The 51,448-nt window shown below is 73.5% G+C and carries 40 protein-coding genes; 20 read left to right on the top strand and 20 right to left on the bottom strand.

Annotated elements, in window-relative coordinates:
- Positions 1–132: 132 nt before the first annotated feature.
- The 4 genes from ACZ46W_RS24520 to yczE all read right to left on the bottom strand — a co-directional run bounded on the left by ACZ46W_RS24520 (position 133) and on the right by yczE (position 3,620).
- Complete coding sequence (locus ACZ46W_RS24520; RefSeq protein WP_026278069.1) at positions 133–507, bottom strand: RNA polymerase-binding protein RbpA; 375 nt, start codon at positions 505–507, stop codon at positions 133–135.
- Positions 508–762: 255 nt separating this feature from the next.
- Positions 763–2,121 carry an MFS transporter gene (locus ACZ46W_RS24515; protein ID WP_468341287.1) on the bottom strand — a complete coding sequence of 453 codons (1,359 nt, stop codon included), beginning with the start codon at positions 2,119–2,121 and terminating at the stop codon, positions 763–765.
- 42 nt (positions 2,122–2,163) lie between these two features.
- Complete coding sequence (locus tag ACZ46W_RS24510) at positions 2,164–2,931, bottom strand: glycerophosphodiester phosphodiesterase family protein (RefSeq protein ID WP_468341284.1); 768 nt, start codon at positions 2,929–2,931, stop codon at positions 2,164–2,166.
- Positions 2,928–3,620, bottom strand: a complete 693-nt coding sequence (gene yczE, locus ACZ46W_RS24505; protein ID WP_468341282.1) for a membrane protein YczE — start codon at positions 3,618–3,620, stop codon at positions 2,928–2,930. Before yczE ends, ACZ46W_RS24510 begins: the two co-directional genes overlap by 4 nt.
- A 101-nt stretch (positions 3,621–3,721) precedes the next feature.
- Between yczE and ACZ46W_RS24500 the strand changes: the two genes are divergently transcribed.
- Positions 3,722–5,224, top strand: coding sequence for an SCO1417 family PLP biosynthesis transcription factor (locus ACZ46W_RS24500; RefSeq protein WP_366130788.1), 1,503 nt, complete (start codon positions 3,722–3,724; stop codon positions 5,222–5,224).
- Positions 5,225–5,253: 29 nt separating this feature from the next.
- Here the strand turns inward: ACZ46W_RS24500 and ACZ46W_RS24495 are convergent, their stop codons facing one another.
- Both ACZ46W_RS24495 and ACZ46W_RS24490 read right to left on the bottom strand, forming a co-directional pair.
- On the bottom strand, positions 5,254–6,873 hold the full coding sequence (locus tag ACZ46W_RS24495; RefSeq protein WP_468341279.1) for a hypothetical protein: 1,620 nt from the start codon (positions 6,871–6,873) through the stop codon (positions 5,254–5,256).
- Between the two features lie 41 nt (positions 6,874–6,914).
- On the bottom strand, positions 6,915–7,109 hold the full coding sequence (locus ACZ46W_RS24490; RefSeq protein ID WP_017949565.1) for a hypothetical protein: 195 nt from the start codon (positions 7,107–7,109) through the stop codon (positions 6,915–6,917).
- Positions 7,110–7,450: 341 nt separating this feature from the next.
- Between ACZ46W_RS24490 and ACZ46W_RS24485 the strand changes: the two genes are divergently transcribed.
- The 6 genes from ACZ46W_RS24485 to ACZ46W_RS24460 all read left to right on the top strand — a co-directional run bounded on the left by ACZ46W_RS24485 (position 7,451) and on the right by ACZ46W_RS24460 (position 16,879).
- Positions 7,451–7,843: an ankyrin repeat domain-containing protein gene (locus ACZ46W_RS24485; RefSeq protein WP_468341276.1), complete on the top strand. Its 393-nt coding sequence runs from the start codon at positions 7,451–7,453 to the stop codon at positions 7,841–7,843.
- A 246-nt stretch (positions 7,844–8,089) separates the two neighbouring features.
- Positions 8,090–9,508: a HEAT repeat domain-containing protein gene (locus ACZ46W_RS24480; RefSeq protein WP_468341274.1), complete on the top strand. Its 1,419-nt coding sequence runs from the start codon at positions 8,090–8,092 to the stop codon at positions 9,506–9,508.
- 111 nt (positions 9,509–9,619) lie between these two features.
- Entirely contained in the window at positions 9,620–10,750 is a 1,131-nt protein-coding gene (locus ACZ46W_RS24475; protein WP_468341271.1) for a glycosyltransferase family 4 protein, read from the top strand.
- On the top strand, positions 10,747–11,898 hold the full coding sequence (locus ACZ46W_RS24470) for a glycosyltransferase (protein ID WP_468341268.1): 1,152 nt from the start codon (positions 10,747–10,749) through the stop codon (positions 11,896–11,898). Before ACZ46W_RS24475 ends, ACZ46W_RS24470 begins: the two co-directional genes overlap by 4 nt.
- A gap of 449 nt (positions 11,899–12,347) precedes the next feature.
- Entirely contained in the window at positions 12,348–13,280 is a 933-nt protein-coding gene (locus tag ACZ46W_RS24465) for an SGNH/GDSL hydrolase family protein (RefSeq protein ID WP_468342308.1), read from the top strand.
- Positions 13,277–16,879 carry a hydantoinase B/oxoprolinase family protein gene (locus ACZ46W_RS24460; RefSeq protein ID WP_468341265.1) on the top strand — a complete coding sequence of 1,201 codons (3,603 nt, stop codon included), beginning with the start codon at positions 13,277–13,279 and terminating at the stop codon, positions 16,877–16,879. The genes ACZ46W_RS24465 and ACZ46W_RS24460 overlap by 4 nt, the downstream gene beginning before the upstream one ends.
- A gap of 9 nt (positions 16,880–16,888) precedes the next feature.
- On the opposite strand, the gene ACZ46W_RS24455 is transcribed toward ACZ46W_RS24460, so the two are convergent.
- The 4 genes from ACZ46W_RS24455 to ACZ46W_RS24440 are packed head-to-tail and all read right to left on the bottom strand — an operon-like array spanning position 16,889 to position 20,440.
- On the bottom strand, positions 16,889–17,752 hold the full coding sequence (locus ACZ46W_RS24455; protein ID WP_468341262.1) for a 5-oxoprolinase subunit C family protein: 864 nt from the start codon (positions 17,750–17,752) through the stop codon (positions 16,889–16,891).
- On the bottom strand, positions 17,749–18,375 hold the full coding sequence (pxpB, locus tag ACZ46W_RS24450) for a 5-oxoprolinase subunit PxpB (RefSeq protein ID WP_468341259.1): 627 nt from the start codon (positions 18,373–18,375) through the stop codon (positions 17,749–17,751). The genes ACZ46W_RS24455 and pxpB overlap by 4 nt, the downstream gene beginning before the upstream one ends.
- Positions 18,372–19,136, bottom strand: coding sequence for a LamB/YcsF family protein (locus ACZ46W_RS24445; RefSeq protein WP_468341257.1), 765 nt, complete (start codon positions 19,134–19,136; stop codon positions 18,372–18,374). Before ACZ46W_RS24445 ends, pxpB begins: the two co-directional genes overlap by 4 nt.
- A 23-nt stretch (positions 19,137–19,159) precedes the next feature.
- Positions 19,160–20,440 (bottom strand): MFS transporter, encoded by a 1,281-nt coding sequence (locus ACZ46W_RS24440; RefSeq protein WP_468341254.1) that lies wholly within the window; start codon positions 20,438–20,440, stop codon positions 19,160–19,162.
- A gap of 151 nt (positions 20,441–20,591) precedes the next feature.
- Here ACZ46W_RS24440 and ACZ46W_RS24435 point away from each other — a divergent pair, with 151 nt between their 5' ends.
- The 4 genes from ACZ46W_RS24435 (at position 20,592) to ACZ46W_RS24420 (ending at position 28,635) form a co-directional block, all read left to right on the top strand.
- Positions 20,592–21,320 carry a GntR family transcriptional regulator gene (locus ACZ46W_RS24435; RefSeq protein ID WP_468341251.1) on the top strand — a complete coding sequence of 243 codons (729 nt, stop codon included), beginning with the start codon at positions 20,592–20,594 and terminating at the stop codon, positions 21,318–21,320.
- A 95-nt stretch (positions 21,321–21,415) separates the two neighbouring features.
- Entirely contained in the window at positions 21,416–22,960 is a 1,545-nt protein-coding gene (locus tag ACZ46W_RS24430) for a hypothetical protein (RefSeq protein WP_468341248.1), read from the top strand.
- A gap of 88 nt (positions 22,961–23,048) precedes the next feature.
- On the top strand, positions 23,049–23,942 hold the full coding sequence (locus tag ACZ46W_RS24425) for a hypothetical protein (RefSeq protein ID WP_468341245.1): 894 nt from the start codon (positions 23,049–23,051) through the stop codon (positions 23,940–23,942).
- A 31-nt stretch (positions 23,943–23,973) separates the two neighbouring features.
- The gene (locus ACZ46W_RS24420) at positions 23,974–28,635 is read left to right on the top strand and encodes a hypothetical protein (RefSeq protein WP_468341242.1); all 4,662 of its coding nucleotides are present in this window, start codon (positions 23,974–23,976) and stop codon (positions 28,633–28,635) included.
- A gap of 374 nt (positions 28,636–29,009) precedes the next feature.
- Here ACZ46W_RS24420 and ACZ46W_RS24415 read toward each other — a convergent pair whose 3' ends face one another.
- The gene (locus ACZ46W_RS24415; RefSeq protein ID WP_468341239.1) at positions 29,010–29,420 is read right to left on the bottom strand and encodes a hypothetical protein; all 411 of its coding nucleotides are present in this window, start codon (positions 29,418–29,420) and stop codon (positions 29,010–29,012) included.
- A 384-nt stretch (positions 29,421–29,804) separates the two neighbouring features.
- On the opposite strand from ACZ46W_RS24415, the gene ACZ46W_RS24410 reads away from it, so the two are divergent.
- From ACZ46W_RS24410 to ACZ46W_RS24395, 4 genes are read left to right on the top strand one after another with little or no spacing between them, the layout of a single operon-like run.
- Positions 29,805–32,531 (top strand): sensor histidine kinase, encoded by a 2,727-nt coding sequence (locus ACZ46W_RS24410; protein WP_468341236.1) that lies wholly within the window; start codon positions 29,805–29,807, stop codon positions 32,529–32,531.
- Complete coding sequence (locus tag ACZ46W_RS24405) at positions 32,528–32,965, top strand: roadblock/LC7 domain-containing protein (RefSeq protein ID WP_366130805.1); 438 nt, start codon at positions 32,528–32,530, stop codon at positions 32,963–32,965. Before ACZ46W_RS24410 ends, ACZ46W_RS24405 begins: the two co-directional genes overlap by 4 nt.
- An 11-nt stretch (positions 32,966–32,976) precedes the next feature.
- Positions 32,977–33,405, top strand: a complete 429-nt coding sequence (locus ACZ46W_RS24400; protein ID WP_468341232.1) for a DUF742 domain-containing protein — start codon at positions 32,977–32,979, stop codon at positions 33,403–33,405.
- Positions 33,386–33,997: a GTP-binding protein gene (locus ACZ46W_RS24395; protein WP_468341229.1), complete on the top strand. Its 612-nt coding sequence runs from the start codon at positions 33,386–33,388 to the stop codon at positions 33,995–33,997. The genes ACZ46W_RS24400 and ACZ46W_RS24395 overlap by 20 nt, the downstream gene beginning before the upstream one ends.
- Before the next feature lie 150 nt (positions 33,998–34,147).
- On the opposite strand, the gene glpK is transcribed toward ACZ46W_RS24395, so the two are convergent.
- The 5 genes from glpK to ACZ46W_RS24370 all read right to left on the bottom strand — a co-directional run bounded on the left by glpK (position 34,148) and on the right by ACZ46W_RS24370 (position 39,269).
- Positions 34,148–35,656, bottom strand: coding sequence for a glycerol kinase GlpK (gene glpK, locus ACZ46W_RS24390; RefSeq protein WP_468341226.1), 1,509 nt, complete (start codon positions 35,654–35,656; stop codon positions 34,148–34,150).
- Positions 35,657–35,719: 63 nt separating this feature from the next.
- Entirely contained in the window at positions 35,720–36,481 is a 762-nt protein-coding gene (locus ACZ46W_RS24385; RefSeq protein ID WP_468341223.1) for an MIP/aquaporin family protein, read from the bottom strand.
- Positions 36,482–36,713: 232 nt separating this feature from the next.
- On the bottom strand, positions 36,714–37,904 hold the full coding sequence (locus ACZ46W_RS24380; RefSeq protein ID WP_468342305.1) for a lipid-transfer protein: 1,191 nt from the start codon (positions 37,902–37,904) through the stop codon (positions 36,714–36,716).
- 11 nt (positions 37,905–37,915) lie between these two features.
- Entirely contained in the window at positions 37,916–38,371 is a 456-nt protein-coding gene (locus ACZ46W_RS24375) for a Zn-ribbon domain-containing OB-fold protein (protein WP_468341220.1), read from the bottom strand.
- 82 nt (positions 38,372–38,453) lie between these two features.
- Positions 38,454–39,269: a M15 family metallopeptidase gene (locus tag ACZ46W_RS24370; protein WP_468341217.1), complete on the bottom strand. Its 816-nt coding sequence runs from the start codon at positions 39,267–39,269 to the stop codon at positions 38,454–38,456.
- Positions 39,270–39,314: 45 nt separating this feature from the next.
- Here ACZ46W_RS24370 and ACZ46W_RS24365 point away from each other — a divergent pair, with 45 nt between their 5' ends.
- Complete coding sequence (locus ACZ46W_RS24365; RefSeq protein ID WP_468341214.1) at positions 39,315–39,815, top strand: NUDIX domain-containing protein; 501 nt, start codon at positions 39,315–39,317, stop codon at positions 39,813–39,815.
- Between the two features lie 113 nt (positions 39,816–39,928).
- On the opposite strand, the gene ACZ46W_RS24360 is transcribed toward ACZ46W_RS24365, so the two are convergent.
- On the bottom strand, positions 39,929–42,295 hold the full coding sequence (locus tag ACZ46W_RS24360; protein ID WP_468341211.1) for a glycoside hydrolase family 31 protein: 2,367 nt from the start codon (positions 42,293–42,295) through the stop codon (positions 39,929–39,931).
- A gap of 224 nt (positions 42,296–42,519) precedes the next feature.
- On the opposite strand from ACZ46W_RS24360, the gene ACZ46W_RS24355 reads away from it, so the two are divergent.
- Positions 42,520–44,505: an acetoacetate--CoA ligase gene (locus ACZ46W_RS24355; RefSeq protein ID WP_468341208.1), complete on the top strand. Its 1,986-nt coding sequence runs from the start codon at positions 42,520–42,522 to the stop codon at positions 44,503–44,505.
- Positions 44,502–45,065, top strand: a complete 564-nt coding sequence (locus tag ACZ46W_RS24350) for a GNAT family N-acetyltransferase (protein ID WP_468341205.1) — start codon at positions 44,502–44,504, stop codon at positions 45,063–45,065. The genes ACZ46W_RS24355 and ACZ46W_RS24350 overlap by 4 nt, the downstream gene beginning before the upstream one ends.
- 19 nt (positions 45,066–45,084) lie before the next feature.
- On the opposite strand, the gene ACZ46W_RS24345 is transcribed toward ACZ46W_RS24350, so the two are convergent.
- Positions 45,085–46,404, bottom strand: coding sequence for an aminotransferase class I/II-fold pyridoxal phosphate-dependent enzyme (locus ACZ46W_RS24345; protein WP_468341202.1), 1,320 nt, complete (start codon positions 46,402–46,404; stop codon positions 45,085–45,087).
- 46 nt (positions 46,405–46,450) lie between these two features.
- On the opposite strand from ACZ46W_RS24345, the gene ACZ46W_RS24340 reads away from it, so the two are divergent.
- Complete coding sequence (locus tag ACZ46W_RS24340) at positions 46,451–47,746, top strand: MFS transporter (protein ID WP_468341200.1); 1,296 nt, start codon at positions 46,451–46,453, stop codon at positions 47,744–47,746.
- A 13-nt stretch (positions 47,747–47,759) separates the two neighbouring features.
- Positions 47,760–48,653, top strand: coding sequence for a hypothetical protein (locus ACZ46W_RS24335; RefSeq protein WP_468341197.1), 894 nt, complete (start codon positions 47,760–47,762; stop codon positions 48,651–48,653).
- A gap of 71 nt (positions 48,654–48,724) precedes the next feature.
- Here the strand turns inward: ACZ46W_RS24335 and ptsP are convergent, their stop codons facing one another.
- Complete coding sequence (gene ptsP / locus ACZ46W_RS24330) at positions 48,725–50,395, bottom strand: phosphoenolpyruvate--protein phosphotransferase (RefSeq protein ID WP_468341194.1); 1,671 nt, start codon at positions 50,393–50,395, stop codon at positions 48,725–48,727.
- Between the two features lie 83 nt (positions 50,396–50,478).
- Positions 50,479–50,928, bottom strand: a complete 450-nt coding sequence (locus tag ACZ46W_RS24325; RefSeq protein WP_468341191.1) for a PTS sugar transporter subunit IIA — start codon at positions 50,926–50,928, stop codon at positions 50,479–50,481.
- Between the last annotated feature and the right edge of the window lie 520 nt (positions 50,929–51,448).

The raw sequence follows: 51,448 nt of genomic DNA, 5'->3' as shown, positions 1-51,448 counted from the left end.
ACGTCCCCCCCCCCCCCCCCCCCCCCCCCCCCCCCCCCCCCCCCCCCCCCCCGCCCCCCTCCCCCCCCCCCCCCCCCCCCCCCCCCCCCCCCCCCCCCCCGCGGCTTTGCTCGTGGCGCTCGTGCTGTGCGCTTACGCGGACTTCCGGCTGTCGCGCGGATGCACGGCGATGTTCATGGCGCCGGAACGCAGGACCGCCAGCCTCTCGGCCAGCACCTCCTCGAGCTCCTCGCGGGTGCGCCGCTCCATGAGCATGTCCCAGTGCGTACGCGCCGGCTTGCCCTTCTTCTCCTCGGGGCCGTCCCCGTCAACGAGGAGTGCCTGGCTTCCGCAGACCTTGCACTCCCACTCCGGCGGAATCTCCGCCTCGACCGAGAACGGCATCTCGAAACGATGCCCCTTCTCGCATGCGTACTCCACCGCCTGGCGCGGGGCCAGATCGATGCCGCGGTCGGTCTCGTAGCTGGTCACCACGAGGCGCGTGCCGCGAAGAGCTCGCTCACTCATGAATCGTGCCTCCCGGGCTTGTCGCCCACAGGACAGGTGTCGCTGTCGTCGTCATCCGGTCAACGTCCGGTCGGCGGTAAAGATTCCCGTTGCGGGTCATGCGTCGCCCGTCGTGCCGCCCCTTTTTGTACCCACCAGTGCCCGGTTTGTCACATCTGGCATCAGATGTCACCCAGCGTCTTTGCTTACAGAGCACGCAGTAACGGTCCGCCTGGCAGGCCAAAGGCGTACACTACCGGCCTTTCACTTCCGCGTCTAAATCCGGTCCGGTATCGGGTTTCCCGCGGCGGCCACCGCGCGCCGCACGGGCACGCGCGCGAGGAGGACGAAGCCCAGCGCGAAGAAGATCACGAGCGAGATGATGGCGTCCCGGTAGCTGCCGGTGAGCTGGTACGCGAGCCCGAACACCAGCGGCCCCAGCCAGCTCAGCCCGCGGTCGCTCATCTCGTAGGCCGAGAAGTACTCGGCCTCCTTGCCGCGCGGCACCAGGTGTGAGAACAGCGACCGCGACAGCGCCTGGCTGCCGCCCAGGACCAGCCCGATCGCCGCCGCCAGCGCGTAGAACCACACCGGCGCCCCGGCCGGCAGGAAGTACCCGGCCGCGAGGATCAGCGTCCACACCGCGAGCGAACCGAGGATCGTGCGCTTCGCGCCGTGGGTGCGAGCCAGCCGGCCCATGCCCAGCGCCCCCACGACCGCCAGGACCTGGACCAGCAGCACGGCGGTGATGAGGGTGGTCTGTTCCAGGCCCAGTTCCTCCGATCCGTAGATGGAGGCCTGTGAAATCACCGTCTGCACACCGTCGTTGTAGACGAGGTACGCCAGAAGGAAGGAGAGCGTCAGCGGATGCCGGCGCATGTCGCGCAGCGTCGCCAGCAACTGCCGCCAGCCCGAACCGACCGCGCCCTCGCCGCCGGGTGCCACCCGCCGGTCCCGCAACCGCCGCAGCGGTACGAGGGTGAAGGCGCCCCACCACAGACCGGCCGAGGCCAGGCAGATCCGCACCGCCTCGGACTCCGAGAGTCCGAACGACCCATGACCCGTGTACAGGACCAGGTCCAGGACGAGGACGAGGGCCCCGGACGTGTAGCCGAACGCCCATCCCCGCGAGGACACGGCGTCGCGCTCCTCGGGCGCGGCGATCTGCGGCAGGTAGGCGTTGTACAGCACCATCGACACCGCGAGTGAGGCGTTCGCCACAATCAGGAGGAAGGCGCCCAGCAGATAGCGGTCGCCGTCCAGGAAGAACATGCCCGCCGTCGCGGCCGCCCCCAGGTACGCGGCGACCGCCAGCAGCGGTTTCTTACGGCCGGTACGGTCGGCGGCCGCACCGGCCAGCGGCATCACCAGCACCGCCAGGACGACCGAGACGGACACCGCGTACGCGAAGACCGAGCCCGCGCGGACCGGGATGCCGAGGGGGTGGACGAAGCCGTCCGCGTCCGCCGCCGCCTTGGCGACCGACGTCAGGTAGGGCCCGACGAAGACGGTCAGCACGCTCGTCGAGTAGACGGAGCACGCGAAGTCGTAGAAGTACCAGCCGCGTTGCTCGCGCCGGCGGTCGGGCGCTCCGGCTTCACCGGCTGCCCGGTCGGCGGTTTCGGCGTCGCTCACGCCCGCCCCCTTCGTCCCCGTGGAGGGAGACGAGAGGCACGCTCAGACCCAGACCCCCCGGTCGGTCAGTACCGTGCGCAACGTCTCCAGATGATCGGTCATGATGCCATCCACCCCCAGGTCGAGCAGAGCGGCCATCCGGTCCGGATCGTTCACGGTCCACACGTGCACCTGAAGTCCCCTCTGGTGCGCGGCTCTCACGAACCGACGGTCCACGACCCGGATGCCGTTCTGCGTCTCCGGCACCTGCGCCGCCACCGCGCCAGCCCGCAGCGCCGCCGGGATCCCATACGAACGCAGCCGCAGCCCCAGCACCCCGCGCACCCCGTACGAGGTGGCCAGACGCGGGCCCGCGAGCCGCAGCGCCCGGGCCACCCGGCCCTCGTTGAAGGAGCCGACGCAGACCCGGTCCCAGGCGCCCGCTTTGCGCACGACCCCGATCAGGGGCTCCAGGGCGGGCTCCGCCTTGATGTCCACGTTCCAGCGGGCGTCGGGGAACTCCTCCAGCAGCTCCTCGAAGAGCGGCAGCGGCTCCTTGCCGGCCACGCGCGCGTGGCGCACGACGCTCCACGGCAGGTCCCGTATCCGGCCGCGGGTGTCGGTCACCCGGTCCAGCGTCGCGTCGTGGAACGCCACGAGCCGGCCGTCGGCGGTGGTGTGCACGTCGGTCTCGAAGTAGCGGTAACCGGCGGTGGCGGCCCGCCGGAAGGCGGCCACCGTGTTCTCCAGGCCGTCCGCCGCACCACCGCGGTGGGCGAAGGGTATGAGGGAGGACGGGTGGTCCAGATAGGGATGGCGTACGCGAGTCACCGCCGCAGTATGGCCTGCCGGGGTTTCCCGGAGGCGACCACGGTGCTTCCGCCGCCCTGACCGGGGATGGCGAAGGCGCGCAGGAAGAACTGGGCGAGCGGCCCGATCGTCACGGCGTACAGCACGGTCCCCACCCCCAGCGAGCCGCCCAGCAGGAACCCGGTGAGGACGACGGCGACTTCGATCGTCGTACGGACCAGACGGATGGACCGGCCGGTCAGCCGGTGCAGGCCCGTCATCAGGCCGTCGCGCGGGCCGGGGCCGAAGCGGGCGGCGATGTACAGGCCGGTGGCCACCCCGTTGAGGACGATCCCGGCGACCATGAAGGGGATCTGGATGAGCAGCCCGTGCACGTCCGGGACGAGCCACAGGGTGCCGTCCATCGCGGCACCGATGACGACGACATTGGAGACGGTGCCCAGACCGGGCTTCTGCCGCAGTGGTATCCACAGGAGCAGGACGGCGGCGCCGACGATGGTCAGGACAACACCGATCGACAGACCGGTCAGCTCGGCAAGCCCCTCGTGGAGGACGTTCCACGGCTCCAGCCCCAGCCCGCTGCGGACGAGGAGGGCGGAACTCGCGCCGTACAGGGCCAGACCGGCGTAGAGCTGGAAGAGCCTGCGGGCCAGGTGCCGCGGTGTGCTGCCGGAGTCGTCCGTATCCGGTGTGCCGGATGTCGTCGACATGTTGTGCCCCCAATGTGGTGGTGGTGGACTGGTTCATGTCACCCTGTGGCAGGGCTTCGGACCCCAACCAGGTCCAATTCCAGGAAGGTGGACTGAATTCCATGGCTGAGTGGACTTCGGCGGTGGGCCCCGCCCAACTTGCCCGGCAGCTCAACGCGCAGCAGCCCCGGCCGGCCGGCCCCGGCACCCGCAAGCCGCCCGCCTACCGCGCGCTCGCCGACGGCATCCGGCTTCTGGTGCTGGAGGGCCGCGTCCCGGTCGCCGCCCGGCTCCCCGCCGAGCGGGAGCTGGCCCTCGCCCTGTCCGTGAGCCGTACGACGGTCGCCGCCGCCTACGAGGCGCTGCGCGCCGAGGGGTTCCTGGAGTCCCGCCGGGGCGCCGGAAGCTGGACGGCCGTGCCCGCCGGGAACCCGCTGCCGGCGCGGGGCCTGGAACCGCTGCCCCCGGAGTCGCTCGGCTCCATGATCGACCTGGGCTGTGCCTCCCTGCCCGCGCCCGAACCGTGGCTGTCCCGTGGCTTCCAGGGAGCCCTGGAAGAGCTGGCGCCCTACGCCCACACGCACGGGGACTACCCGGCCGGTCTGCCCGCGCTGCGGCAGATGCTCGCCGACCGCTACACGGAACGGGGCATCCCGACGATGCCCGAGCAGATCATGGTGACGACCGGGGCGATGGGTGCGATCGACGCCATCTGCCACCTTTTCGCCGGTCGCGGCGAACGCATCGCGGTCGAGTCGCCCTCGTACGCCAACATCCTCCAGTTGATGCGGGAGGCCGGCGCCCGGCTGGTGCCCGTGGCGATGGCCGAGGGGCTGGAGGGCTGGGACATGGCGCGCTGGCGGCAGGTCCTGCGGGACGCGGCGCCCCGGCTCGCCTATGTCGTCGCGGACTTCCACAACCCGACCGGGGCGCTGGCGGACGAGGACCGGCGGCGCGCGCTCGTCGACGCCTCCCGCTCGGCCGGGACGGTGCTCGTCGTCGACGAGACCATGACCGAGCTGTACCTGGAGGAGGGGCTCGACATGCCCCGGCCCGTGTGCGCCTTTGACCCGGCCGGGAGCACGGTGCTCACCGTGGGTTCGGCGAGCAAGGCGTTCTGGGCGGGCATGCGCATCGGGTGGGTGCGGGCGGCACCGGACGTCATCCGCTCGCTGGTCGCCGCCCGCGCGTACGCCGACCTCGGCACGCCCGTACTGGAGCAGCTCGGCGTCAACTGGCTGATGCGGACCGGCGGCTGGGAGGAGGCCGTATCCCTGCGGCGTGCCCAGGCGCGGGAGAACCGTGACGCGCTGGTCGCGGCGGTCCGCCGGGAGCTGCCCGACTGGGAGTTCGAGGTGCCGCGCGGTGGCCTGACCCTGTGGGTCCGCACCGGCGGGCTGTCCGGTTCCCGGCTGGCCGAGATGGGCGAACGGGTCGGCGTACGGGTGCCCTCCGGGCCCCGCTTCGGCGTGGACGGCGCCTTCGAGGGGTACGTACGGCTGCCGTTCACGGTCTCCGGTCCGGTCGCCGACGAGGCCGCCGCGCGGCTCGCGGCGGCGGCCCGGCTGGTGCGGGCGGGTGCGAGCGCCGGTACGGGGGAGGCGCCCAGGACGTTCGTGGCGTGAGGCGGGCGCCCGGGCTCCGCCCGGCGCTGTCAGCCCGTGGGCGCCGGCTCCGGCCCCTCCGGAACGGCTACCGGGCCCGGGGCCGGTACGGGGTCCAGGGCGGGGGAGGGCCGGCGGTCGGGGAGCAGGTCCAGGACGGCCTGCCGGTGCGCCTCCGTCGTCGCGTCGTCGTACGGGTCCGGCGTCGCCGGGACCTGGAGCCGGAGCACCGGTCCAGTACCGAGCCGGGCGTAACCGCGCCCGGGCGGGACGTGCGGTGTCGGGGTCGTGTGCGGCGCGGCGTCCAGGACCGACCGCACCAGCTCCGGCGTGGCGGGCCCGAGGACGACCCGGGCCCGGGTGTGCGCCCAGACCGCCTCGCTGAGCGCGTCCACGCTGTCGAACTGCTCGGCCACGACCACCGTCACATGGGCCGCCCGGCCGTGCCGGAGCGGGACCTGGAGCAGCGACTGCGGGTCCGTCCGGCCGTCCGCCGCCGCGAGGTGGCCGAACACGCTCGGCCGGTCCAGCAGGATCCACAGCGGCCGCCTGGTGTCCTCGGGCGCCGGGTGCCCGGCCTGCCGGGCCCGGTTCGCCGCGATCAGCCGCCGTTCCGTCTCGTGCGCCGCCCATTCCAGGCTCGCCAGCGCGCCGGCCAGTCCGCACTCGACGGCCAGGACCCCGGCGCGCCCCGTGAGGCAGGCGTACTCGCCGGTCCCGCTGCCCTCGACGATCAGCACGTCGCCGTGCTGGAGCGCCTGGAGGGCGATGGACCGCAGCAGCGTGGTGGTGCCGCTGCCGGGCTGGCCGACGGCCAGCAGGTGCGGCTCCGTGGAGCGCGGCCCCGTGCGCCACACCACCGGCGGCGCGTCCCGCGACTCGTCCCCGTCCCGCACCGGAACGGTCCGCTGCACCGCCTCGGGGTCCGTGAACCCCAGCACCGTCTCGCCCGGCGCGGTGACGAAGCGCTGTGCGGCCACCGAGGTGGGCAGGGCGGGAAGGACCCGCATGAGGAGCTGGTTTCCCTCTTCGTCCCAGTCGAAGAGGTACTCCCGGCCCCGCCCGGACTTGGCGTGCAGCAGTTGCTCGATCCTCGCCCGGGACGCGGCCTCGCCGTCCGTGAAGTACGCCGGGTAGGTGATCCTCAGCCGGGTCGGCCTCCCGTCGCCGTCGAACTCGAAGTCGCCGAACGCCTTGGCCCAGTCACCACCGTGGGCGAACAGCGGGTTCGGGTCCTCCGGGACGGAGAAGTACGGCACCAGGGCCTCGTACAGCGCCCGGAGCCGCTCCGCCTCCGCCTCGTCGGGCCCGGTCTTCGCGACCGTCCGCTCGCGCCCCTGCCACGCCGCCGTGCCCATCACCGAGACCAGGGCCAGCAGCGGCCCGTACGGGAGGAGGGCGACCACCAGTACGCAGGCCGCGACCAGGAGCAGCGCGGGACCGCGCCGTTCCTTGGGGGTCGCGGCCCACTTGGCGCGCCCGGCCCCGGCCAGTTTCCGCAGGCCGCGGGTGATGGTGATCAGCGGATGGAGGACGTCGGTGGCGCCGTCGGCGGCCGTTCGTGCGATCTCCCGGCCGCGGGCGATCCGGGCGCCGGCACCAGCCGGAAGGGACCGCATGCTCGGAACGCTCCGAAGGTTCGGGATGCGCGGAAGGGGGCGCCGGGCCACGTCGTACTCCTGATCCTGAGGTCGTGGAAGGGGCGCGGGCGTCAGAACTTGATCCCGCCCAGCAGGCTGGCGAGGCTCGCGCCGCCCGCCGTGATGCTGGGTGCGATCGCGGTGCCCGCGAGGTAGAAGCCGAAGAGCGCGCAGACGAGGGCGTGGGAGGCCTTGAGCCCGTCCTTCTTGAAGAAGAGGAAGACGATGATGCCGAGCAGTACCACGCCTGAGATGGACAGGATCATGAGGGGATCTCCTGGGTGAGGGGACAGTCACCTTCAGTACTTCCAGCCTCACAGCAAGTATCTATGTGATAAAAGATGCAAATGGGTGAAATTATGCGCTTTTCACTTGACTGGCGGACGGGGTGGCCGTGTCGCGAGGCGCCTTCCGGCCAGCGGCACATCCCTTGCCATGGCCGGGCCGGGTCATGTGCGCGCCCGGGCAGTACCCTGTCGGTTCACTCGTACGGCGGCCCCGCCGTGCGCACCGGTCCAACCGGGTCCACGCAGGTCAACGCGGCTGTCGCGGCCGCGCGCGTCCATGCCTCCATGGCGCGTCAATGAGGTGAAAGGCGGTACGTCCGATGAGTGAAACCCCGGACCCCGAGGTGATCGAGCTGGCGTCCAGGATCTTCGATCTGGCGCGGCAGGGCGACGCCGAGGCGCTCGCCTCCTACATCGACGCCGGGGCGCCCGCGAACCTCACCAACGACAAGGGCGACTCCCTGGTGATGCTCGCCGCCTACCACGGCCACGCCCGGGCCGTGACGGCCCTCCTGGAGCGCGGCGCCGACCCCGACCGCGCGAACGACCGGGGTCAGACCCCGATCGCCGGCGCCGTCTTCAAGGGCGAGGACGAGGTGGTCCGCGCCCTGCTGGCCCACGGCGCCGATCCGGAAGCAGGAACTCCGTCCGCCGTGGATACGGCGCGGATGTTTGGGAAGGCACACCTCCTGGAGCTGTTCGCCTCCCGGTGAACGGGCGCTGAACCCCAGGTGAGAGCGGCGCCGTAAATGTGGTCGCGGTGGCGAAATGGCTGGGTCATCATGACGTCGGGCCCACAGGGGGCCACCGACGAGAGGCAGAGGAAGATGGTCAACACCAAGCGGAAGACGACGGGCGGCTCCACATGTTGCTGCGCGGCCTAGGCAATCACCGTTCCCCGGTCACCCCGGGCCCGGTCTCCTCCGGGTGCGTCGACAGCTTGATGTGAGGCATTTTCCATGTTCGATCCAGTCATAGCGCCGAGCGGTACCCTGCTCGGCCTGTTGCAGAGGGGCCGCGGCGACGGCACGCTGCACGCGCTCGCCGCGCCACGCGCGGAAGCCCTCGCGGCCCTCAACCACTGTGTCCTCGACGACCCGCGCCAGGACTGGCAGGTCGAGAACCGGTCCCTCTACTACGCACGTCTCTACCTGGATCTGCACGGCGGACTCGACGAGATCGAGGCCCACCTGTTCGGTGCCGAGGACCAGCTCGACACCGACGAGGCACGGACCGGCCTCGCGCTCGCCGTCCTCGGCCACCTCGCCGCGTACGGCCGCGAGGACGCCTTCACGCTGCTGCGCCGGTACGCCGCGACCGGCACCAACTGGGCCTGGGCGCTCGACGAGCTCGCCCTGCGCGACGACGACTCCTGGCTGCGCGGCCTCGCCGCCCCCATCCTCGCCCGCTTCCCCGCCACCCCGGAGGGCGACGCCGAGCTGGCCGCCGCCGTACGGGACGCCTTCGAGCCGCGCCCGTGGCGCCTGTGGGCCGAGGACCAGCGGGACGCCATCGGCGCCCGCGTACGGGCGGCACAGGAACAGGGCTCCTTCGACCGCTGGCAGCGCCAGATGCGCCCCACCGGGCCCCGCCCCGGCTGGAGCGTCCAGGCGGTCCTGGAATGGGCCCAGGAGGGCCTGGAGCGCGGCTCCGTGCTCCATGTGCCGGCCGCCCGCTGCCTGACCGCCGTCGCCGGTCCCGACGACCGGCCACTGATCGTCGAGGCCGCCCGCGGCGGCCCGGACGGCGCCCGCTGCGCCGCCCTGCACTACCTCGCCGAAGCGCGCGACCCCGCCGTGCTCGACCTCATCGAGGCCGCGGCGGCCAGCGACTCCCGCACCGTCGCCGAAGCCGCCGTCGCCGCCTTCGAGCGCATGTGCGGCGACGCGGCCGTCGACCGCGCCCGCGGCTGGGTGCACCGGCCCGACGCGCTCGGCGCCTCCGCGGCCGGCGTGCTCGCCTGCCGGGGCGACGCCCGTGACGCGGGGCTCGTCCTGGGCGCGCTGCGCGAGGCCGTACGGGCCGACGGCCCCGACGCGCCGTCGCTGTACGCCCTCGTCGACGGCACCGGCCGGCTGGGCGTCGCCTGCGCCGCGCCCGTGCTGCGCCACATCTACCGCGAAACCGCCTCCTCCCAGCTCCGTGGGCGCACGGCCCGCGCCCTCGCCGCCACGGACCCCTCCTTCCCGACCGGCTTCGCCGTGGAATGCCTGTGGGACTGCGAGGAGACCACCAGGGAGATCGCCGCACTGCACGCCGAGACCGGTGACGTACGCGTGGCCGAGCGGCTGCGCCGCCTCGCCGCCGACCCTGCCGAGGAGGACGAGGTGCAGAGCGCCGTACGGAGCCGGATCGGACCCGACCTGCCGGCCCTCTGAGGCCGCGCGGGGCCCCGCCCGGGGCGCGTGCGGGCAAACGCTCATGGGACGTTCCCCGCATGGAAAGATCCAAGTCGGCGGAGCCACTCCGGGCGCGACGACAACACCCGTATGCGTGTCGTCATCGTCACCGAATCCTTTCCCCCCGACATCAACGGTGTGGCGCACTGCGCCCTGCAAACCGCACGGCACCTCGCCGCACGCGGCCATGACCCACTCGTCATAGCCCCCGCCGCCCCGGCCGTCGCCGCCGGAACCCCCAACGAGGACAGCCCCTGCCCGGTCGTCCGCGTCCCGTCGCTGCCCCTGCCCGGCTACCCCCAGGTCCGGGTGGCGCTGCCCAGCAGGCGGGTGGCCGCCGCGATCGCCGCCCACCGGGCCGACCTCGTCCACCTGGCGAGCCCCTTCGTGCTCGGGGTACGCGGCATGGCGGCCGCCACCCGGCTCGGTCTGCCCGCCGTCGCGGTCTACCAGACCGACCTCGCCGGCTACGCCCGCACCTACATGGGCGCCGGCGAGGGCACCGCCTGGCGGCGGCTGCGCGCCGTGCACGGTGCCGCCGACCGGACCCTCGCCCCGTCCACGGCCGCTGTCCGGGACCTGGAGGAGCACGGCGTGGCCCGGGTACGGCTCTGGCCGCGCGGCGTCGACACCCGGCGGTTCAGGCCCGGGCTGCGGGACGAGGCGCTCCGCCGGGAGCTGGCGCCCGGCGGCGAACTGCTCGTCGGGTACGTGGGGCGGCTCGCGCCCGAGAAGCGGGTGGAGCTGCTGGCCGGGGCGTGCGGCCTGCCCGGCGTACGCGTGGTCGTCGTCGGCGACGGACCGAGCGGGGGCGCGCTGCGGACCGCCCTGCCCGGCGCCGTCTTCCTCGGGCGTCGTACGGGCGGCGAACTGGCCCGCATCTTCGCGTCCCTGGACGTGTTCGCGCACACCGGCCCTTACGAGACGTTCTGCCAGACCGTCCAGGAGGCCATGGCCAGCGGCGTCCCGGTGATCGCCCCCGCCGCGGGCGGGCCCCTGGACCTGGTCGACCACGGCCGGACCGGCCTCCTGGTCACCCCGCACGACCCCGATGCCATACGGACCGCCGTGGCCGCCCTCGCCGCCGATCCCGCCCTCCGCGCCGCGTACGGGCGCGCGGGGAGGGACACGGTGGAGGGCAGGACCTGGACCGCCGTCGGGGACCAGCTCATCGACCACTACGGCGAGGTGCTGCGCGAGCGGACGGCGGTGGCGGCATGAGCCTGCGCATCGTACGGCTGGCGAACTTCGTCACCCCCTCCTCCGGCGGACTGCGCACCGCGCTCGACGCACTCGGCCGCGGCTACGCGGCCGCCGGGCACGAGCCCGTCCTGGTGATGCCGGGGGAGGACGAGAGCGACCGGATGACCCGGCAGGGCCGGGTCATCACCCTGCCCGGGCCCGTCCTGCCCGGCACGGGCGGCTACCGGGTCCTCGCCGACCGCCGCCGGCTTGGGCAGTTGCTGGAGCGGCTCGGACCCGACCGGCTGGAGGTCTCCGACCGCACCACCCTGCGCTGGACGGGCGAGTGGGCCAGGCGCGCCAGGGTGCCCGCCGTGATGGTCTCCCACGAGACCGCGGACGGGGTCCTGCGTACCTGGGGGATGCCGGCCGGTCTGTCCGCGCGGGCGGCCGACCGGCTCAACCGCCGCAGCGCGTGGGCCTACACCCGGATCGTGTGCACCACCGAGTGGGCGGAGCGCGAGTTCGTACGGATCGGGGCGCGCAACGTCGTACGGGCGCCGCTCGGCGTCGACCTGCGCCGCTGCCACCCGGGCCGGCGCAGTGCCGCGCTGCGGGCCCGGTACGCGCCCGGCGCCGACGTGCTGCTCATGCTCTGCTCCCGGCTGTCGGTCGAGAAGCGGCCCGGCACGGCCCTGGACACCCTCGCCGAACTGCGCGCACGCGGAATGCGGGCGGCCCTGGTGGTCGCCGGTGACGGGCCGCTGCGCGGCGGCCTGGAGCGGCGGGCGCGGGGACTGCCCGTCCGGTTCCTCGGGCACGTCCCCGACCGGGAGGAGGTCGCCGCCCTCCAGGCGTCGGCGGACCTGTGCCTCGCGCCGGGACCGGCGGAGACGTTCGGGCTGTCCGCCCTGGAGGCGCTCGCCTGCGGCACCCCGGTCGTCGCCAGCGCCTCCTCCGCCCTGCCGGAGGTCGTCGGCGACGCGGGCGTGGCCGCCCAGGACACCCCGGCCGCGTTCGCCGACGCCGCGACCAGCCTCCTGGCCCGCCCCGAGGCCGGCCGCCGCGCGGTGGCCCGCGCCCGGGCCGAACTCTTCGGCTGGGACCGTGCCGTGGCGGCGTTCCTGGCCGCCCACGACGCCCCCGCCCACCCGGCCCGCACCCCCGGCCCGGAGGTCCCGGCATGACCGCCCCCACGGCCCCGGCCGAGCCGGCGGTCCCGGCGGTTCCGGCGGTCTCGTCCTCCCCGGTGGTTCCGATGGACCCGGCGGTCCGGTCGGTCCCGGCGGTCCCGGCCGCCCGAGCGGTTCCGGCCGCCCGAGCGGTTCCGGCGGTCTCGGCCTCTCCGGCGGTCCCGACGGTGCCGGCGGTCTCCGCCTCGCCGGCCTCCCCGGCCGTCCCGGCGTCCCCGGCGGTTCCGCCGGCCGGCGTGGGCACGTCCGGGTTCCGGCCGGTGCCGGGTGCCGCCCCCGACTCGTCGCCGGCCGCGCGCCCGGAGCCGACCGGTGGCGGCCCGTGCGGCGCTCCTGCCGCCGGTGCCGGTGCCGGTGCCGCCGTGCCGGGCGTCGCCTGGGCGCCGGTCCGGGAGGCCGCCGGTGGGAAACGGCTCCACGCGTGCGTGGAGCGTGCCCGGCCGGTGGACGTCCAGGGCGGGCCGGTGGCACCGGTGCGGCGGTTCGCCGCGCTCGGGGACTCCCTGAGCGCGGGGGTCGGCGACCCCGTCGAGGGCGGCTGGCGCGGGTGGGCCGCGCTGCTCGCGGGCGGGCTGGCAAGCGAGGCGGACGCGGCGGACGCGGCGGACGGCGACGCGGACGAGCGGGCCGTGGGCTTCCGTAACTTCGCCGTCAGCGGCGCCCGGACCCGGGACGTCGCCGAGTCCCAGCTCCCCGAGGCGCTCGCGTACCGCCCGGACGTCGCCTCCGTCGTCGTCGGCGTCAACGACACCCTGCGCCGCACGTTCGACATCGCCGAGGTCGCCGTCGCCCTGGACCGGGTGTGCGGGCAGTTGGCCGCCGAGGGCGCCGTACTCCTGACGGCGTGCCTGCCCGACCCCGGCACCATGCTGGGCCTTCCCCCGCCGCTCGCGCGGCCGCTCGCCCGCCGCCAGCGCGCGGTCAACGCCGTCGTGCACGCCCTGTCCGCCCGGTACGGCGCCGTCCACCTGCACATGGCGGACGCCGCCTGGGTCGAGGACCGCGCCCTGTGGAGCGCCGACCGGCTGCACCCCGGTGAGCGCGGGCACCGGACGATCGCCGCCCGGTTCCACGCCCTGCTCGCCGAACGCGGCCTGGCCGGCGGCGCCCCGCCGGACCGCGAGCCCCGCCGTCCGCCGCCGACCCGCGCGGACTCGCTGCTGTGGCTGGCCACGGCCGGCACCGGCTGGGTGGTGCGGCGGTGCCACGACCTGCTGCCCCAGTTGCTGCGGCTCGCCGTGGCGGAGGTACGGCACTGGGCGGGCGGTACCAGCGCGCGGCTCGACGAGCGTGCCGAACACGCCCTGTCCGCCGCCCTCGCCGCCGTGTCGGTATCCATGGACGTGGCGGGACCCGTTGCCAGAATGGGGGAATGACCGGGCGCTGGGAGTTCTGGATCGACCGTGGCGGCACCTTCACCGACATCGTGGCCAGGCGGCCCGACGGGCGCCTGGTCACCCGCAAGCTGCTCTCGCACGACCCCGCCCGGTACCGGGACGCGGCCGTGGCCGGAATCCGGCTCCTGCTCGGGCTCTCGCGGGACGAACCCGTACCGGCGGACCGGATCGCGTCCGTCAAGATGGGCACCACCGTCGCCACCAACGCCCTCCTGGAGCGGCGCGGAGAGCCGACCGTCCTGCTCATCACCGAGGGCTTCCGCGACGCGCTGCGCATCGCCTACCAGAACCGGCCGCGCATCTTCGACCGCCGCATCCTGCTCCCGGAAGCGGTGTACGACCGGGTGATCGAGGTGCCCGAGCGCATCGACGCCCACGGCACCGTCGTACGGCCGCTCGACGTGGCCGCCGTCGTCGACCGTCTGAAAGCCGCCCATGGCGACGGTTTTCGCAGCGCGGCGGTCGTCCTCCTGCACGGCTACCGCCATCCCCACCACGAGCTGCGCGTCGCCGAGGCCGCCCGAACGGCCGGGTTCACACAGGTCAGCTCCTCCCACGAGGTCAGCCCGCTGATCAAGCTGGTGCCGCGCGGCGACACCACGGTCGTCGACGCGTACCTCTCGCCGATCCTGCGGCGGTACGTCGACCGGGTCGCGGGCGAACTCGCCGGGGTGCGGCTGATGTTCATGCAGTCCAACGGCGGGCTGCGGGAGGCGACCCATTTCCGGGGCAAGGACGCCGTCCTGTCCGGCCCGGCGGGCGGGGTCGTCGGCATGGCCCGTACGTCGGAGCAGGCCGGGTCCGGGCGGGTGATCGGCTTCGACATGGGCGGCACGTCCACCGACGTGTCCCACTACGCGGGCGAGTTCGAACGGGAGCTGGGCACACAGGTGGCCGGGGTGCGGATGCGCGCGCCGATGATGAGCATCCACACCGTCGCGGCGGGCGGCGGCTCGGTCCTCCACTTCGACGGCCGGCGCTACCGGGTCGGCCCCGACTCGGCCGGCGCCGACCCGGGGCCCGCCTGCTACCGGCGCGGCGGCCCGCTGACGGTGACCGACGCCAATGTGATGCTCGGCCGCGTACAGCCGGCCCACTTCCCCGCCGTGTTCGGCCCGGACGGTGACCAGCCGCTCGACGCGGAGGTGGTGCGCGCCCGGTTCACCGCGCTCGCCGAGGAGGTGCGGCGGCACACCGGCACGGCCCGCACCCCCGAGGAGGTGGCCGCCGGGTTCCTGGAGATCGCCGTCCTCAACATGGCGAACGCCGTCAAGAAGATCTCCGTGCAGCGCGGCCACGACATCACGCGGTACGCGCTCACCAGCTTCGGCGGCGCCGGCGGCCAGCACGCGTGCGCGGTCGCCGACGCCCTGGGCGTGGACACGGTCCTGGTGCCGCCGCTGGCCGGAGTGCTCTCCGCGTACGGCATCGGCCTCGCCGACGCCACCGTCATGCGCGAACAGTCCGTCGAGGCGGAACTGGACGACACCGCCCACGCGCGCGTGGAGGACCTCTGCCACCGGCTCGCCGCGCGCACCCGCGACGAACTGCGCGCCGACGGGCTGCCCGACGACGCGATCACCACCCACGCGCGCGTACTGATCCGTTACGCCGGTACGGACGCGAGCCTGCCCGTACCGCTCGGGTCCGCCGAGGAGATGCGCGAGGCGTTCACGGCGGCACACCGCGTGCGGTACGCCTTCACCATGGACAAGCCCCTGGTGGTGGAGGCCGTGTCGGTCGAGGCCGTGGGCAGGGCCGGCCCGCACGGCCCCGCCGGCGCCGAACCACCGCCCCGGGAGGGCCGTTTGCGGCCGCGCGCGACCGTAACGATGTTCGTGGACGGCGCCCCGAGGGACACCCCGCTGTACCGGCGCGAGGACCTCCGGCCGTCCGACACGGTCCAGGGACCCGCCATCATCGCCGAGGCCGACGCCACGACGGTCGTCGACGACGGATGGCAGGCCGTCGCGGCCGGCACCGGGCACCTCCGCCTGACCCGGGCCCGCCCCAGGCCGAGCCGGAGCGCCGTCGGCACGGACGTCGACCCGGTCCTCCTGGAGGTGTTCAACAACCTCTTCATGGCCATCGCCGAGCAGATGGGCGTACGCCTGGAGAACACCGCCCACTCCGTCAACATCAAGGAACGGCTCGACTTCTCCTGCGCCCTCTTCGACGCCGACGGCAACCTGATCGCCAACGCGCCCCACATCCCCGTCCACCTCGGCTCCATGGGGGAGTCCATCAAGGAGGTGCTGCGGCGCAACGAAGGCACCATGCGCCCCGGGGACGTGTACGCCATCAACGACCCCTACCACGGCGGCACGCACCTGCCCGACGTGACGGTCGTGACGCCCGTCTTCGGACCGTCCGGCGACCTCCGCTTCCTCGTCGCCTCACGCGGGCACCACGCCGAGATCGGCGGCATCACCCCCGGCTCCATGCCCGCCTTCAGCCGCACCATCCACGAGGAGGGCGTCCTCTTCGACAACTGGCTTCTCGTACGGGACGGACACCTGCGCGAGGCCGAGACCCGGCGGCTGCTCACCGAGGCCCCGTACCCGTCCCGCGACCCCGACACCAACCTCGCCGACCTGCGCGCCCAGATCGCCGCCAACGAGAAGGGCATCGAGGAACTGCGCCGCATGGTGGACCAGTTCGGCCTGGACGTCGTCCACGCCTACATGCGGCACGTCCGCGACAACGCCGAGGAGTCGGTACGCCGGATCGTCGCCACCCTCCACGACGGCTCCTGCCGGTACGAGACGGACGGCGGGGCGGTCATCCGGGTGGCCGTCCGCGTGGACCGCGAGGGCCGGAGCGCCGTCCTCGACTTCACCGGCACGTCCCCCCAGCAGCCCGGGAACGTCAACGCGCCCACGTCCGTGGTCATGGCGGCCGTGCTGTACGTGTTCCGGACCCTCGTCGACGACGACATCCCGCTCAACAGCGGCTGCCTGGAACCGCTGGACGTGCGCGTGCCGGACGGGTCGATGCTCGCCCCCTCCTACCCGGCCGCGACGGTCGCGGGCAACGTCGAGACCTCACAGGCCGTCACCGGCGCCCTGTACGCCGCGCTGGGCGTCCAGGCGGAGGGCTCCGGCACCATGAACAACGTGACCTTCGGCAACGACCGGGTGCAGTACTACGAGACGGTGGCGAGCGGCTCGGGAGCCGGGGACGGCTTCGACGGCGCCGACGCCGTCCAGACCCACATGACCAACTCCCGGCTCACCGACCCGGAGGTCCTGGAGTGGCGCTACCCGGTCCGGGTGGACGCCTTCGCGGTACGGGAGGGCAGCGGTGGGCGCGGCCGCTGGCGGGGCGGTCACGGCGTCGTCCGGCGCATCCGGTTCCTGGAGCCCATGACGGTGGCCCTCCTGACCGGGCACCGGAGGGTGCCCCCGTACGGCATGGCGGGCGGCGGCCCCGGGGCGCTGGGCGAGAACGCGGTGGAGCGCGCCGACGGCACCGCCCAGCGGCTGGGCGGCGTGGACGTGGTCGACGTGGGCCCCGGGGACGTCCTGGTCGTCGCGACGCCCGGGGGAGGCGGTTACGGGGAGCCTGTACGGGAGTGATCCCGCGCCCTACCGGACCGGGACGAACCGGAGGGGGGCCCCCGGCACGGCCTGGGCGGCCGCCGCCAGGTCCCGCTCCCGCACCACGGCCACCACCGGGTAGCCACCGGTCGTGGGATGGTCCGCGAGGAACACCACCGGGCGCCCGTCCGGCGGCACCTGGACCGCGCCCAGGACCATGCCCTCGCTGGGCAGTTCGCCCGTCACGGCACGTTCCAGGGGAGGGCCCTCGGTGCGCAGCCCTATGCGGTTGCTCGCCGGGGACACCCGGTACGCGCGCGTGGCAAAGGCCCGGAGCGCCGCACTTGTGAACCAGTCGTCGCGCGGGCCCAGCCGGACCCGCAGCACCAGCTCCTCGGGCGGGGCCGGCCACGGCACGGTGTCGGGCCCGGCCGTCTCGTGGGGCTCCGGCCCCAGCGGCAGCACGGTCCCGTCCCGCAAGGGGGCCGGGCCGAGCCCCGAGAGCAGGTCCGTGGAGCGGCTGCCCAGCACCGGGTCGGCGGCGACGCCCCCGGCGAACGCCACGTAGGAGCGCAGGCCCCGCACCGCGGCGCCCACGTCCAGCACGGCGCCCGCGGGGACGCGTACCGGGGCGCCCCAGGCCGCCGGCCGCCCGTCCACCGTCACGGGGCAGGGCGCGCCGCCCACCGCGACGGTCACCGCGCAGCGGGGCCGCACCGCGCACCCGTCGACGGTGGTCTCCAGTACGGCGGCGTCCACGGCGTTGCCGACCAGCCGGTTGGCCAGACCGCTCGCGTACGGGTCGAGGGCGCCCGAGCGCGGCACGCCCAGGTGCGCGTGGCCGGAGCGCCCCAGGTCCTGCACGGTCGTCAGCGCCCCTGCCCGTACGACGGCGAAGGCCCGGTCCGTCATCGGCGCCCCACGCCCTGAGGTACGAAGCGCACCCGTGTACCGGGCGACAGCAGTGCGGCGGGCTCCCGCGCGGGGTCCCACAGCACGGCGTCGGTCGTCCCGATCAACTGCCAGCCCCCGGGCGACGAACGCGGGTACACGCCCGTGTACGGGCCCGCCATCGCCACCGAGCCCGCCGGCACGGCCGTGCGCGGAGTGTCCCGCCGGGGCACCTCGTACGCCGCCGGCAGCCCGGTCAGGTAACCGAACCCGGGCGCGAACCCGCAGAACGCCACCCGGAACTCGGCCGCCGCGTGGATGCGCGCCACCTCGTCCGGCGTCACGCCCCACAGGGCCGCGACATCGGCGAGGTCGGGCCCGTCGTACCGGACGGGGATCTCGACGGCCGGGTCCACGCGCGCGTGGAGCGGCGCGATCTCCCACCCGGCGACCAGCGCGGCGAGCCGCGCGGGCTCAGCCACCCCGTCCAGCAGCACCGTCCGCGCGGCCGGGACGATCTCCGTCACGGCGGGGAGCGCACCGGCCGCCCGGCGGCGCAGCAGCTCGGCGTGGAAGGCCTCGGTCTCCTCGCCGCTGCCGAGCTCGACGAGAAGGGCCCGCTCGCCCACCGGGAGGGGCCTCATACGAAGGCCTCCACACGGACGCCCGAGGATTCGAGCCGGTCCCGGACGCGGCGGGCCAGGTCCACCGCGCCGGGGGTGTCGCCGTGCAGGCACAGCGAGCGGGCGCGGACGGCCACCGAGCGCCCGCACCGGGAGGTGACCACACCGAACCGGGCCATGGACACGGACCGCTCCACCACGGCCGCGGGCTCGGTGATGACCGCCCCCTCCTCGCGGCGCGGTACGAGCGTGCCGTCGGCGGTGTACGCGCGGTCGGCGAACGCCTCGGTCACCACCGGGAGTCCGGCCTTCTCGGCCACCTCGTGCAGCCGCGAGCCGGGCAGCCCCAGCAGCGGGAGCCGTTCGCCGGTCAGCATCACCCCGTCGACCACCGCCTGCGCCTGGCCCTCGTCGTGCACGACCCGGTTGTAGAGCGCCCCGTGCGGTTTCACGTACGACACCCGCGCACCGGCCGCCCTGGCGAAGACCTCCAGGGCGCCGATCTGGTACGCCACTTCCGCGGCCAGCTCGTCGTAGGGCACGTCCATGGAGCGCCGTCCGAAGCCCGCCAGATCGCGGTAGGACACCTGGGCGCCGATCCGCACCTTGTGCTCGGCGGCCAGGTCGCACACCCGCCGCATGGTGGCCGCGTCCCCGGCGTGGAAGCCGCAGGCCACGTTGGCGCTGGTGACGACCGACAGGAGCTGTTCGTCGTCCGTCAGTCGCCAGTGCCCGAAGCCCTCTCCCAGGTCGGCGTTGAGGTCGATCGAGGCCCAGGTCATGGTGGTGTCTCCCTACGTTTCCGTTACGCCAGCTCGCGGCCGCGCGTCTCGGGCAGGCCGAGCAGGGCCAGTACGGCGATGCCGTAGCCGACCGCGCCGAAGACCAGTGCCCCGCCCACGCCCCAACTGTCGGCGAGGAAGCCGACCAGGGTGGGGAAGAACGCGCCGACCGCCCGGCCGGTGTTGTACGTGAATCCCTGGCCCGTGCCGCGTACGGCCGTCGGGTAGAGCTCGGCGAGGAACGAGCCGAAGCCGCTGAAGATGGCCGACATGCAGAAGCCGAGGGGGAAGCCCAGGACGAGGACGAGACCGTTCGCCCCGGTGGGGATGTTCGTGTACGCGAGGATGCACACCGCCGAGAGGAAGGCGAAGATGACGATGTTGCGCTTCCGGCCGAGCCGGTCGGTGAGGTAACCACCCGTCAGGTACCCGATGAAGGCGCCGGATATCAGGAAGGTCAGGTAGCCGCCCGTACCGACCACGGTCAGTCCCCGGTCGTTCTTGAGGTAGGTGGGCACCCAGGTGGCGAGCGTGTAGTAACCGCCCTGGACACCGGTGGACAGGAGCGTCGCGAACATCGTGGTCCGCAGCAGTCCGGGCCGGAAGATGGCCGTGAGGGAACCGCGCTCGCTGCTCGACCGGCGTACCTCGGCGGCGTGCGGCGCGTCCTCGACGTTCCTGCGCACCCAGATGACGAGCAGGGCCGGAAGGGCGCCCGTCCAGAACATCACGCGCCAGGCCGTGTCCGGGTCGAGGAAGTGGAAGACCAGCGTGTAGACGATGACCGCGAGGGCCCAGCCGGCCGCCCAGGCGCTCTGGATGCCGCCGAGCGTACGGCCGCGGTGCTTGGCGGAGGCGTACTCGGCGACCAGGATCGCGCCGACCGCCCACTCGCCGCCGAACCCGACGCCCTGGAGGGCACGGAAGACCAGCAGGGTCTCGTAATTAGGGGCGAATCCGCACAGAACGGTGAAAAGCGCATAGGTGATGACCGTGATCATCAGCGCCTTCACCCGGCCGATCCGGTCGGCGAGGATGCCCGCGAGGATGCCGCCGACCGCCGACACGACGAGCGTGACGGTGGTGAGCAGGCCGGTCTGGCCGCTGTTGAGGCTGAAGTAGGCGGAGATCGCCACCATGCTCAGCGGCAGCGTGAAGAAGTCGTAGGAGTCCAGGGCGTAGCCGCCGAACGCGCCGCCGAAGGCGCGCCGGCCGCGCGGCCCGAGCGCGCGCAGCCAGGCGAACGCGCCGCTGTCGTCGGACAGTTCGGCCGAAGGGGTTCGAGGGGACCGGGTTGTGCTCATCTGCACCTCGCAGAGGAGAGCGGGAAACGAGCGGTGTCCCCAAGGTAGGGATTGTTGAACGATCCGACAAGGGGTTCGTTCCCTCGTTCTCGTTCGCCGTTTTCCTTCTACGATGAGCGGGGCGTGACGAGGCGGACGAGAAGAGGGCGCTGTGGGGACGACGGGCTCCGGGAGCGAACGGGGCGGCGGACTGGCGGACGACCGGGCGCTGCTGGGGCGTACGAGCACGGCGGAACGGGTCGCGGACATCCTGCGCACCCGCATCGCCGAAGGCTTCTTCCCGCCGGGGACGCGGCTCTCGGAGGACAGCATCGGCGGGGCGCTGGGGGTGTCGCGCAACACCCTGCGGGAGGCGTTCCGGCTGCTGACGCACGAGCGGCTGCTCGTCCACGAGCTGAACCGGGGCGTGTTCGTCCGTGTCCTGGCCGTCGGTGACGTGGTGGACATCTACCGCACGCGACGGCTCGTCGAGTGCGCCGTCGTCCATGACCTGGGCGAGCCGCCGTTCGCGCTGGACGGGCTGATCCGGGCGGTGACGGAGGGGGAACGCGACGCGCGTGAGGGCGACTGGAAGGGCGTCTCCACCGCCAACATCCACTTCCACCGGGAACTGGTCGCCCTCGCCGGCAGCGACCGCATGGACGAGCTGATGCGGGGCGTCCTCGCCGAACTCCGGCTCGTCTTCCACATGGTGGACGACCCGCGCGCCCTGCACGAGCCCTATCTCATTCGAAACCGGGAGATTCTGGACGCTCTGCGGGCGGGGGAGCGGACCAAGGCCGAGCGGCTGCTCGTGGACTACCTGGACGACTCCCGTGAGCAGTTGGTCCAGGTTTATGCCCACTTGGTGGAGAACGATCCGCCGGCGGTCACCGGCTGACACACGACCGCCCGTGCGGGGGCGCACGAGTGGGCCCGGGCGGTCCATCTGCGCCGTTTCGACCGTTGTCAGTGCGAGGACCTAATCTGTGCAGCGTGACTTCGCCTGCCTCGACGGAATCCGTTCCGCCCCAGCTCAGCGCGGGGCCGCGGCCCGCCCAGGGCCCGGCCGCCGACGAAGGGCTCGCGCGGCGGCTTCGCGCGCTCGCGTGCACCGCGCCCCTGCACGACCTGGACGCGCGCAAGGCGAACCTGGCGGGGGAGTACTCGACGTACGCCATGGCGGAGATCGCCCTCGCCGCGATCGACCTCGTCACGCTCAACATGGACTTCGACACGGGCGCCGACCATGAGCAGATCGTCGCCCGGCTGCTGCCCAGGGTCGCCGCCCAGGCCCCGCAGCGGCCCGCCGCCGAGCACGAGCGGGTGGCCCGCTGGGTGCTGGAGAACCTGATCAACGTCGGCAGCGTCGACCGCGGCTTCCGCGCCGTGTACGGCACGTTCGGCACCGACGGCGTCTACGTGCGCCGCGACTACGACTTCAAGCTCATCGAGGAAGTCCCCGGCTACGGCGGCAGCGTCTACCTCCGCACCACCGACGAGGCGGTCAACGTCCTCGTCGGCGCCCTCGACACCGACGTCACCAGCGCCCAGATCGCCGCCGAGGTCAAGCTGGAGGTGCTGATCAGCCGGGGCCGGCTCGCCGACGCCCAGCTCGCCGCCGAACAGGCGCGGTACCGCACCGTGCAGTACGCGGAGACGCTCCGCAAGACCCTGGAGGCCACCCGGCGCAACGTCCGCGCCGTCGACTGGCTCAGCGCCGTACCGGACATGATCGACGAGGCGCTCGACCACGTCGCCGACCGGTACCGCCACGAGAACGCCATCCTCACCAACATCCGCAAGGCCCGCGACGAGGCCGAGGCCGCGTCCGATTCAAAAACGGCGGAGCACAAGCGGCGTGCCGCCGAGCTCGTCGACATCGTCAAGGACTGCATCCGCCGCCACACCCAGCTCCAGTCCCGGCTCCTGGAGGCCGGCCCGCTGTTCCGGGCCGAACAGGACCGGCAGGCGTTCGCCCAGCCCACCGCCCGCACGGGACTCGACCTGTACGGGCAGCTCGTCGCCCCCGTCCTGCCACTGCCGGTCGAACAGGCCATCAGGGTCACCGACGCGTACTTCGCCCACGGCACCGGCCTGCGCGCCCCCGGTTGCGTGCGCATGGGCGACCTGGTCGAGCTGCTGCTGACCCCGCCGGTCGAGCGGGAGCACCTGGGCGCCGAGATGCCCGAACCGGACCTGATCGCCACGCCCGACGACAGCCGGTTCAGCGAGGAGCAGATGGCGAGCGCCATGGAGCTGCTCGACCTTGAGCACGACGCCCCGCGCCGCCTCTCCGGGCTGCTCGCCGAGGCCCGCCGCCGCGATCCCGAACTGCCCTACCTGGTCGCCCTCCTGGCCATACACGCGGCCAGCCCCCCGGTCGGCACGGCCTACCGACAGGGCGAGGAACGCCTGCTGTTCGCCGTCGACGACGGCACCGAACTCGACGACCCGGAGTTCGGCGGAGCCGACCTGATCGTCGGCACCGCCCTCCTGGACGCCGCCGGCATGGCCGCCGACCGCACGGACGCGGCATGACCGCCTCCGTCGGCGCCCGCCGGCCCCGGGCCGCGCCGCCCCCCGGAGTGTTCCCGCCCCCACACCGATCCACCAAGGAGCCCCAGCCGTGAGCGACCACCACGCCGAGCACGCCGACGCGGTGAGCGAGCCGGACGCGCTCCAGCCGGCCGCGTCCGGCACCGTCACGCCCGCCGACGCGGCCGACGCCGCCCGGCTGGTCTCCTTCGGGCTCCAGCCCAAGCTGCTCCCCGCCCGCGACGCCGAGTACACCGACCTGCTCCGCCGGTACCGCGAGGAACCCGCCTTCGCGCGGCTCGCCGACGCCGTCGCGACCGGACTCGGGCTGATCGTCCTGGAGGTCTCCCCGCGCGCGGGGATGGCCGTCACCGCGGGCGAGGACTCGGTCTTCGCCGTCCGCATGGGCGACTACGCCCGCCGTGCCTCCACCGACTCCGCCGACCGGTTCCTGCACGGCCTGGCCCACCTCGCCGTCGCCGCCATGGCGTTCCCGCGCCCCGAGGACCTCGCCGACGACGCGTACATCGGCCGCATCACCGTCAACGGCGTCGACGCCTTCGTACGCCAGGCCTGCCGCCGCCTGGAGGAGCGCGCCGAAGAACAGGGCGAGAACACCGACCCCGCCACCGACGCCCCCGGCCTGGAGGCCGCCTGGCGCATCTACGCGCGCCGCAGCGCGACCGGCGCCACCAAGGACGCCCGCCGGCTCGCCGGTTCCACCACCGGCATCATCGGCAAGGCCGTCGCCTTCCTCACCGACTCCGGGTTCCTCCAGCGCACCGGCGACGAGGGCGGCGGCTCGTACCGGACCACCGCCCGCTACCAGCTCCAGGTCCGTGACATGGCGGGCAGCGCCGCCATGGCCGAGCTGCTGGAGCTGGGCATCGTCCCGGTCAGCGACGGCTCGGCCACCCTCCTGCCGCCGCCCGAGGGCGACGACCTGGAGCTGGCCGCCGACGCCGGCCTGCCCTTCCACGCGTAACACGACAGCACACGACTGAAAGTCCGCCGACATGTACGAGTTGTCCCGGGTCCGCCTCTACTCCATCGGGCCCGCCGGTGCGCGCTACGCCGACACCGTGCTGGACCTGCGCGGAGTCGGCGCGCCCGTGCCCAACCCCGCCCCCACCCAGGCGGAGTTCTTCGAGGAGGAGCCGGTCGGCCCACCGCGCCGCCCCGCGCCCGCGGGCGTGCTCTTCCTGGAGAACGGCGGCGGCAAGTCCGTCCTGCTCAAGCTGATCTTCTCGGTGATGCTGCCCGGCCACCGCAACACACTGGGTGGCGCCAGCTCCGGTGTGCTGCGGAAGTTCCTGCTCGCGGACGACTGCGGGCACGTCGCCCTGGAGTGGCAGCACACGCTGACCGGGGAGTGCGTCGTGGTCGGCAAGGTGAGCGAATGGCGGGGCAGGCAGGTCTCCAACGATCCGCGGAAGTTCGCCGAGGCCTGGTACTCCTTCCGCCCCGGCCCGGGTCTCAGCCTCGACTCGCTCCCGGTCGCCGAGTCCACCGCCGTCCGGCCGCCCGCCGAAGGGGTCTCCGGCGCCCAGGGCCGCCGCCGCACCATGAAGGGCTTCCGTGACGCCCTCACGGAGGCCGGCAAGGCGTACCCGCACCTGGAGGTCTACTGGGAGGAGATCCACGACCGCTGGAACGAACACCTCGGCGACCTCGGCCTGGACCCCGAACTGTTCCGCTACCAGCGGGAGATGAACGCGGACGAGGGCGAGGCCGCCGGCCTCTTCGCGGTCAAGAAGGACTCCGACTTCACCGACCTGCTGCTGCGTGCCGTCACCGACACCCGTGACACGGACGGCCTCGCCGACCTCGTCAGCGGTTTCGGCAACAAGCTTGGCCGCCGCGCCGAACTGACCGCCGAACGCGACTTCACCGCCGGCTCCGTCGACCTCCTCGGCCGGATCGTCGAAGCGGCCGACACGCGCGCGCGTGCCCGCGACGTCCACGCCGGAGCCGAGCGCCGCACCCGAACGCTCGCCCGCCGCCTGTCCGCCCGCGCCGCCGAGGAACGCGGCCGCGCCGCCGAACTGGCCGCACAGGTCACCGCCGCCGCCCACACCGTCACCGACGCCGAGGACGCACGGGCCCGCGCCTCCCTCGTCGCCGCCGAACTGGCCTACCGCCACGCCTCCCTGGCCCTCACCGCCGCCGAGAAGGGCGCCGCCGCCCAGCGCCGCGAACTGTCCGACGCCCGTACCCTGCACGCCGCCTGGCAGGCCGCCGAGGCGGTCCTCAGGCACCGCGCCGCCGCCGACCGCTCCGCGCGCGTGGCCGCCGCCATCCGCGAGGCCGAGCGGGACGCCGCCCCCGCGCTCGCCGCGCGTGCCAAGGCCGCCGCCGACCTCGTACGGGCACTGCACGCGGCCGCCGAGGAGGGCGAGCGGCACGCCGACGAGGAGGAGGAGCGCTCCGCCGCCCTCCAGGAGGCGGGCGAGACCGCCCACCGCGACGCCACCGCCGCCGCCACCGAGGCCCAGCGCGCCCGCAGCGAAGCCGGCCACCTGCGCCAGCGGCTCGCCGAGGTCGAGCAGGAGACCGCCGAAGCGGTACGGGCCGGATGGCTCGACGACACCGCCCCGGACGCCGACCCGGCCCGCGCCGCGCTCGCCGCCAGCGACGCGGAGAAGACCACCGTCGCCGCCTGGGACGCTGCCCGTGACGCCGCCCGCGCGGCGGCCGACCGCGCCCGCGAAGCCGCCGCGGCCGAGTCCCGCGCCGAACTGGCGGCCGCCCGCGCCGCCGACGCCGCCCAGGCCGCCGAGAGCGCCTACCAGGCGGAGCACCGCGCCGCCGAGTCCATCGCCGCCGAGGAGCGCCTCGCCGAGCTGCTGAGCCTCCCGGGCACCGCCAGGCCCGCCGTCCCCCAGCCCCGCCAGGGCGGGGAGCCGGACGAGGCGGCGACGGTGCCCGTGCGGTCCGCCCAAGGGCCGCTCACGGTCGAGGAGTTCGACCGGTACGCGGACGAACTGCGCGAGCTCCTCGACCAGGGCATCGCCTCCGCCGAGCGCAAGCTCTTCGAGCTGCGCACCGCCGCCGCCGACGACTCCCGCATCCTCGGCGCACTCGGCGACGGCGGGCTCCTGCCGCCCGGCCCCGACGTCCTCGCCACCGTCGAGTACCTCGGCGAACAGGGCATCCCCGCCCTGCCCGGCTGGCGCTACCTCGCGCAGGCCGTGGACCCCGCCGACCACGCCGCCGTGCTCGCCGCCCGCCCCGAGCTGGTCGACGGTGTCGTCATCACCGACCCCGTCTCGTACGCCAGGGCACGCGAAGTCCTCGCCGGCGCCGCGCTCCTGCCGCGCTCCGCCGTGGCCGTGGGCACCGCCGCCGCGCTCCTCGCCCCCGTGCCCGGGCCGACCGGCACGGACACCGACGTCTTCCTCGTACCGCCGAACCCGGCCATGCACGACGAGCACGCCGCCGACGAGGAGCGCCAGGCCCTGCGCGCCCGGGCCGCCGCCCGCGACGAGGAGATCCGCACCCTCGCCGCCCGCCTCACCGGTGACCGGTCGCTCGCCGCGCGCATCGGCTCCTGGCGGGCCGACTGCCCGCCCGGCATGCTCACCGAGCTGGCGGAAGCCGCCACCACCGCGCGCGTGGCCGCCGAAGCGGCCGAGGCCGCACTCGCCGAGGCCCGCACCGCACGGGCCGAGGCCGACGAGGCGGCGGCCGACACCGCCCGGGTACGCGACGAGCGGCAGGACGCCGCACAGCGCGCCCGCCGGGCCGCCGACGCCCTCGCGGGCCTGGCGTTCCGGCTGCGCGAGCGGGCCGGCTGGCAGGCCAGGCTCCGCGAACTGGCCGACGAGGCCGCCGAGTACGAGGCCCGCGCCCAGACCTGCCTGGAGCGGGCCCGCGCCGCCGACGAGGACCGCCGCGCCGCCCAGCGCGCCGCCGACGACGCCCACCGCACCGCCCGCGCCCTCCGCGCCGAGCGCGCCGAGATCGCCGGCGCCCCCGAGAACCTGCCGGAGGAGGACGGCGACGAGCCCCGCGTGCCGCTCGCCGCCCTCCGCGAGGCCTACCGCGCGGCCTCCCAGCTCTACGAGAAGGTCGGCGTCGGCGCCGACCTGCGCGCCGAACAGGCCCGCGCCGAGAGTGATGAGAGCGCCGCCCTCGCCGAACTGGACCGGCTCACCAACAAGGTCCGCACCCGCGCCGCCCAGCTCCTCGAAAGCCCCGACGGCGCGGACGGGCCGTCCCGCCAGGCCGCCGCCGCCCGCGCCGAGTCCCTGGTCCAGATGCTGGAGTCCCGCGCCTCCGAGGCCAGCGAGAAGCTCGGCCGGCTGCGCGGCGAGGCAGAGCGCCTGGCCCCCGCGGACGGCGAGTCGCACACCGAGCTGCCCGAGGAGCTGGTGCCCACCGACGCCGACCACGCCCAGTCCCTCCTCCGCACCGCCACCACCGAACTGGCCACTCGCACCGACGCGCTGGAGATCGCCCGCGCCACCCACGCCCGGCTGCTCCAGGCCCACCGCGCCGCCGAGGACGCGGCGGGCGGCTTCGACGAGACGGCCGCCCTCCTCCGCGACCTGCTCAGGGAGCACACCGACGAGGACCAGGACGAGGCACCCGAGCCGTACCCGGGCAGCCTGGAGGAGGCGCGCCGGTCCGCCGCCGAGGCACGGCGTTCCTTGCGCGGCTGCGCGGCCGACCTGTCCGCCGCCGACGCCGCCGTACGCGAAGCCTGCGACGTCCTCGTACGGCACGCCAACTCCACCCGCTACGAACAGGTCCGCACCCCCGCCCGGCAGCAGATCCGCGAACTGCCCGCCTCCGCCCTGCCCGAGCACGCCGCCAAGTGGGCCGACGCCTTCGCGCCCCGGCTGCGTGTCCTCACCGACGAACTGGCCCAGCTCGAGCGCAACCGGGACTCGATCGTCGACCGCCTGCGCGGCCTGGTGGAGTCCGCGCTGGCCACGCTCCGTTCGGCACAGCGCCTGTCCCGGCTCCCCGAGGGCCTGGGCGAATGGTCGGGCCAGGAGTTCCTGCGGATCCGCTTCGAGGAGCCCGACCAGGCGACGCTCATCGAACGGCTCGGCGAGGTCATCGACGAGGCGACCCGCGCGGCCGTCAAGAAGAACTCCGACCTGCGCCGGGACGGCATGTCGCTGCTGCTGCGCGGCGTCCAGGCCGCGCTCCAGCCCAAGGGCGTGTCCGTGGAGATCCTCAAGCCCGACGCGGTGCTGCGCGCCGAGCGGGTCCCCGTGGGGCAGATGGGCGACGTCTTCTCCGGCGGCCAGTTGCTCACCGCCGCCATCGCCCTGTACTGCACGATGGCCGCCCTGCGCAGCAACGACCGGGGCCGCGACAAGCACCGGCACGCCGGCACGCTGTTCCTCGACAACCCGATCGGGCGCGCCAACGCCACGTACCTGCTGGAGCTCCAGCGGGCGGTCTCCGACGCGCTCGGCGTGCAGTTGCTCTACACCACCGGCCTGTTCGACACGACCGCGCTCGCCGAGTTCCCGCTGGTGATCCGGCTGCGCAACGACGCGGACCTGCGGGCCGGCCTGAAGTACATCAGCGTGGAGGAGCACCTGCGCCCCGGCCTGCCGCAGCCGGCCACCGAAGGGGAGACGGTCGTCCACGGCGAGATCACGGCCACCCGCATGTTCAAGCGCACCCCCGATCCGGAGGCCGCCGCCATCGCCGACTAGCCCCCGGCAGCGGCGCCCCCGACCCCGCCCGCGCCCCGGGGCGCGTGCCCACACCGCCCCGGACGCCCGCGCCGGACGGCCGCGCCGGACGCCCGCGCCGGACGGCCGCCCCCGCGCGGGCGCCCAGGCGCCGCCGGGGCGGCGCGCACGGGCACGGCCGGCAGGCGTATACGGCCGCTTCGACGCGCCCGCTCGGGCCGCCGTGCACGGGCCCCACGCATACGCACGGGCCCCGACGCCAGGCGTGCGGGGCGCGCGTCCCGCGCACGGGGCCCGACGCCAGGCGTGGAGGTCGGCGACTTTGCGGGCTCCGCCCGCCACTGCGCCAGGCGCACGGTCCCCGCGCCGGCGCCGCCGGTCGGCCGCGTACGCGGTCAGGCGCGTGACAGGTGGCTGTCGTTCGCGCCCTGCCGTTGTCGTATGCGCGCCGTCTCGCGGGCCTCCGCGCGGGCGGCCCGGCGCGCCCGGCGCCGTTCGCGCCGGAGCCGGCGCGCCGTACTGCTCGGCGTCGACACGACACCGTGCCGCTGGTTCCACACCTGCCGCGTCACCCACACATCGAGGGCGGCCCAGGTCGCGACGACCGTGCTGCCGACACTGCTGAGCACCATCGGGAAGGCCAGCCAGGACGCCGTGAGCGTGCAGAAGAACGCCACCATCGCCTGTATCAGCGTCAGCGCCGAGATGAGCACGGCACGCACCGCCGCCGTACGCACCGGGTCGGGGAGCCTCCGCCTCCCCACCGGCTCTTCCACCCACAGTTCGCGCCGTGCCGCCGTGCCCATTCGAATCGCCACTCCCCACGACCGACCGTCTCCTGGGTGGCTGCCCGTCTTGAGCCGCTTTACGCCGACAGTTCTCGCCTCCCCGTACAGAACGACGAACGGCCGACGGCGAAGATTCCCCCCGGAACGCGCAATTCCAGCCATCCGTCGCGCGCCCGGAAGTGACGCCCCGCCAGGTGTCATCCACCACACCGGCAATTGTCAACGCCCTGAATACCAGGACAACTCATGATCTGCGCTCCACGGTGCGGCTGAAAATCGCCCGGACGTCCCTTCGAGTTGTCCGTGATGCAGTAGTAGGCTCGCGCCGTTTGTTGATGTGTTGATGGGTACACCCACGCCGGACGGCAGGGCAGGGCAGGACGGGTGCGAGTGGGGGAGGCCATGCGCTTTCGCGGGAAGTCGATCCGCCGGAAGATCGTGGCGTTGCTCCTTGTGCCGCTCCTCTCCCTCACGGGCCTGTGGGGCTTCGCCACTCTCATCACCGGACGTGAGGCCAGTCAGCTCCTGGACGTCGGCTACATCGTCGACAAGGTGGGCCACCCACTCGACGACACCGTCCGCGTCATCCAGCGGGAACGCCGCCAGACCCTGGTCTACCTGGCCGACCCCCGCGCCTCCGACGCACTCCCGGCGCTCCGCCGCGACCGCGCCGCCACCGACCGGGCCATCGCCAGGATCCGCGCCAACGCCAAGGACCCCGGGGTGATCGACGCCCTGCAACCCCAGGCGGCCGGAAGGCTCACCTCCCTCCTCAAAGCGCTCGACGACCTCACCTCCCTGCGCCGCTCCGTCGAGAACCGCGCCGTCGGCCGGATCCAGGCACTGGATTTCTACAACCGCCTCATAGACCCCTGTTACAGCTTCCTGACCAACCTCCACGCCCTGGACAACGTGGAGATGGACAAGCAGGGCCGCGCCCTGGTCGGCGTCGTCCGAGCCCGGGAGATGCTCTCGCGCGAGGACGCCCTCGTGGTGTCCTCCCTCATCAGCAAGCGGATCACCGCCGAGGAGATCCGCGCCATCTCCGACCTCGTCGCCCACCGCGAGCTGCTCTACGAGGTCAACCTGGAACTCATGCCGGGCTCCGAACGCGAGATATTCCAGGCCTACTGGCGCAGCCCCGAAACCGAGCCCCTGCGCGACGCCGAGGACGAACTGCTCGCCGCCGGCGCCACCGACGACCCCCGCACCATCACCGCCGCGACCTGGCAGGAACTGGCGAATCCCGTTCTGAACGAACTCGCCGGCGAGAACACCGAGGCCGGCAACCGCTACCAGGACCGCGTCGAGCCCGCCGCCCACAGCGTGCTGCTCAAGGCGGGCGTCGCCGGCGTGCTGGGCTTCCTGGCCCTGCTCGTGTCGGTCATCGTCTCCGTACGCATCGGCCGCGGCCTCGTGCGCGACCTTAGGCGGCTGCGCAAGGAGGCCCAGGAGGTCTCCGGCGTACGGCTGCCCAGCGTGATGCGCCGCCTCGCCGCCGGGGAACACGTCGACGTCGAGACCGAAGTACCGCACCTGGAGTACGAGAAGGACGAGGTCGGCCAGGTCGGCCAGGCCCTCAACACCCTCCAGCGGGCCGCCGTCGAAGCCGCCGTCAAGCAGGCCGACATGCGCCGTGGCGTGTCCGAGGTCTTCGTCAACCTCGCCCGCCGCAACCAGGTACTGCTCCACCGCCAGCTCACCCTCCTCGACACCATGGAGCGGCGCACGGAGGACACCGAGGAACTGGCCGACCTGTTCCGCCTGGACCACCTCACCACCCGTATGCGCCGCCACGCCGAAGGCCTGGTGATCCTCTCCGGCGCGGCGCCCTCGCGGCAGTGGCGCAAGCCGGTCCAGTTGATGGACGTCGTACGGGCCGCGGTGGCCGAGGTCGAGGACTACGAGCGAATAGAGGTGCGGCGACTGCCGCGCATCGGAGTCGGCGGCCCGGCCGTCGCCGACCTCACCCACCTCATCGCCGAACTCCTGGAGAACGCCACGGTGTTCTCCCCGCCGCACACCGCCGTCCACGTCCACGGTGAACGGGTCGCCAACGGCTTCACCCTGGAGATAGACGACCGGGGCCTCGGCATGGCCCCGGAAGCCCTGCTCGACGCCAACCTGCGTCTCGCCGAGACACCCGAGTTCGAGCTCTCCGACACCGACCGGCTCGGTCTCTTCGTCGTCAGCCGCCTCGCCCAGCGCCAGAACGTGCGCGTCTCGCTCCAGCCCTCCCCGTACGGAGGCACCACCGCGGTCGTCTTCATACCGGCCGCGCTGCTCACCGACGCACCCGAGACCCAGGGCGCCGGTTTCCGGCTGGACCGCAAGGGCGGCAAGGACGCACCGCACCGGCGGGCGGCGCTCTCCAAGGTGCCCTCGGGCCTGTCCTCGGGCACCGGGCCGTCCGTCCTCGACGGACCGGTCGAACTGGAGGCCCCGGTCGGCGCCCTCGGTCTCGACGACCGGCTCGCCGACCTCGGAGACCTCGACGACCGGCTCGGCGACCTGGAGGAGACGGAGAGCGAGCGCGGAGGCCTCTTCCGCGCCCGGCCGCCGCTGCGCCCCGTCTCCGGCCCCCACGCCGACCACGAGCAGCACCAGCAGGCCGCCGACCACGGCCAGGACCAGACCCCCGAGCGGCGGCCGTCCGGCGGCCCCGTCCCGCTGCCCCGCCGCAAACCGCCGACGCTCATCGCGCACCGCGGCCGACGCCTGGACGAAGGCGGCCGCACCCACCCGGCGTCGCCCGAAGCACCCGCGCGCACCGGCCACCCCGCCGGCCCCGCGCCTGCCGCCCCCGCAGCCGCCGGCCCGGGAGCCGCCGGTCCCGCGGCCGAGGACGAGGCGACCATGCTGCTGCGCGGCCTTCCCCGCCGGGTACGCCAGGCAAGCCTCGTGCCCCAGCTCAGGGAGGCGGCCGGACGGCCCGCCGCCGAGGGGGGCAGGGAGAGCGATCGAGGCACCGGTCGCGACACCGAACGCGAAGCGGAAGAAGTACGCAGCCGCATGGCCGCGATGCAACGCGGCTGGCAGCGAGGGCGCCGGCAGAACGCCGAAGGCACCCCGCGCGCCGGTCACGGCGAAACAGCACCAGGAACGACACCGGAGGGGGACGGTCGATGACCGCACCGAACGCTGCAGCACCCAACACCACCGGCTCGACCGGCGAGCTGAACTGGCTCCTCGACGAACTGGTCGACCGGGTCGGTTCCATCCGCAAGGCGCTGGTGCTCTCCAGCGACGGCCTGGCCACGGGGGCCTCCAAGGACCTCAGCCGTGAGGACAGCGAGCACATGGCGGCCGTGGCGTCGGGGTTCCACAGCCTCGCCAAGGGGGTCGGCCGCCACTTCGACGCCGGGCGCGTCCGGCAGACCGTCGTCGAGCTGGAGGAGGCCTTCCTCTTCGTCACGGCCGCGGGCGACGGAAGCTGCCTCGCCGTGCTCGCCGACGCCGACTCGGACGTCGGGCTCGTCGCGTACGAGATGACGCTGATGGTCAAGCGGGTCGGCGCCCACCTCGCGACGGCACCTCGGACCGGACTGCCCGCCGGAGGGTGAGGGGGGATGCGATGAGTGACGCAGCACGGCGGCAGAGCCGGCACAGACGCCCCGGCCGCCATGAGCCGCACCACTGGTTCGACGACGACGCGGGCCCCGTGGTCCGCCCGTACGCGATGACACGCGGCCGTACCAGCAGCGCCACCCGCCACCGCCTCGACCTGATCGCGGTGGTCGTCCCCGAACCCGCGGCCGACGACCCCGGCCGCGACCAGACGCTCTCACCGGAGCATGTGGAGATCGTCGAGCGGTGCAGCGACCTCCCCCAGTCGATCGCCGAGCTGGCCGCCGGGCTGGACCTCCCCGTAGGGGTGGTCCGCGTCCTGGTCGGCGACCTCGTCGAGGACGAACTCGTCCACGTAACCCGCCCCGTACCGCCGGCCGAGCTGCCGGACGTCAGCATCCTCCGTGAGGTGATCAATGGCCTTCGGGCGCTCTAGCACCGGCCGCAAGAAGCGACCGGTCGAGCCGGTGACGCTGAAGATCCTGGTGGCGGGCGGGTTCGGGGTGGGCAAGACCACCATGGTGGGTGCGGTCAGCGAGATCCGGCCGCTGCGCACCGAGGAGACCCTCACCGAGGCGGGCAGGCCGGTCGACGACCTGCACGGCGTCGAGACCAAGGCCACCACCACGGTCGCCATGGACTTCGGCCGCATCACGCTCCGCGAGGACCTGGTGCTGTACCTGTTCGGCACGCCGGGACAGGACCGCTTCTGGTTCCTGTGGGACGAGCTCGCGCAAGGCGCCCTGGGCGCGGTGGTGCTGTGCGACACCCGGCGCCTGGAGGACAGCTTCGCCGCGATCGACTACTTCGAGCGGCGCGGAATCCCCTTCGCGGTGGCCGTCAACTGCTTCGAGGGCGCCGCGCGCTTCCCGGCCGGGACGGTACGGGCGGCACTCGACCTCGACCCGGAGGTGCCGCTGCTGATGTGCGACGCGCGGGAACGGGAGTCCGTCAAGGACGTGCTGGTCGCCGTGGTCGAACACGCCCTCACCATCGCCGCCCGCACCCGCGAGCCGGTCACCACCTGAAGGCACCGGCGCCCGTCCAACGGCCGGGCGCCGCGCCCTCAGCGGCCCCGCGCCCACCTCAGCGGCCGGGCGCCGCGCCCTCAGACGCCCCGCGCCACCTCAGCGGCCGCGGACGCCGCCCTCAGCGGCCCCTCCCGCTCAGCCGCCCCCTCAGCCGTCGTCCCCCTCCCACCCGAGGCTCCGCTCCACCGCCTTGCGCCAGTTGCCGTACTCGCGCTCGCGGGTGGCCGGGTCCATGCGGGGTTCCCAGGCCGTGTCGCGCTGCCAGTGGGACTTCAGCTCGTCCAGGCCCGCCCACACGCCCGTGGCCAGGCCCGCCGCGTACGCCGCGCCCAGGCAGGTGGTCTCCGAGACCTTCGGGCGGATCACGGGGACGCCCAGCACATCCGCCTGGTGCTGCATCAGCAGGCCGTTGACCGTCATGCCGCCGTCGACCTTCAGGGACGAGAGCCGCACGCCCGAGTCCTGGTACATGGCGTCCACGACCTCGCGCGTCTGCCAGCTCGTCGCCTCCAGGACGGCACGTGCCAGGTGCGCCCTGGTGACGTACCGGGTGAGGCCGGTGATCACACCGCGCGCGTCGGAGCGCCAGTACGGCGCGAACAGGCCGGAGAACGCCGGCACGATGTACGCGCCGCCGTTGTCCTCCACACTCGCCGCGAGCGTCTCGATCTCGGCGGCGCTGCGGATGATGCCGAGCTGGTCCCGGAACCACTGCACCAGGGCGCCGGTGATCGCGATCGAGCCCTCCAGGCAGTAGACGGGCGCCTGAGCGCCGATCTTGTAACCGACCGTGGTGATGAGCCCGCTCTTCGAGGGCACCGGCCGTTCGCCGGTGTTGAGCAGCAGGAAGCTGCCCGTGCCGTACGTGTTCTTGGCGGTCCCTGTCTCGTAGCAGGCCTGCCCGAAAACGGCCGCCTGTTGGTCGCCGAGCGCCGATGCGACCGGTACGCCCCGCAGTTGCCCTGTGGCGGTGCCGTACACCTCCGCCGATGACCGGATGGCCGGCAGCATCACCTCCGGCACGTTCATGGCCCGGAGGATGGAACGGTCCCAGTCCAGGGTCTCCAGGCTCATCAGCATGGTCCGGGAGGCGTTGGTGACGTCGGTGACGTGGACGCCGCCGTCGGTGCCGCCGGTGAGGTTCCAGATCAGCCACGAGTCGATGGTGCCGAACGCGATCTCGCCGCGCTCGGCGCGGGTGCGCAGCCCGGGTACGTTGTCCAGCAGCCAGGCCGCCTTGGGCCCGGAGAAGTAGCTGGCCAGCGGCAGGCCGGTGGTGTCGCGGAAACGGTCCTGGCCGTCCGCGCCGCCGAGTTCGGTGCACAACGCCGAGGTACGGGTGTCCTGCCACACGATCGCGTTGTGCACCGGCTTGCCGGTGGCCCGGTCCCACAGGACGGTCGTCTCGCGCTGGTTGGTGATCCCGAGCGCGCTCAGCTCCTCGGCGCGCAGCCCGGCCTTGGCCAGGGCGCCCGCCACCACCGCCTGGACCTTGGACCAGATCTCCGTGGCGTCGTGCTCGACCCAGCCCGGCTTGGGGAAGATCTGGCGGTGCTCGCGCTGATCGACGGCGACGACGGCACCGTCCTGGTTGAAGATGATGCAGCGACTGGAGGTGGTGCCCTGGTCGATTGCGGCGACGAACCTGTCCGTCATGACGAAACCCCTTGTCCCGAGTGAGTGGGCGCCGCTGATGGGCCGCGGTTGAAGCGGTGAACGCTAATAGGCCGCGTTGAAGACGACTCCGGCGAGCAGCCCCCCGATCAGCGGGCCGGCCACCGGCACCCATGCGTAACCCCAGTCGGACGTGCCCTTGTTGGGTATCGGCAGCAGTGCGTGGGCGATGCGCGGCCCGAGGTCGCGGGCCGGGTTGATGGCGTAGCCCGTGGGTCCGCCGAGCGACATGCCGATGCCGACGACGAGGAGCGACACCAGCAGGATGGAGATGCCCGACCCGTAGATGCCCGCATCCTCGCCGGGGATCTGCCCGACGCCGATGCCGTCGTTCTTGCCGAACGCGAGGATGGGCAGGACCAGCGCGACCGTCGCGATGACCTCGGTGGTGAGGTTGGCGGCCGGATTGCGGATCTCGGGCCCCGTCGAGAAGATCCCGAGCGTGGGCTGTGCGGTCTTCGCGTCGGCGTTCGCCCGGAACTGCGCGTAGTAGACCAGCCACGCCAGGACGGCTCCCAGCACCGCGCCGACCATCTGCGCGAGTACGTACAGCGGTACCTTGCCCCACTCGCCCGTGTCGACGGCGACCCCGACCGTCACGGCAGGATTGAGGTGCCCGCCGGACAGCGGGGCGGCGGTGTACGCCCCGGCGAGAACGCCGAAGCCCCAGCCGAAGGCGATGACGACCCAGCCGGCGGCCTTCGCCTTGGAGAAGTTGAGGGTGACGGCGGCGCATACGCCCGCCCCGAAGAGGATGAGGATCGCGGTGCCGATGACCTCACCGGCGAATATGTCTCCATTGCTCACGGCGGCTCCTGGGCTCCATGGCTTCACGGCGTGCCGAACAGGCATGGGTGCTGTCGGGCACGGGTGCTCGGGCATGGCGTGCTGTGACGGGCGGACCGGCGATGTCGACGAAGAGGCAGTTTTCTCCCGCCGTGATGGGGCGTCAAGGTCGCGGACAGCACCGGTCGCCGACGGGCGCCCTGGACACGCCGGTACGCCGCGTAAAGCCGCCCCGGGACCCCCCGAGCCCCACTCAGCGCACGGCCACGACCGCCGAACCATGGCCGAAGAGCCCCTGGTTGGCGCTGATCCCGACCCGTGCGCCCGGCACCTGCCGGGCCCCGGCCACACCGCGCAACTGCCAGGTCAGCTCGCAGACCTGGGCGATGGCTTGGGCCGGCACCGCCTCGCCGAAGGAGGCGAGCCCGCCGCTGGTGTTCACCGGGATGCGGCCGCCGAGCGCCGTGGCGCCCTCCCGCACCAGTTTGGCGCCCTCACCGCGGCCGCAGAGCCCGATGTCCTCGTACCACTCCAGTTCGAGCGCGGTGGACAGGTCGTAGACCTCGGCCAGGGACAGGTCCTCGGGCCCGATGCCCGCCTCCTCGTACGCGGCCGCCGCGATCGACTCCCGGAACGGGACGGCGGGCGCGGTACCGGCCGCCGCCGAGTCGGTGGCGATGTCCGGCAGGTCGAGCACGGTACGCGGGTAGGTGGGGGTCACGGTCGACACCGCCCGGATACGGACCGGGTCCGCGGCCCCGTGCACGCGCGCGTACGCCATCGACGACAGCACCAGGGCGGCGCCGCCGTCCGAGGTCGCGCAGATGTCGAGCAGCCGCAGCGGATCGGCGACCACGGCCGAGGCGGCCACCTCGTCGGCGGTGACCGCCTTCCGGTAGCGGGCGTACGGATTGAGCGCGCCCGCCGCCGCGTTCTTCACCTTCACCAGGGCGAAGTCCTCCGGGGTGTCCCCGTGCACGGCCATCCGGCGCCGGGCGTACAGGGCGAAGTACGCCGGGTTGGTGGCGCCGAGCACCCGGAACCGGAGCCAGTCCGGGTCGTCCGGGCGGTCCCCTCCGGCGGGCGCGAAGAACCCCTTGGGCGCCGCGTCCGCGCCCACCACCAGGACCACGTCCGCAAGCCCCGCCAGGACCTGCGCCCGAGCGGTGGCGATGGCCTGGGCGCCCGAGGCACACGCGGCGTACACGCTGGTCACCCGCGCGCCCTGCCAGCCGAGCGCCCGCGCGAACGTCGCGCCCGCCACGTACCCCGGATAGCCGCCGCGCACCGTGTCGGCGCCGACGACCGACCCCACGTCCGGCCAGTCGACCCCCGCGTCGGCGAGCGCGGCACGGGCCGCGACCGTCCCGTACCGGACGAAGCCGCGGCCCCACTTCCCCCACGGGTGCATGCCCGCGCCCAGGACGGCGACGTCGCCGCTCACGACGCCACCGCTCATGACGTCACCGCCACCGGCCGCCAGTGCCATGTGGTCCACACCGTCTCGGCGTCCTCGTGGAGGACCCCGGGGACCAGCTCCACCTCCATGCCGACGGCCAGGTCCGTGACCGTCACCCCGGGGGCCGCCTGGCCGAGTACCACCATGGCCTCGGCCGCCAGCTCGACGGCGACCAGGGTGTACGGCTGCCACGCGGCCTCCGGGTCCGAGACGTACGGCGCCGGCGGCCGGTAGCGCCCGTCGGTGTACGACCAGACGCGTCCGCGCCGGGAGAGCGGCACCTCCAGCAGGTCACCGCCGCCCGGACAGGCCGGGTTGCGGCAGAAGGCGTCCTCGCGCGGGAAGAAGACCGCCGTACAGGCCGAGCAGCGCGTGCCCAGCAGCCGGAAGTCCTCCCCGGCACCGCCCTCCGTGAACCACCCGGCCACCACGGGTGTGCGCGTACGCGTCAAGGCCCCTCCCTACGGTTCGGAACAGATCTGACGGAACGTCAGAAGTGTGCCACGGGGTACCCGTCTCCGCGAGACGCCGGCGTCAGTGGCCCGCCACCGACCGCCTGGAGACCGGGAAGTCGAAGTACGTGTCGGGGAAGAGCTCCGGCTTGTACGTGAAGTGCCACCACTCCTCGGGAAGGTTGACGAAGCCCTCCGCGGCCAGGGTGCCCTTCAGTAGTTGCCGGTTCGCGCGCTGGTGCCCCTGGACGCGCGGGTCGTCCGTGTGGGACAGCGTGTCGAAGCAGTCGAAGCCCGTCCCCATGTCCACGGAGTTGTCGGGGAACCGCTCCCCTTGCGGGGCGTAACAAGGGACCAGCTTCTCGCCCGGCACGTAGGGGCGGGTGGGAGCCGCCGGCAGCTTCACGATCGTCAGGTCGACCGTGGAACCCCTGCTGTGTCCGGACTTCTCGGCGATGTACCCGTCCGCGAAGAGCCGCGACTTGGCCACAAGCGGATAGAACTCCGCTTTCATCTCCTCGTCCTGGAGGTCCTCGGCCCACCGTACGAAGTGGTGCACAGCCCGCTGCGGCCGGTAACAGTCGTACACCTTCAGCGAATAGCCCTGTCGCAGCAGCGTCACCTGGGCCCGGTGCAGCGCCCGCGCGGCGGGCCGGGTCAGGACGCACACGGGCTGGTGGTAGCCGTCGACCCGTTCGCCCACGAAGTTGTGCTCGGTCGTGTAACGCATCTCCTGGATGATCGTCGGGTCGACGGAGCGCAGCGCCACGAACTCCTTGGGTGCCTTCGGCTCGGGCGTGGCCTGCGCGGTGGGCGGCACGGCCGCCCCGAAGAGGAGGGCCGTGGCAGCCGCCACCAGGGCACGGCGCAGGCGGGAAGCGGAAGCGATACCTGTCATGCGCACCGTCCTACCCGGCCCGACCCGGTCGGTACAGTCCACCTCGTGAAGTCCCACTGCACGAGCTGTGGCGCCGCCCACCCGGCCCAGGCCGGCTGGCCCCGCGCCTGCCCGGCCTGCGGAGCCGTCGCCTACCGCAACCCGCTGCCGGTCGCCGTCGCCCTGCAGCCCGCCACCGACGCGTACGGCACCGGACTCGTCGTCATCACCCGCGCCATCGAGCCCCACCGCGGCGGCATCGCCCTGCCCGGCGGGTTCATCGACCACGCCGAGGACTGGCGGGACGCGGTGGTACGGGAGTTGCGGGAGGAGACCGGCATCGAGGCCTTGGCCCACGACGTGGCCCTGGCCGACGCGATGAGCTCGCCCGCCGGCCACCTGCTCCTCTTCGGCCTCCTGCCCGAACTCCCGGCGGCCGCCCTCCCGCCCTCCACCGCCACCGACGAAACAGCCGGCCACCACCTGCTCCACGCCCCCGCCGAGCTGGCCTTCCCCCTCCACACGGCGGCCGTCACCAACTGGTTCACGGGCCGCTACGGCCCCTGACGCCCGGGTTCACGGCCTACGGCCGCTGACGCCCGGGTACGCGGACGGCTACAGCCCCCGACCGCCCCGCCCACCGCGCCGACGCGGCCCCCGCCCCGACGCGGCCCCCGCCCCTACCCCGCCCCGCGCCCCCGTACCCGCACCCTCCCCCCGGCCTCCACCGCCCCGTCCCGCGTGACCCGCTGCACCACCACGCGCCCGTCCACCAGCCGGGACGTGTACCGCTCAATCTCCGCCTCCGCCCAGCCGTCCCCGGCGTCCCGCACCACCAGACCGCCCCCGGTGCGCCCCACGGGCGGAGCCCACACCTCCAGCTCGTCCGCACCGTCCGCGCCCCGCACCGGGATCACCGCACCCGCCCGGGCGAGCACGGGAATCCGCGACAGGGGCGCGTCCACCAGCACCTGTCCGGGCCCCTCGTACGCCGCGCCCGTCGCCGTGTCGTACCAGCAGCCGCGCGGCAGCCGCACCGCCCGCCGGTCCGTCCCGCGCGCGAGCACGGGCGCCACCAGCAACGCGTCCCCGAGCAGGAACGCGTCCTCGCAGTCCCGCAGCGCCCGGTCCTCCGGGGAGCCCCACCAGACGGGCCGCACATAGGGCGCCCCCGTAAGCCGTGCCAATTGCGCCAGCGTGACGAAGTAGGGCCGCAGCCGCTCCCGTTCGGCCAGCGCCGCACGGGCGTGCTCCAGCACCTCGGGGCCGAACTCCCACGGCTCGCGCCGCCCCGCGTCGATCGCCGCGTGCGTGCGGAACAGCGGCAGCCAGGCACCGAGCTGGAACCACCGCAGGAACAGCTCCGGTGTCGGGCTCCCGTCGAACCCGCCCACATCGGGGCCCGAGTACGGCACCCCGCACAACCCGAGCCCCAGCACCAGCGACAGCGACGCCCGCAACCCCGGCCAGCCCGTCGACACGTCGCCCGACCAGGTCCCGCCGTACCGCTGCATCCCCGCCCAGCCGGAGCGCGAGAACAAAAACGGGCGCTCCTCGGGACGCAGCCGCCGCAGCCCCTCGTACCCGGCCCTCGCCATCGTCAGCCCGTACAGATTGTGCGCCTCCCGGTGGTCACCGCCCCGGCCCTCCAGCGCGTGCCGGGCCGAACGCGGCAGCGTCATGTCACCGAACGGCGTGAACGACACCGGCTCGTTCATGTCGTGCCACACCCCGGAGAACCCCTGCGCGAGCCGCTCCTCGTACAGCCCGCCCCACCACTCCCGTACCGCCGGATCCGTGAAGTCGGGGTACACGCACTCGCCCGGCCACACCACGCCCCGCACCTCCCCGCCCCTCGGGTCCCGTACGAACGCCCCCGAGGACCCGACCCGCGAGCCGCTCTCATAGACCGGGTTCCCGCGCTCCGCCTTCACCCCCGGGTCGACGATCGACACCAGCCGCACCCCCTCCTCGCGCAGCTCCCGCGCGAGCCGGGGCAGATCGGGGAACCGCTCCCGGTCCACCGTGAACACCTGGTGCCGGTCGTAGTGGTCGATGTCCAGGTGCAGCACCGACAGCGGCAGCTCCCGCTCCCGGTAGCCGGCCACCACCCGCCGCACCTCCTCCTCGCTGCCGAACCCCCACCGCGCGTGCTGCGGCCCCAGCGCCCACGACGGCGGCAGCGCGGGCGCACCCGTGAGCGCCGTCCAGCCGCGCAGCACGCGCGCGGGGGTACCGACGACCACCCAGCACCGCAACGGCCCGCCGCTCATCCGCACCTCGATCGCGCCCGGCCGGTCGTGCCCGGAACCGGCGCCCTCCTCGCCCTCCCGCAGCGTCACCTGCCCGTCCCAGGAGTTGTCGTGGAAGGCCAGGTGCGTGCCCGCGTCGGACACCACGAGCTGCACCGGCATCGTGATGTAGAGCGGATCGTCGCCGGGGTCGAAGCTGCCGCGCGGGTCGGTGTTCCACAGCCGGTACGTCCCGCCGCGCAGCCGGGGACCCGACGCCCGCCCGCCCAGCCCGAAGAACCGCGCGTCGGCCGGCACCTCCGTGCGCTGCACCCACCGCGCGGGGCCCCCGGAAACCGGCTCCCACCACCGGGGCGGCAGGTCCCGCCGCAGCACCACCCCGCCCGGCGTACGCACCTCCACCGCACCGTTGCGCGACACCGCGACCGTCACCCGCTCCGACACCACCCGCCAGCCCCCGCCCTTGTCGGGCTCCAGCTCCGCCCGCGGATCGGGCTCCGGCACCCGGCCCGCCAGCGCGTACGACGGCAGTGGCTCCGCCCCGTCCCACCCCCAGAACACCGTGCCGCCGGCGGAGACGCACACCCGCACCGCAGACCGGGCGAACCGGACGATCCCCCCGCCCGGCAGCGGCTCCACGCCCTCGACCGGTCCCGGCACCCGCGCCCGCTCGGCCCCCCGCGGCCGCAGCGCCCAGGCGTCCGTACGCCGCTGCCGCCACGCCGACCGCATCGCCCGCAGCCCCCGTACCGTGGCGAAGATCCTCACCGAACGCACCAGATCACGACCGTCCATGCCGCTCACCCTGCCACCCGCCCCAGGGCGCGCAGGGCCCGTTCAACTGTCGTTCACCCGTGGTGAGAGCACATATTCATCCCGCCGACCATGGGCGGCGAACCCTGGTGCGAACAACGATCACATGGCATCGTCCTGCTCAGCCGTGTCACGCGCACACCCCCGCACGTGCGCGCGACCCACGCAGACCCGCGTACCGGGACGTACAGCCAGGGAGCAGCCCCATGACCACAGAGCACGCCCAGCCCGAGCCGCTCTGGCAGCCCGACCAGGACCGCGTCGACTCGGCCGCGGTCACCCGCTTCCAGGCCTGGGCGGCCGAACGGCACGGCGCACCCGCCGACGGCGGCTACCCCGCACTGCACCGCTGGTCGGTCGACCACCTCGACACCTTCTGGCAGGCGGTCGCCGAGTGGTTCGACATCCGGTTCTCCACGCCCTACGAGCGCGTCCTGGGCGACCGCTCCATGCCCGGCGCCCAGTGGTTCCCCGGCGCCACCCTCAACTACGCCGAGCACGCGCTGCGTGCCGCCGCCGACCGCCCCGACGCGCCCGCCCTGCTCCACGTGGACGAGGTGCAGGAGGTGACGCCCATCAGTTGGGCCGAGCTGCGCCGCCAGGTGGGCTCCCTCGCCGCCGAGCTGCGCGCCCTCGGCGTACGCCCCGGGGACCGCGTCAGCGGCTACCTGCCCAACATCCCGCAGGCCGTCACCGCCCTGCTCGCCACCGCCGCCGTCGGCGCCGTGTGGACCTCCTGCGCCCCCGACTTCGGCGCCCGCAGCGTCCTCGACCGCTTCCAGCAGGTCGAGCCCGTGGTCCTGTTCACCGTCGACGGCTACCGCTACGGGGGCAAGGAACACGACCGCCGCGACACGGTCGCCGAGCTGCGCCGCGAACTGCCCACCCTCCGCGCCGTCGTCCACATCCCCCTCCTCGGTACGGAGGCCCCCGAAGGCGCCCTCGAATGGTCCGCCCTCACAGAGGGGGACAGGGAGCCCGTCTTCGAGCAGGTTCCCTTCGACCACCCCCTGTGGGTGCTGTACTCCTCCGGCACGACGGGCCTGCCCAAGGCGATCGTCCAGTCCCAGGGCGGCATCCTCCTCGAACACTTCAAGCAGCTCGGCCTCCACTGCGACCTGGGCCCCGAGGACCGCTTCTTCTGGTACACCTCCACCGGCTGGATGATGTGGAACTTCCTCGTCTCCGGCCTGCTCACCGGCACCACCGTGGTGGTGTACGACGGCAGCCCCGGCTACCCGGACACCGGCGCCCAGTGGCGCGTCGCCGAACTCACCGGAGCCACCCTGTACGGCACCTCCGCCGCGTACGTCATGGCCTGCCGCAAGGCCGGCGTCCACCCCTCCCGCGACTACGACCTGTCCCGCGTCACCTGTGTCGCCACCACCGGCTCGCCGCTCCCGCCGGACGGCTTCCGCTGGCTCCACGACGAGGTGCGGGACGACCTGTGGATCGCCTCCGTCAGCGGCGGCACCGACGTGTGCAGTTGCTTCGCGGGCGCCGTGCCCACCCTGCCCGTACACATCGGCGAACTCCAGGCGGCCTGCCTCGGCACCGACCTCCAGGCGTGGGACCCGCAGGGCAAGCCCGTCATCGGCGAGGTGGGGGAGCTGGTCGTCACCAACCCGATGCCGTCCATGCCGATCCGCTTCTGGAACGACCCCGACGGCAGCCGCTACCACGACAGCTACTTCGACATGTACCCGGGCGTGTGGCGCCACGGCGACTGGATCACCATCACCGACCGCGGCTCGGTCGTCATCCACGGCCGTTCCGACTCCACCCTGAACCGTCAGGGCGTCCGCATGGGCAGCGCCGACATCTACGAGGCCGTCGAGCGCCTCCCGGAGATCCGCGAATCCCTCGTCATCGGCCTGGAAGAGCCCGACGGCGGCTACTGGATGCCGCTCTTCGTCCACCTCGCCGAAGGCGCCTCCCTGGACGACGACCTGATCGCCCGCATCAAGCGGACCATCCGCGAGCAGTTGTCCCCGCGCCACGTCCCGGACGAGATCATCGAGGTCCCCGGCGTCCCGCACACCCTCACCGGCAAGCGCATCGAGGTCCCGGTCAAACGGCTCCTCCAGGGCACCGACCTGTCCAAGGCCGTCAACCCCGGCTCCGTCGACAACCTCGACCTGCTCCGCTTCTACGAGGACCTCGCCCGCAAGCGCGCCCAGGGCGCCCTATGAGCGCGTTCTGGACCGGCGAGCGGGTACGGCTGCGCGGCATCGAACCCGAGGACTGGGAGGCGTTCATGGAGTTCGACGCCCACATCCAGCACCAGCGTTCCGTCGACGCCCTCCACCCGCCGCGCTCGGCCGAGGGCTACCACGCCTGGGCGGCCGAACAGGCCGTCGCCACGCCCGCGGGCGACACCTTCCGGCTGGCCATCGAGGCCCTGGACACCGGCGAGCTCGTGGGCGCCCTGTCGACCGCCGACGCCGACCCGCGCACCGGCCGCTTCCGCTACGGCATCGGCATCGGCGGCGATCACCAGCGGCGCGGGTACGCCGCCGACGCCGTGGTGCTGCTGCTGCGCTTCATGTTCGGCGAGCGGCGATACCACAAGTGCGAGGCGGGCATCTACGCGTTCAACGACGCGTCGCTCGCCCTGCACCGCAGACTCGGCTTCACCGAGGAGGGCAGGCTGCGCGACCACGAGTTCTTCGCCGGCCGCCACCACGATCTGGTGCTCATGGGAATGACCGCGCCCGAGTTCGCCGAACGGCACCCCTTCGAAACCCTCTGAGCCCTCCAAACCCTCGGGCTCAACCGCCGTACATGGCCTCGGACTCGCCCAGCACGGCGGCGAAGTCCGAGGCCAGACGCGCCGCGTCGGCCGGCTCCAGCTCCGCCGTCGTGACCCGTACGCCCGTGGGCGCGGCGATCCGGAACCGCGCACCGGCCGCCACCCACCAGCCGCGCGACCGCAGCCCGTTCACCACCGCCGACTCGTCACGCACCGGCACCCACACGTTCAGCCCGCTCGCCCCGTGCGCCGCGATGCCGTACCGGGCCAGCTCCCGTATCAGGGCCTCGCGCCGCTCGGTGTACGCCTCCTCCGCCCGGCCCACCAGCCGCCTCACCGCCGCGTCCGACATCAGCCGCGCCGCCGTCTCCTGCAGTACGTGACTGATCCACCCCGACGTCAGCAGCAGCCGCCCGTCGTGCCGGGCCAGCGTCGTCTCGTCGCAGGCCAGCGCCGCCCACCGCAGATCGATGCCCAAGTGCTTGGAGACGGTGCGCACATGCGCCCACCGGGGCAGTCCCGCCGCGGCCAGCGAGTACGAGGGCGCCCCCGACATGTCCGCGTTGTGGTCGTCCTCGATGACCAGCACCTCGGGGAAGCCGCCCAGGACGTCCACCAGCGCGTCCCGCCGCTCCCGCGAGAAGCAGCCGCCCGTCGGGTTCTGCCCGCGCGGGCTGCACACCATCGCCCGGACCCCCGCCCGCAACGCCGTCCGCAGCGCCTCGGGCACCATTCCCCGGTCGTCCACCGCCACCGGAACCATCCGCAGCCCCAACGCCGGCACCAGGTCCAGCAGATGGTGGAACCCGGGGTCCTCCACCGCCACCGAATCACCCGGCTTCAGCTCCGTCGACAGCAGCCGTCCCACACAGTCCAGCGCGCCGTGCGCGAACGTCACCCGCTCCGCAGGCACCCCGTCCCGCTCGAACCACTCCCGGGCCGGCCCTTCCAGTGACGCCAGCCGTGGCGACGCCCGGTGCGAACCCGGCACCGGCATCACCGGCGACGGCGGCCTCAGCTCCGGCAGGAACGCCGGATCGGGGTGACCGCCCGCCAGATCGCGCACGCCCTCCGGCACCCTCGGCGGCCGCCGCGAACCGACCGCCGGCGTCTGCGCCACCACGGTCCCGCCACGCCCCTTGGTCACCACGATCCCGCGCTGACGCAGCTCCTTGTACGCCGTCGCGACGGTGCCCGGACTGACCCCCAGCTCGTCCGCGAGCCGCCGCACCGGAGGCAGCGCGGCACCGGGCACCAGACCCCCGTCCGCCACCGCCCGCTCCACGGAAGCCGCGATTCCCCTGGCCGTCGACCCACTGATCGAATATTGTGCTGCCACGTACAGAACTATGTATCAATACATAATTCGTGTCAAGGGGGAACCGGTGGACCGGCACAAGACCAGGGCCGCACTCGCGAAGCGCGCACAGCGCATACCAGGAGGCCGCGACGGCCACCGCATGCTGCTCGTCTCCTTCATCGACAAGATCGGCACCGGACTCTGGGCCACCGCCCTCCCGCTCTACTTCACCCAGGTCACCGCCATGTCCGTCGCCCACGTCGGACTCCTCATCGGCGTGTCCGGCGGCATCGGCATCGCCGGCGCCCCACTCGCCGGCCGCCTCGCCGACCGCTTCCCCGTCACCCGCGTCCTCATCTGCGCCCAACTCCTCCGCGCCGCCGCCCTCCTGGCCCTCCTCACCACCCACGACTTCGCCCTGCTCCTGCTCTACTCCGCCATCGGCGCCCTCCCCGACCGCGCCGCGGGCGTCCTCACCAAGCTCTACGCCGCCCGCGTCGCCGGCCCCCAACGAGTCCGCTACCAGGCCTTCAACCGCACCATCTCCAACCTCGGCTGGGCCGTCGGCGGCCTCGGCGCGGCCGCCGCCCTCGCCGTCGCCACCACCACCGCGTACCAGGCCCTCCTCATCGCCAACGCGCTCTCCTACGCCGTCATCGCCGCCCTCACCCTCCGCTGCGCCGAACCCCCGTCGCCCTCCCGCATCACCGCCGACTCCACCACCCGCACCACCCCCACGGCACCCACCCGCCCCTCCAACCCCTGGCGCGACCGCACCTTCCTCCTCTTCACCGCCACCGAAGCCGCCCTCTTCCTCGACGACGCGATCCTCCAGGTCGGCATGCCGCTGTGGATCGTCCACGCCACCGACGCCCCCATCGGCCTCGCCCCACTGCTCCTGGTCCTCAACTCCGTCCTCGTCGTCCTCTTCCAGGTCCCCCTCGCCCGCTTCGGCGCCACCCCCGCCGCGGCCCGCACCCTGCTCGTCCCCCTCGCCTGCCTCTTCACCGCCGGCTGCCTGGCCCTGGCCGCCTCCGCGGCCGGCGGCCGCTGGACCGCCGTCGCCGCCCTCACCGTGGCCGCCGTCGCCCTCACCTTCGCCGAGATGATCCACGCCACCGCCTCGTGGGAACTCTCCGTCGCCCTCGCACCCACCGACGCCCAGGGCGCCTACCTCGGCGTCCACGGACTCGCCGCCTCCACCCAGCGCAGCGCCGGCCCCCTCCTGATCAGCGCCGTCATCACCGCCGGCCCCCTCGCCTGGCCCGTCCTCGGCGCCGCCTTCGCCGCCACCTGCCTCGCCCAGCGCCGCCTGGTCCGCCGCCGCCTCCCCAACCCCCCGTTGTCAGTGCCCCCGATTACTGTGAGTGAGCATCAATGAACAAGGGGGACTCATGGCAACCACCAGGACCACCACGACCATGCGACGCGCACTCCGCCGCGAAGTACCCAGCACCGTCGGCCTCCTCGCCGACGAACAGGACTTCACCGCCATGCGCCGCCGCTACCGCACCTTCACCTTCGACGACCACGACACCTACCTCCGCCAGGTCGAACGGCTCCTGAAAACCCTCGCCACCCAAGGCGGACACACCACCGTCGCCCTCTTCGACCCCGAGGACTACGCCGAATACTGCACCGAGACCGGCCTCGACCCGGACACCCCGGCCAGCCGCAGCCGCTTCACCGCCGAGATCGCGACGGCCGGCGCCTGCGTCCCCTACACGGGACAGCCCATCGACCGGCTCGTCCCCCTCCTCATCCACCAAGCGGTCCGACAGGCCACCTGGCAGTACGCCACCATGCTCCTCACCGACCTGGGACAGTGCGCCGACTGCGGCCAGGACATCGGCCGCGCCGCCTACGACCAGGCCTCCCACCTGCTGACCCGCCTCCTCGAAGAAGCCGGCCCCGGCACCCACCACCTCGTGTGCAGCGTGCCCGCCGACGAACAACTCCTCGCCGTCCTCCACGCCGAACGGCCCCCCACCGGCCCCGCCCTCCTCGACCCCACCGAAGGCGCCGAATTCGTCACCGTCCTCGCCGCCGGAATCGCCCTCGAAAGCCCCGGCGGCCTCGTCCTCCGCAGCACCACCCCCGCCGCACCCGACCGCGTCCACGGCTGGCGCCTCGACCACGGCCGGCTCGTACCCCTCACCGCCGCCGAGGTCTTCAACGCCTACTGCACCGACGCCGACACCGGCGAGCCCCTCTCACCCGAACCCAACGTCGACTACCGCGCCGGCTTCGACATCACCCCCGGCGACCACCCGCCCACCCACCACTGACCACCCAAAGCGAAAGGGGCTTCCCCGCCCACAGGCGGGAAAGCCCCTCCGACAACACCTCACCCAGGGCACTACTCCCCGGACAGCACCGCCTGCGCGGCGAGCCGCGCCTCCTCGGCCGTGTCCACCGCGCGGGCGGCAGCCGCGGCCCGTTCACACTGCGCCAGCGTGTGCTTGGCCAGCGTCGCGCGGACGTACGGAATGGACGCCGCGCCCATCGACAGGGAGGTGACACCCAGACCCGTCAGCACACAGGCGAGCAGCGGATCGGACGCGGCCTCGCCGCACACACCGCAGCTCTTGCCCTCGGCCCTGGCCGCCTCGGCCGCGAGCGCCACCAGGTCCAGCAGCGCCGGCTGCCACGGATCCTGCAACCGCGACACGGCACCCACCTGCCGGTCGGCCGCGAAGGTGTACTGCGCCAGGTCGTTCGTACCCAGCGACAGGAACTCCACCTCCTGCAGGATCGACCGCGCCCGCAGCGCGGCCGACGGGATCTCGACCATCGCACCGAACTTGGCCCGCAGCCCCGCCTGACGGCACGCGTCCGCGAACGCCTTCGCGTCCGTGCGGTCCGCCACCATCGGCGCCATGACCTCCAGGTACACCGGGAGCCCCTCGGCCGCCTTCGACAGCGCCGACAACTGCGTCCGCAGCACCTCGGGGTGGTCCAGCAGCGTCCGCAGACCCCGCACACCCAGCGCCGGGTTCGGCTCGTCGCCCGGCGTCAGGAAGTCCAGCGGCTTGTCCGCACCCGCGTCCAGCACCCGCACGACCACCCGGCCCTCGGGGAACGCCTCCAGCACCTTCCGGTACGCCTCGACCTGCTTGGCCTCCGACGGCGCCTGCTTACTGTCGTCCAGGAACAGGAACTCGGTACGGAACAGACCGACACCCTCGGCCCCCGCCTCCACGGCCGCCGCCACATCGGCCGGCCCGCCCACGTTCGCCAGCAGCGGCACCTTGTGCCCGTCCGACGTCGCCCCGGGCCCCGTCGCCGCCGACAGAGCCGCCTTGCGCGCCGCCGCGGCCTGCTCCAGCTCGGCCCGCTTCTGCTCGCTCGGCTCCACGAAGATCTCACCCGTGCTGCCGTCCACCGCGATCACGGTGCCCTCGGCCAGCTCACCGGCCCCCGGCAACGCCACCACGGCCGGCACGCCCAGCGCCCGCGCCAGGATCGCGCTGTGGCTGGTCGGCCCGCCCTCCTCGGTCACGAAACCGAGCACCAGCGCCGGGTCCAGCAGCGCCGTGTCCGCCGGAGCCAGATCCCGCGCGATCAGCACGTACGGCTCGTCGCTGTCCGGTACACCCGGCATCGGCACACCCAGCAGCCGCGCCACGATCCGGTTGCGCACATCGTCCAGGTCCGCAACCCGCCCCGCCAGGTACTCCCCAGCGCCGGCCAGCAGCGCCCGGTAGGCGGCGAACGCGTCGTACACGGCCCGCTCGGCCGTGCTCCCCACCGCGATGCGACGGTCGACATCGGCCATCAGCTCGGGGTCCTGCGCCATCATGGCCTGCGCCTCGAGCACGTGCTGTGCCTCGCCACCGGCCAGGTTGCCCCGCGCGATCAGATCGGCCGCCACCGCCTCGACGGCCTGCCGAGCACGCCCCTGTTCGCGCTCCGCCTCCTCGGCCGGGATCTGCTTGGCCGGCGGCTCGAGGACTGCCGTGCCCATGTGGCGCACCTCGCCGATCGCCACACCATGGCTCACGCCGACGCCCCGCAGCGTTGTCTCCATTACACCTGTCTCCGATTGAGTGGCGGCCCGAGCCGCCACGTTGAATGTCCCGACCCGCTGCCGTCAATACGACGGCACTGACGTCACCGCCAGGAGAAGAGGGAGTCGCCCGCCTTCACGTCGCCGTCCTCGACGAGGTCGGCCAGGGACTCGGCGGTGGCCTCCAGGGCCACGATCGGGCAGATCGCGGACTTGCCGGCCGCCTCGACGTCCGCGGGGTTCCAGCGCACGACGGCCTGCCCGCGCTGCACGGTGTCCCCCTTGCTCACGAGCAGCTCGAAGCCCTCGCCATTGAGCTGAACGGTGTCGATGCCCAGATGCGTCAGCACCCCGTGCCCCTCGCTGTCGACGACCACGAAGGCGTGCGGGTGCAGGGAAACGACGATGCCGTCGACCGGAGACACGGCCTCCGAGGGCTTGCGCACGGGATCGATGGCGGTGCCGGGGCCGACCATCGCCCCGGAGAAGACGGGGTCGGGTACGGCGGCGAGTCCGATGGCGCGGCCCTCGAGCGGCGACGTCACGGTGGTCATGGGGAGCCTCCCAGGGGTGGAGATTCTGTGTCGCCGCCACTGCCTGTCCTGGGCGGCGTACTGATCAGAAGCGTATGTCATAAGAAGTCCGGGTTCCGCACGAGAGGTCCGGGTTGGCGGACCTAGGGACCACCGGAAACGATTTGCCTCAACTACCAACGGGCGGTAGGGTCGTACCCCTGCCTGACCCCGACGCGACTCTGAGTCGTAGGTCGTCGGCAGCGACTCAAGCCGAGATCCTAACTGGTCTACACCTCTGGTCTACACCTCTGTGTCCATGGGTGTGTGGTCAGGAGGCCGGAAAAAGGCTGATAGAGTCGGCACCGCCGGAAAGGGAAACGCGAAAGCGAAGAACGGCCCGGCAACCCGCTCCAGCGGGTGGCAGAAACGGAAAACGGATCTGCTAAGCTGGAAATACGAAATACCGAAGGGAAGCGCCCGGAGGAAAGCCCGAGAGGGTGAGTACGAAGGAAGCGTCCGTTCCTTGAGAACTCAACAGCGTGCCAAAAGTCAACGCCAG

The sequence above is a fragment of the Streptomyces sp. NPDC031064 genome, from assembly GCF_055570965.1.
The sequence above is the reverse complement of the archived record's forward strand: the minus strand, read 5'-3'. Positions and strand labels throughout refer to the sequence as shown.

What these genes read in the sequence shown, in the direction of transcription:
- glpK (WP_468341226.1), bottom strand. Translation starts at nt 35,656, where the DNA reads ATGACGGACAGGTTCGTCGCCGCAATCGACCAGGGCACCACCTCCAGT.
- yczE (WP_468341282.1), bottom strand. Translation starts at nt 3,620, where the DNA reads ATGTCGACGACATCCGGCACACCGGATACGGACGACTCCGGCAGCACA.
- ACZ46W_RS24355 (WP_468341208.1), top strand. Translation starts at nt 42,520, where the DNA reads ATGACCACAGAGCACGCCCAGCCCGAGCCGCTCTGGCAGCCCGACCAG.
- ACZ46W_RS24325 (WP_468341191.1), bottom strand. Translation starts at nt 50,928, where the DNA reads ATGACCACCGTGACGTCGCCGCTCGAGGGCCGCGCCATCGGACTCGCC.
- ACZ46W_RS24485 (WP_468341276.1), top strand. Translation starts at nt 7,451, where the DNA reads ATGAGTGAAACCCCGGACCCCGAGGTGATCGAGCTGGCGTCCAGGATC.
- ACZ46W_RS24410 (WP_468341236.1), top strand. Translation starts at nt 29,805, where the DNA reads ATGCGCTTTCGCGGGAAGTCGATCCGCCGGAAGATCGTGGCGTTGCTC.
- ACZ46W_RS24480 (WP_468341274.1), top strand. Translation starts at nt 8,090, where the DNA reads ATGTTCGATCCAGTCATAGCGCCGAGCGGTACCCTGCTCGGCCTGTTG.
- ACZ46W_RS24455 (WP_468341262.1), bottom strand. Translation starts at nt 17,752, where the DNA reads ATGACGGACCGGGCCTTCGCCGTCGTACGGGCAGGGGCGCTGACGACC.
- ACZ46W_RS24475 (WP_468341271.1), top strand. Translation starts at nt 9,620, where the DNA reads ATGCGTGTCGTCATCGTCACCGAATCCTTTCCCCCCGACATCAACGGT.
- ACZ46W_RS24490 (WP_017949565.1), bottom strand. Translation starts at nt 7,109, where the DNA reads ATGATCCTGTCCATCTCAGGCGTGGTACTGCTCGGCATCATCGTCTTC.
- ACZ46W_RS24395 (WP_468341229.1), top strand. Translation starts at nt 33,386, where the DNA reads ATGGCCTTCGGGCGCTCTAGCACCGGCCGCAAGAAGCGACCGGTCGAG.
- ACZ46W_RS24500 (WP_366130788.1), top strand. Translation starts at nt 3,722, where the DNA reads ATGGCTGAGTGGACTTCGGCGGTGGGCCCCGCCCAACTTGCCCGGCAG.
- ACZ46W_RS24440 (WP_468341254.1), bottom strand. Translation starts at nt 20,440, where the DNA reads ATGAGCACAACCCGGTCCCCTCGAACCCCTTCGGCCGAACTGTCCGAC.
- ACZ46W_RS24520 (WP_026278069.1), bottom strand. Translation starts at nt 507, where the DNA reads ATGAGTGAGCGAGCTCTTCGCGGCACGCGCCTCGTGGTGACCAGCTAC.
- ACZ46W_RS24370 (WP_468341217.1), bottom strand. Translation starts at nt 39,269, where the DNA reads ATGACAGGTATCGCTTCCGCTTCCCGCCTGCGCCGTGCCCTGGTGGCG.
- ACZ46W_RS24470 (WP_468341268.1), top strand. Translation starts at nt 10,747, where the DNA reads ATGAGCCTGCGCATCGTACGGCTGGCGAACTTCGTCACCCCCTCCTCC.
- ACZ46W_RS24445 (WP_468341257.1), bottom strand. Translation starts at nt 19,136, where the DNA reads ATGACCTGGGCCTCGATCGACCTCAACGCCGACCTGGGAGAGGGCTTC.
- ACZ46W_RS24415 (WP_468341239.1), bottom strand. Translation starts at nt 29,420, where the DNA reads ATGGGCACGGCGGCACGGCGCGAACTGTGGGTGGAAGAGCCGGTGGGG.
- ptsP (WP_468341194.1), bottom strand. Translation starts at nt 50,395, where the DNA reads ATGGAGACAACGCTGCGGGGCGTCGGCGTGAGCCATGGTGTGGCGATC.
- ACZ46W_RS24405 (WP_366130805.1), top strand. Translation starts at nt 32,528, where the DNA reads ATGACCGCACCGAACGCTGCAGCACCCAACACCACCGGCTCGACCGGC.
- ACZ46W_RS24350 (WP_468341205.1), top strand. Translation starts at nt 44,502, where the DNA reads ATGAGCGCGTTCTGGACCGGCGAGCGGGTACGGCTGCGCGGCATCGAA.
- pxpB (WP_468341259.1), bottom strand. Translation starts at nt 18,375, where the DNA reads ATGAGGCCCCTCCCGGTGGGCGAGCGGGCCCTTCTCGTCGAGCTCGGC.
- ACZ46W_RS24460 (WP_468341265.1), top strand. Translation starts at nt 13,277, where the DNA reads ATGACCGGGCGCTGGGAGTTCTGGATCGACCGTGGCGGCACCTTCACC.
- ACZ46W_RS24335 (WP_468341197.1), top strand. Translation starts at nt 47,760, where the DNA reads ATGGCAACCACCAGGACCACCACGACCATGCGACGCGCACTCCGCCGC.
- ACZ46W_RS24400 (WP_468341232.1), top strand. Translation starts at nt 32,977, where the DNA reads ATGAGTGACGCAGCACGGCGGCAGAGCCGGCACAGACGCCCCGGCCGC.
- ACZ46W_RS24420 (WP_468341242.1), top strand. Translation starts at nt 23,974, where the DNA reads ATGTACGAGTTGTCCCGGGTCCGCCTCTACTCCATCGGGCCCGCCGGT.
- ACZ46W_RS24360 (WP_468341211.1), bottom strand. Translation starts at nt 42,295, where the DNA reads ATGGACGGTCGTGATCTGGTGCGTTCGGTGAGGATCTTCGCCACGGTA.